We start from the raw sequence: 57,671 nt of genomic DNA, 5'->3' as shown, positions 1-57,671 counted from the left end.
TCTTGTCTGCTGTAGCGGCACCAATACCTTGTGATACTACGATTTTCTCCAGTTTAGGAACTTGCATAACGCTCTTATACTGGAATTTTTCCTTAAGCGCTGTACGGATATCTTCCGCATATTTCGCTTTTAATCTTGGTACGTAAGTCATTATTTAATTTCCTCCCCTGATTTTTTTGCGTAACGAACTATTTTACCATCTGCATTAACTTTACGTCCAACACGGGTAGGATTACCTGTCTTAGGATCGATTAAAGCTAAGTTAGAGATGTTGATTGCAGCTTCTTTCTCGATGATACCACCGTTCGGGTTAGCTGCGCTAGGTTTAGTGTGTTTCTTAACAATGTTAGCGCCTTCAACAACCGCTCTGTTAGTTTCAATAATAACTTGTAATACTTTACCTTGAACACCTTTAGAGTTACCAGCGATAACTTTCACTAAATCTCCACTTTTGATCTTGATCTTGTGAGTAGTTTTGTTTGTTTTCTTTGCCATAATTATAAAACCTCCGGTGCTAATGATACAATTTTCATGAACTGTTTCTCACGCAATTCTCTGGCAACTGGGCCGAAGATACGTGTTCCGCGTGGTTCATCGTTATTATTTAACAATACTGCAGCGTTGTCATCGAAGCGAATGTAAGAACCATCTTTACGACGGATCTCTTTTTTCGTACGTACTACAACTGCTTTTGAAACTGATCCTTTTTTCACGTTTCCTGAAGGTAGTGCGCTCTTAACGGTAACAACAATTTTATCACCGATAGATGCATAACGCTTGCGCGTACCGCCTAACACACGGATTACTAAAACTTCTTTAGCTCCGCTGTTGTCAGCTACATTTAGTCTTGATTCCTGTTGTACCATTATTTAGCCCTTTCTAAAATTTCTACTAATCTCCAGTTCTTAGTTTTACTCAGCGGACGTGTCTCCATAATTAATACCGTATCGCCGATACCGCAGGTATTTTGTTCGTCATGAGCTTTAAATTTAGTAGTTTTCTTAACGAATTTACCGTAAATAGGGTGCTTTACTTTACGTTCAACAGCCACTACGATAGATTTGTCCATCTTGTTGCTAACTACTAAGCCGATTCTTGTTTTTCTTAAATTTCTTTCCATTTCGACTTTAATTTTATGCCTCAGCGGCTGTTTCAGATTTTGCTGCATTAGTACGCTTTGAAATCTCGGTAGAGATACGAGCGATAGTTTTGCGAGCTGCTTTGATCACGTTTGGATTCTCAATAGCAGAAACAGCATGTGCAAATTTCAATTTGTTCAAGGCAGCTTTCTCTTCAGCAAGACGAGCTGTTAAATCCTCAGTTGATAATTCTACGATTTCTGAATTTTTCATTTTTCAATTTGTTGTGCCGGGTTATCTCGAGTGTTAAGCGGCCTTACTGGTAACGGCAGTAAGGCTGAACTCTTGACATTACCGACGATTATTATGCTTCAACGTAATCTCTACGTATCACAAATTTCGTTTGAACCGGTAATTTTTGTGCAGCTAAGCGTAATGCTTCTTTAGCGATTTCCAATGGAACGCCTTCTGCCTCAAATAACATACGGCCTGGGCGCACTACGGCTACCCAATATTCTGGAGCACCCTTACCTTTACCCATACGTACCTCTGCAGGTTTCTTGGTAACAGGTTTGTCAGGGAAAATGCGGATCCAAACTTGTCCTTCACGCTTCATATAACGTGTTACCGCAATACGAGCTGCCTCAATCTGACGGCTTGTGATCCATGCTGGTTCCATTGATTTGATACCGAAAGATCCGAAAGCTAATTCCGCTCCACGAGTGGCATTACCTTTCATGCGGCCTTTCTGCATCTTTCTGAACTTCGTTCTTTTTGGCTGTAACATGTTCGTATTTTTTTAAATCTGTTGAACAGATAATCTAAATCTTGTTATTAATTAATCTCTTTTACCTCCACGGTTGTTGTCACGGCGTCCGCCACGGTTTCCACCGCGACCTCCACGGTTGTCACGACGGTTGTTGTTATCACCACCTTCGTTGCCACCACGTGATTTTACGCCTGATGCTTGACCAATGTTTGGAGATAAATCTCTCTTACCGTAAACTTCACCTTTACAGATCCAAACTTTTACGCCAATCTTACCGTAAGTTGTCAATGCTTCTGCTAATGCATAATCGATATCTGCACGCAATGTGTGTAGAGGAGTTCTTCCTTCTTTGTACTGCTCGGTACGTGCCATCTCAGCACCACCTAAACGACCTGAACACATTACCTTGATACCTTCTGCTCCCATACGCATTGTAGATGCAATCGCAGTCTTCATTGCACGACGGAATGAAATACGTGCCTCTAATTGCTTAGCAATGCCTTCTGCAACTAGTTTTGCGTCTAATTCTGGGCGTTTGATCTCAAAAATGTTGATCTGAACATCTTTCTTAGTTAATTTCTTTAACTCTTCTTTGATCTTATCAACTTCTTGACCACCTTTACCAATTACGATTCCTGGACGTGCAGTATGGATCGTTACAGTGATACGTTTCAACGTTCTCTCAATAACAACTTTTGCTACACCGCCTTTTGCGATACGTACAGAAAGATATTTTCTTATTTTTTCGTCCTCAACCAACTTATCAGAATAGTTGTTGCCTCCGAACCAATTAGAATCCCATCCTTTGATGATTCCTAATCTGCTACCTATTGGATTTGCTTTTTGTCCCATTCTTAATATAATTAGTTGTTAACGTTATTAATACTGTCTACTACCAAAGTTACATGGTTTGAACGCTTGCGAATTCTATAGCCACGACCTTGTGGTGCTGGACGTAATCTCTTCAATTGACGACCGCCACCTACAGATACTTCCTTAACAAACAATCCACCGTCTTCTACTGAAGAACCCTCGTTGTGAGCTTCCCAGTTCTTGATCGCTGATAATAATAATTTCTCAACGCGGATTGAAGCTTCTTTTCCTGAATGTTTAAGGATGTAAAGTGCGTTCTCTACTTTCTGTCCACGGATAAGATCCACTACTAGACGCATCTTACGAGGTGAAGTAGGGCAATTCAATAACTTGGCAGTAGAAGCTCCTCCTACTTGAGCTTTTGCCTGCTCCTTGCGCTGCTTAATTAAAACAGACTTTTTGAGTTTTTTTGTTGCTTCCATTACCTATTATTTTTTCTTTTCTGCGTGGCCTCTGAAAGTACGCGTAGGCGCAAATTCACCAAGCTTGTGACCAACCATATTTTCTGTTACATAAACCGGAATGAATTTATTCCCGTTGTGCACTGCGAAGGTATGACCAACAAAATCAGGTGAAATCATTGATCTACGAGACCAAGTTTTGATTACTGATTTCTTGTTTGTTTCATTCATAGAAAGAACTTTTCTTTCTAAGTTGTGATCGATATAAGGACCTTTTTTAATTGAACGAGCCATTATTTTTTCCTTCTCTCAATGATGTAACGATTCGATGTTTTCTTCTTGTAGCGTGTTTTGTAGCCTTTAGCTAATACACCTGTGCGTGAGCGTGGGTGACCTCCTGATGAACGTCCTTCACCACCTCCCATAGGGTGATCAACCGGGTTCATCGCAACACCACGAACTCTAGGACGACGACCTAACCAACGTTTACGACCTGCTTTACCCAATACTTGGTTTGCTTTCTCTGCGTTCGATACCGAACCGATCGTAGCAACACATGTCAATAAAATCATACGAGTCTCGCCTGAAGGCAATTTGATAATAGCATACTTACCATCACGTGCAGACAATTGTGCATATGTACCTGCTGAACGTGCAATGGAACCACCTTGTCCTGGATTCAACTCAATGTTGTGGATGATCGAACCCAATGGGATGTTTGCCAATGGCATAGTATTACCTACTTCTGGGGCTACTGATTCGCCTGCAATCACTGTCTGACCTACTGTTAATCCAGCTGGTGCAATGATGTAACGTTTCTCTCCATCTGCGTAGTGCAATAAAGCAATACGTGCAGTACGATTTGGATCGTACTCAATGGTAGCAACTTTTGCAGGGATATCTTTTTTATCGCGTTTGAAATCTATTAATCGGTATGATTTTTTGTGTCCCCCACCGATGTAACGCATAGTCATTTTACCGGAGTTATTACGACCACCTGATTTCTTGATGCTAACTACTAATGATTTCTCAGGTACGTTAGTTGTAACGTCTGAATAATCAGCACCTACTCTGAAGCGAGTACCAGGGGTAACCGGTTTGAATCTTTTAACTGCCATTTCTTATTATAGTGTACTGTAAAAGTCAATAGTTTCACCATCTTTAACTGTAATGATGGCCTTTTTATATTTAGGGCTTCTTCCGGATACAAATCCTGCTTTAGTGTAACGGCTTTTTGCCTTACCTGCAACAACTGCTGTGTTTACTGCTAATACAGTAACACCAAACATTTGCTCTACTGCAGCTTTGATTTGAATCTTGTTTGCTCTATGATCTACTTTGAAAGCGTAACGGTTTAATTTTTCCGTTAACAATGAAGCTTTCTCAGTTAAAATAGGTTTTTTGATAATCTCCATATTATTTAGCGAATGCTTCCTCCAAAGTTTTAACAGAATCAGCAGTTAACAATAATTTCGTAGCGTTCAATACATCATATGTATTCAAATCTGATGCTACGATAACTTTTGCTTTCTTCAAGTTTCTGCTTGATAAATAAACATTGTTATTGTATGCTGGCAATACCAATAAGGTTTTCTCGTCAGCAAGGTTTAACGCATTAACTAAAGCAACGTAGTTCTTAGTTTTGATCGAATCGAAGTTAACTTCATCCAATACCACAACATTGTTCTCTTGTGCTTTGTAAGATAATGCAGATTTACGTGCTAATTGCTTTAATTTTTTGTTCAATTTGAAGCTATAGTCACGAGGTTGAGGACCGAATACACGACCACCACCGTTAAACAATGGAGATTTGATAGAACCCGCACGAGCACCACCTGTTCCTTTTTGTTTGTGTAATTTACGAGTTGAACCCGCGATCTCATTACGTTGTTTTGATTTGTGTGTACCTTGGCGTTGGTTCGCTAAGTATTGTTTCACATCTAAATAGATCGCATGGTCGCTTGGCTTTACACCGAATACTGACTCAGGAAGTTGCACCTTGGCACCTGTTTCTTTTCCTGATAAATTTAATACTTTAACTTCCATCTCTACTATTTGTCTACGATTACATATGAACCCTTAGCTCCTGGTACGGAACCACTAACAACAATTAGGTTTTGTTCTGCGTAAACTTTCAAAATCTGTAAGTTTTGAACTTTTACTCTCTCGCCACCTGTACGACCCGCCATACGCATTCCTTTGAATACTCTTGAAGGCCAAGATGAAGCTCCCAATGAACCCGGCGCACGTAGTCTGTTGTGCTGACCGTGAGTCGCACCACCTACACCACCAAAGCCATGACGCTTCATTACACCTTGAAATCCTTTACCTTTTGAAGTACCGACTACATCTACGTACTCGCCTTCTTCAAATAAAGTAACATCAACGATGTCTCCTAGTTGCTTCTCATCTGTGAAAGTTTTGAATTCAACTAGTTTACGCTTAGGACTAACTCCTGCCTTTGCAAAATGTCCTTTTAGAGGAGCCGTCGTGTTCTTTTCCTTAGCTTCATCAAAGCCAAGTTGAACTGCCGAATAACCATCCTTCTCTTCCGTACGTATCTGCGTAACCACGCACGGCCCAGCCTCGATTACTGTACAAGGGATATTCTTCCCTTCAGCATTGAACAGGCTGGTCATTCCTACTTTTTTACCAATAATTCCTGACATGTTATAAATTAATTAATTAAACGTCCATCGAAGCAGTAGGGCTTCGCTCAAGACACAATTCCCCATTTAGGGACTGCAAAAGTACAAACAATTTTATAACTATCAAACAGTTAGTCAATTATTTTTAAAAAAAATAGCCCCGGTTTTTTTCCGGGGCTCCAAATCTTCTGCTTTTTATATTTTTATGGCAGGGCCTCCATCCAAAAGTCGCTGATACCGAACCAAGGCTTCTACATAATAATAGTCCGCATAGGTCAAGGGTACATCAACCTCCGAATCCAATGGCAATGCCCCTACGCTATGTTCCAATAAATAGCCCCCATTCGTACCTTTCTTCGCAAAATAAGCGCTTGAAGACAAACTTTTAAGCATGCCTTCCGCCTTGCGCAGATACGTTGTCGATTCTTTGCCCTTGGTATATTGGGAGAGCTCGATCAATGCCGATGCCGTGATCGCTGCAGCTGAGGCATCCCTCAAGCTTCTCCTGGAATAGGTCTTATCGTCTGCAGGAATCTTATCCTTATCAAAATCCCAATACGGAACCAGGTCTTCCGGAAGGTTAGGGCTCTTCAACATATAGTCCGCAATCTTTTTCGCCTGATCTAAATAGGCCTTATCCTTGGTTTCCCTGTACATCATCGTATAGCCATACAGACCCCAAGCCTGTCCCCTCGCCCATGCCGACTCATCAGCCGCACCCTGTGCGGTTTGCTTGGCAAGCACCGATCCAGTCTGAGGATCATAATCGATCACATGGTAAGAACTGTTATCCTTACGGAAATGGTTCTTTATGGTTGTGTTCGCATGGGTGATCGCTATATCGGAATATTTCTTGTTGCCGGTGGTCTTTGCCATCTGCATCAGGAACTCTAGGTTCATCATATTGTCAATGATCACGGGGAATTTCCAAACATTATGGTCCCAGGAACGGATGGTCTTGGTCGTCGGGTTAAAGCGGCTGCTCAATGATTCGGCTCCATTCTTCAGGATCGGCTGGTATTTGCTACTGTCACCTGTCAATCTCAATGCATTTCCAAAACTACAGAAAAGCATAAAGCCTAAATCGTGGGTCCCTTTATTGAACTGTTCTTTTTCGAGATCCTTTAACTTATCAAGGCCTGCCTGTTTGAGTTTAGGGTCCGAGGTAGCTTCTCCAAGGTAAAGTAAGGTGCCGGGGTAAAATCCAGAACACCACCAACCAGAATTGGAGAATTCTTGCTTGCCAGCTTCAAAAGTTTTTGGAAATTTATGCTCAGGAACAACGGAAACTAAATTTTGGTATTGTTCAGCGGAAGCCTTAAGCTGATCATCAATAAATTTGGAACTCAGTTTCAGGTCATGCTCCTGCCCGACTGAAACCTGCAATGAAATCAAGCAAACGGCTAATGTTGAAAATAGGCCTTTCATATCTACGGTTTTTTATAAATTGTTATTCTTTAGGAATAACAAAATACTCATATAAAAACAAAAAAAAGCAATTATTTACTACAACGTTTTCATATTGGGTCAAATCGAACTAAATTCAAGAAACTTTCCCATGGTTTCCATGCCTATACTTATTTAAGATTTCAGTATCCATCAAGCACCCTCGACTAGATTCGGACCTTGTTCGGGACACATTCGGAATTTTCGCAAAATGAGTGAAATCAAATCGATGGTATATTCGGAGCAAACTGCAAAATTTCCCGAACATGCCTCGAATGAGACCCGACCATGACCTGGAAAAATCCAATAAAAAAGGACAATGAAAAATCATTGTCCCCTTAATAAATCTTTAAGTTCTGGATTAGTATTGTCCTGTATTCAGCATCACCAAAGTACAAGCTTCTACGACTTCAATGCCATTCGCTCTAGCTTTGTCAGCTAGCTCTGCATTTTCTGCACCTGGATTGAAAATAATACGCTTCGGCTTGGTCTTCAAGATATAATCATAGTATTGAGGCTGATTTTGCGGACCTACATATAAGGTCATCGTATCTATGTCAGTATGAATGTCCTCTGCAGGTTCGATCTCTACGCCAGCAACTTTCCCAGTTTTACGTCCAACATTCACGATTGGATGTCCTTTTCTAGCCAATTTATTGGCAACCAAATACGAATATCTTGCCGGGTTGGTACTCGCACCTAAAATCAAGGTCTTTTTCATATATTGTTGTTAGGTTTTCTTAATTTACTAATTCTCCACTTGAGTTATATGCATTTTGTCTCAAAATAGGCATTTCTAAGATTTTATACAAATCATCGAGGTGATTCAAACTGCCATTTGCCATATTTGTTAGCAAAACAATGGTCACATCGTTTTTCAGGTCGCGCACATAAAGGCTCTTGAAGCCATGCCACCAACCCGTATGATAGACGATAGGATTTTCGGGCGGACTAAAGGTACGCCAACCGTAACCATAACTGAATAGGCTGCGTTTTGCATCGCTTCTAGGCAAATACATCGAATCAAGAGTGGTCTTGTTCACCAAACGGCCTTCATTGATTGCCCTGTCCAATAGGTACATATCCTGGACGGTACTGTAAATACCCTTGTCGCCGACCGGACCATCTAAATAATTTCGCACTACCGAACGACGCCATACCTTATCATGTCCCATTACATTGGAAGGAGTTTTCTCGTACACGGCAGTAGAATATACCGCTGTATGCTTCATCCCTGCAGGATCGAAGATATTTTCCTTCATATAAACTGCAAAGTCTTTCCCCGTTACTTTTTCAATAATCGATGCAAGGACCATGAAGTTTGAGTTATTGTAATGGAACCTGCCATCTGGTGCTCCGTAGCGGTTAGGATGCTTTTCGATCAATAAGCTCATAGCATCCTGATTGGACATCGGTTTCTTGCGGTCTGGCCATGCTTCCTCCGAAAAGTAAACATAGTTTGGCAATCCCGAACGATGAGATAGCAGTTGGGCAATGGTAATCCCAGGATATGGGAAGTCAGGATAGAAATCGTTGACGGTATTTTCCATCTTCAGCTTTCCTTCCTGCACCAGCTTCATCACGCCTAATGCCGTGATAGGCTTGGACGCAGAAGCCAGCTCGAACTGCGAATTGATGTTCAGGCTATCTTTTAAAAGGTAATCGGCCCAACCAAAGGAATTCTGGTAAAGAATCTTTCCTTTTTTGGCTACCAATACATTCCCGTTAAATGCGGATTTCTTGTGTAGGTTTTGCATGAAAGCATCAATCTGCTTATCTGCTTTTGTGGAATCATAAATCAGTGCTACACTATCTTTTTTGGCCTGATCTATTTTTATCTCTTTTTGTTTTGCTTCTGGCGAAGAACAGGAGAACATCGCAAATGTCCCCAACCCCAATACGAATAATAAATTTTTTATTGACACGCTCCTAATCTGATTCTTTTAATGCTTATAATCTCTAATGATTATCAAGACAAATTACTATATATTGTGACAATTTACAATAAAAATTAGCTTTCTTTTGATAAAACTATAGTTACATTAAAGTATTGCCCCATTATCGATATTAATTCCTGATAATTACTAAACGGTTCAACTTTTCACTTATTGCAATTCGGCAAAAAATAAGGAAAGACAATTTAGGAGTTATGTTCTTTATGATGGAGGGCAGTATAAACACAAAAGCCAGCAAGATCTGCTGGCTTTTGTGTTTTTATGGATGCTTCGATTACGCTAATAAACGGATCGGAGCTTCGATAAGTCCTTTTAGAGTTTGAAGGAATTGAGCACCGGTAGCACCATCGACTACGCGGTGGTCACAACCTAATGTCAACTTCATGATGTTTCCAGGGACAACAGCTCCGTTTTTCACAACTGGAACCTGTTGGATGGCACCTACCGAAAGGATAGCGCCATCAGGTGAGTTGATGATCGATGTGAATTCATCGATACCAAACATACCTAAGTTAGAAACAGTGAAAGTTGATCCTTCCCAATCTGAAGGCTGTAGTTTTTTAGCTTTTGCTTTTTGTGCAAAGTCTTTCACTTCAGCAGAGATATGGGATAGTGATTTACCGTCAGCAAAACGAACCACTGGAACCAATAGACCATCTTCAACAGCCATGGCTACACCAATGTTTGTATGCTCGTTGTAACGGATCTTATCACCTAACCAAGATGAGTTCACGTTAGGGTGTTGTTTCAAGGCAACGGCTACCGCTTTTACAACGATATCGTTGAATGAAACTTTCACTGGAGCTACCTCATTGATCTGCGCGCGTGCAGCCATTGCATTGTCCATATCTACACTGATAGTCAGGTAGAAGTGTGGAGCAGTGAACAATGACTCAGACAATCTGCGAGCAATCGTTTTACGCATTTGGTTAACAGGTTTCTCAGTGAAACGCTCTTCGCCAACAAATTGAGGTAAGCTGATTGTTTTTGCTTCAGACTCGGCAGCTGGTGCAGCGGAAGCCGAAGCAGCAGGTGCTGCAGAAGGTTTGAAGTTTTCAACGTCTTTTCTTACGATACGTCCGTTTTCTGCAGAACCTTTCACTTGGCTCAAGTCAATACCTTTTTCCTTAGCAATTTTCTTAGCTAAAGGAGAAGCTTTGATTCTTGAATCACTTGATGAAGAGGATGCAGCAACAGGTGCATCAGACTTGCTTTCTTGAACAGCTGGTTTATCTTCTTCTTTCTTAGATTCAGATTTGGTACCTGCTGAAGATTTTTGGTTCAACAAAGGCGTTACATCGGTTCCTGCAGGACCTACGATAGCAATGATATCATTTACTTTCGCAGCTTGTCCAGCTTCTAGACCAACATATAACAAGGTACCATCAGCATAAGCCGTAACTTCCATAGTCGCTTTATCAGTTTCTACGTCCGCAATAGCATCGTCTGATTTAATGGTATCCCCTACTTTGAAGTTCCATTGAGCGATTACCCCTTCAGTCATGGTATCACTCAATAAAGGCATGGTAATAACAGTAACACCTAAGTCTTCTGCCGTTACATTGCTTCCTGAATCAGCTGGAGCAGCTTCTTCAGTTTTATCTTCTTTAGTTTCTTTTTTGGATTCTTCTTTTGGCTCTTCTTTCTTCTCAGCAGCAGCACCATCTCCTTTGATCAGAGACTCGTAATCTTCACCTTCTTCACCTAACACCGCAATTACAGAATCAATTGGAACTGCATCTCCCTCTTTAGGGCCGATATACAACAAAGTACCTTCTTGGTATGATTCGAAGTCCATTGTCGCTTTGTCAGTTTCAACCTCTGCAATAAGGTCTCCTGAGTTTACTTTATCACCAACTTTTTTGTGCCATTTAGCGATTACACCTTCAGTCATGGTGTCGCTCATTTTTGGCATTCTTACTACTTCAGCCATCGTTTAGGAATGTTCTATTTTAGTTAAAGTAATTATCATTAATTAATCCATGACAAAAGGATAGTCCTCTTGTACATAAACGTCTTTGTAGATGTCAGAAGCATCTGGGTATGGAGACTCCTCAGCAAATTTCACTGATTCATCAACGATTTTCTTCACTTTTGCTTCTACTTCATCAAACCAAGCTTGATCAGCATATTTATTCTCAACAATAGCATGCTTTACAGCAATAATTGGATCTCTTTCTTTGTATTCTTCCAACTCTTCCTTGGTACGGTATTTCGCTGGGTCAGACATCGAGTGTCCTTTGTAACGGTAAGTACGGATCTCTAAGAAAGTTGGGCCTTCACCTGCACGAGCACGTTGAACGGCTTCGTCCATAGCGTTGTGAACGGCTACTACATCCATACCATCTACAGGTGCACTTGGCATATCAAATCCAAGACCCATTTTGTAGATATCCTGCATGTTTGTGGTACGTTTTACAGAAGTCCCCATCGCATATCCGTTGTTTTCACAAACGAAAATTACAGGTAATTTCCATAACATCGCCATATTCAAGGTCTCGTTGAAAGCACCTTGACGTACAGCACCGTCACCCATATAACAGATGTTTACATTGTCTGTTCCTAAATATTTCTCTGCAAAAGCAATACCTGCACCTAAAGGAATCTGACCTCCTACGATACCGTGCCCTCCCATGAACTTATGTTCTTTGGAGAAGAAGTGCATCGAGCCGCCTTTACCTTTTGAACAGCCTGTAACTTTACCAAACAATTCCGCCATACAAGCATCTGCAGACACTCCCTTTGCCAAGGCATGGGCGTGGTCACGATATGCTGTAATCAAAGAATCTTCTGGTTTGATCACTGACATGGTACCCGCTACTACGGCTTCTTGACCAATGTATAGGTGACAAAATCCACGAATCTTTTGCTGTCCATAAAGCTGTCCAGATTTCTCTTCAAATTTGCGCATGAGCAGCATGGATTCATACCACTCTAGGTAGGTTTCTTTTGTTATAGGTGTTGAACTCATTTCTAAGTATTGAATTTCTTTACTAAACTGACCACAAATTTAATCAATATTAACGAGATTTTTGATAATTTTTAGTTTACATTTCACTGTTTTATACGGATTATGTCAAAATAATACCACAATCCGCAGCTCGCTCAGCAACTCCTCCTCCAATATGGAACAGACTAAAACATTGGCAAGAATGAATATATGGGGTTCATAATGGACTATCCGTCGCTGTAGTTTCTAGCGATAAAATAAAAGGCACAAAAAAAGCGGTCTCTTAGGACCGCTTCCATTATTTCAATTTTTCTATTAACTCCTCTATGGTCAATTTTTCCTGAACACCACTTTCCATGTTCTTCAAGGACAACTGACCTGATCCTGCTTCCTCATCTCCTACCAAAAGGACATAAGGTATTCCCTTGGAATCAGCATAACTCATTTGTTTCTTTAACTTCACTGCTGCCGGATAGAGTTCCACGGCAACACCTGCTTCTCTCAATCTATACAGCAAAGGCAAGGTATAGCCTTCTAATGACTCTTCGAAATTAACGATCAGCAGTTTTGTTCTTTCAGAACCTTCCTGAGGGAATAGATTTAATTCTTCCAAGACATCATAGATACGGTCTGCTCCGAATGAAACCCCTACCCCTGTTAGGTCTTTCAGCCCGAACATCCCAGTAAGGTCATCATAGCGGCCACCGCCTCCGATGCTTCCCATTTGCACCTCATTGGTTTTCACCTCAAAAATACAACCTGTGTAATAGTTCAACCCTCTGGCCAAGGTGATATCCACTTCGACGATCTTTTCAAGAAGATCTGCACGTCCAAATTTATTCAGGTATTCGAAAACTTCCTCAAGTTCAGCGATCCCTTTCATTCCGACTTCTGAATTTGAAAGCACGGACTTCATGGATGCTAGCTTATCGGCATTGGAACCTTGCAATTCGATGATCGGTTTAAGGACCGCTAAATCCTCATCCGTGAACCCTCGTTCAAGCAATTCTTTGTTCACCCCATCCAAACCTATCTTGTCTAGTTTGTCAATGGCTACCGTCATATCCACGATCAGCTCAGGTTTTCCTACCACTTCGGCAATCCCTGAAAGGATCTTTCTATTGTTAAGTTTTATGTTGAAATCCTTCAGACCCAGTTTCGCCAAGGCTTCATTATAGATCAGGATAAATTCTGCTTCGTTCAATAAAGAGCTAGAACCTACCACATCCACATCACATTGGTAAAATTCTCTGTAACGACCTCTTTGCGGACGGTCGGCACGCCAAACCGGTTGGATCTGGAATCTTTTGAAAGGAAGTGCAATATCGTTTTGATGCATCACCACATAACGGGCAAACGGTACGGTCAGATCATAGCGCAAAGCTTTTTCAGAGATATGTGAAATCAAGCTGGTCGAGTTCTTTGCTTCCAACAGATCTGCTGGAGCCTTGCTCATGTAGTCACCTGAATTCAAGATCTTGAAAATCAATTTGTCGCCTTCATCACCATACTTACCTGTCAAAGTACTTAAATTCTCGAATGAAGGGGTCTGGATCTCGGAATAACCGTATTTCCTGAAAATAGATTTTAACGTATTGAAAATATGATTACGCTTATCCATTTCAAGGGGCGAAAAATCACGAGTACCCTTTGCTAAAGATGGTTTAATTGATGCCATAGCCGCAAAGATAGACATTAGACATGAAATAATGGATGGGAGATTTGAGATTTGAGTATGGAGATATCATCCTAATCAAGATCTTTGCGATGCTCAAATCATTAAAACAATGGAATCAATAAGTATGATTGAAAACGATGGCTTATCAGATTTGATATCTCAAATCTAACCTCTCATATCTCAATACTACTCTTCAAATATCTTCAAATATTCGCAAGCGCGTTCTGCAGCGATCTTTTCAGCGCTCTTTTTATTGAAGTCACGTCCAAGGCCACATTCCTCGCCATCAACGACAGCTACCACAGAAAACATCTTATTGGACTCACCTTCTGGGTTATCGACCTGCATAAAGCTGATTTCTTTGTTGTTGTGTTGGCACCATTCGATCAAGCGGCTTTTGAAGTTTGTTTCGGTCACTTCCAGTGTTTGAATATCGACATGGGGCTTGATAATGCGAGACAAGAGAAATTCCCTTGTAAAGGTGTAACCTTTGTCGAGATAGACAGCACCTACCAAGGCTTCAAAGGCATCTCCGAGAAGAGATCCTTGCTTGTTTGGATAACTGATCATTCGGGCATCGAATTCAATCATCTCGTTAAAACCTAACTTACGGGAAAGTTGGTTCAGGTTTGCCCTGGATACGATCTTTGAGCGCATCTCGGTCAAGAACCCCTCATCCTTGTATGGATAGAGCTTGAAGAGCAATTCAGCTACCACCGATCCTAAAACCGCATCGCCTAGAAATTCCAAACGCTCGTTACTGTTCTTGACGCCATCCTTGATCATGACCGCTACAGACTTATGTCTGAAGGCCATTTGGTACAGGCGTACATTGCCAGGTACGAAACCAAGCAAGTTCTTTAGTTTTCGAACGTAATTTCGATTTGGAGACAGATATAGATTATAGACCTGTGTGATAGGCATGGTAACTATAAATAACAAATAGGTAGTTGAAAAATGCAACTACCTATTTAAATGTTTAGCATGGTGAAAATGAATACATTTTAACCATTATACTTTTTCACAATAATTGTTGCATTATGGCCTCCGAAACCGAAGGTATTACTCAAGGCAGCATTTACAACTCTTTTTTGTGCTGTGTTGAACGTGAAGTTCAGTTTGCTGTCAATTTCAGGATCATCCGTGAAGTGATTGATCGTTGGAGGTACAATATCATTTTTGACTGCCAAGATAGAGGCAATAGCTTCAACCGCACCTGCAGCACCTAGAAGGTGACCTGTCATGGATTTGGTAGAACTGATATTCAGATTATAAGCATGTTCACCGAATAGGTCAACGATAGCTTTGGTTTCACTAACATCTCCCACCGGAGTTGATGTTCCATGGACATTGATGTAATCAATATCCGAGAAATCCATTCCAGCGTCCTTGATTGCCATTGTCATGGCTAATTTAGCTCCCAATCCTTCCGGGTGAGAAGCAGTGATATGGTATGCATCTGCACTCATTCCACCACCTACAACCTCAGCGTAAATTTTCGCTCCACGCGCTAATGCATGCTCTAGGCTTTCCAACACAATTGCTCCGGAACCTTCGCCAGACACAAATCCATCACGATCTTTATCGAATGGTCGAGATGCTGTCTTAGGATCATCGTTCCTGGTAGAAAGCGCGTGCATCGCATTGAAACCTCCGATACCAGCTTCATTGATAGTCGCTTCGGAACCACCGGTGATAATAATGTCAGACCTTCCCGAACGGATGTAAGTGAAGGCATCGATCATTGCATTGGTAGCCGAGGCACAAGCAGAAACTGATGAGAAGTTTGGACCTTGCAATCCATGGCGCATAGAAATATGGCCAGGAGCTAAATCGATAAGCATTTTGGGAATAAAGAAAGGATTGAACCTAGGCGTTCCATCCCCTTTGGAATACTGTGCAACTTCCTCAGTGAAAGTTGTTAATCCACCAATTCCAGAGCCCCAAATTACACCAATTCGCGTCCTGTCTAATTTATCGAAATCTAGACCTGCGTCTTTTACTGCTTCATCGGTAGATGCAATAGCATATTGGACAAAGGGATCCATCTTACGGGCTTCTTTACGGTCCATATAGACGTGCGGATCAAAACCTTTGACTTCGCAGGCAAACTGTGTTTTGAATTTTGACGCATCAAAGTGCGTGATAGGAGCGGCTCCACTTACACCGTTTATTAATCCATCCCAGTATTCTGAAACGGAATTACCAATAGGTGTAAGTGCGCCTAATCCTGTTACAACTACTCTCTTAAGCTCCATTTATGATGTTTGGCCTAATAAAATTAGTTAGTTAACGTTTTTTTCTAAGTAAGCGATTGCTTGTCCTACAGTACTGATGTTTTCAGCTTGGTCATCAGGAATTGCAACGTTGAATTCTTTCTCGAATTCCATGATCAACTCAACTGTATCAAGTGAGTCTGCACCTAAATCATTCGTGAAAGAAGCCTCTGGTGTCACTTCATTTTCGTCTACACCTAACTTTTCTACGATAATTGCTTTTACTCTTGATGCGATATCTGACATGATTTTCTAGTTTAATTGTTTAATAAATCTGTGCAAAGAAAAAATAAATATTCCCAAAAATCAAATCTTTTTGACTTTTGAAACTAAATAAAGAACAAAGTCATCTTAAATAAAGTTTTTAACACCTTATTAATTAACCTTAATCCAATAATACTAAAACAAATAAAGTTTTACAAACTTAATGCATATTTAATGATATTTTTACTTAACCTTCAAACTTAAATGCAGTAAAAACGTAATTTTGTAAATCATCAAAACAAATTGACTTGAGCAAAATAACCTTTAAACTCGAAACTGACTTTGACCTGGAACTCGATTTTGTCCTAATTGGGATCAGTTCGGTTTTGAGAGATTATCGACTTTGCCACTTTATCAACAAGCATACCGGACTCCAGCTGGTCTACGGGAAGGAAGATTACACGGACCATAATGGCCACAACAAGGAAAAACCCAAGGACGAACTGGATTACCACATTCTTTTTGAATCCAAGAAAAACAAACCCGTCGTAAAAAATCACTACAACATCTTCAGGTACCATAACCAATCTTTCGAATTTGAATTCTATTTGCTGAGCAACCGATCGGTCGAAGGTGCCGCGTTAATACCTGAAATTAGTAGCTTTGATTACTTCCTGATGATCAAACATTTTATCGACGAGGAGGATTTAGATGCTCTTTTAGAAAACATTAAGTCTATTCCGGAAGTTCTTTTAGTAAAAGAAATAGACCCAACAATATTGAAATCTAAAGAAAATCTGATATTTTAGCGGATTATTAAGATAGTGTATCTTATACACATAAACCTAATCATCTGCTTTAAGGGGAGAATAAAGCAGGAAATGACTTAATAGAGAATATAAATTTAAAATTTAATTTAAATGGATAAACTAAAAAAGCGGACCAAAATTGTTGCCACACTAGGTCCGGCTTCTTCAAAAAAAGATGTTTTAACCCGTATGATTGCAAAAGGGGTAGACGTATGTCGCCTTAACTTCTCACACGGTTCTCAGGAAGATCACTTAAAGGTAATCAACACAATCAACGAAATCAACCAAGAACACCCTTTCAACGTAGGTATTTTAGCCGATCTTCAAGGTCCTAAAATCCGTATCGGAAAAATGAAAGAAGGTGGTGCTATCCTTGTCAATGGAAGCACGGTAGAAATGACTACGCACGAACTTATCGGTGACGAAAAGAAAATCTACATCACTTATGACAACTTCCCTAACGACGTAAAAGAAGAAGAAATCATCCTATTGGATGACGGTAAACTGCAATTGCGCGTTCTTTCAACAAACCACTTGGACACAGTAACTTGTGAGGTTGTTCACGGGGGAATCCTGACTTCTAGAAAAGGTGTAAACCTTCCTAATACAAAAGTTTCTATCCCTTCATTAACAGAAGAGGATCTAGACAACTTGAACTTCGCGCTTGACCACGGTGCTGACTGGATTGCCATGTCTTTCGTGCGTTCAGCTGAAGACATCAAACAATGTAAGGAAATCATCAAGAAAAAAGGTTCACATGCTAAGGTGATCGCTAAGATCGAAAAACCTGAGGCTATTGACAATATCGACAGCATTATCGAAGCTACGGATGCGATCATGGTTGCTCGTGGTGACCTAGGTGTTGAACTTCCAATGGAAGAAGTACCAGGACTTCAAAAAATCATTGCTCAAAAATGTCGTAACCTTTCAAAACCGGTTATCATTGCAACACAGATGTTGGAAAGTATGATCACTACCCCTCGCCCAACACGTGCGGAGGTGAATGACGTTGCTAACTCTGTAATCGATGGTGCTGATGCTGTGATGTTGAGTGGTGAAACTTCAGTTGGTGAATTCCCAGAGATCGTAATCGAGACTATGGCGAAAGTGATCACCCATGTTGAAGCGACTTCATATCCGTACTACAGCGAAAAAGAGCAGTTAGGTACTGTTCCTGTAACGCGTATTCCAGATGCAATATGTAGCTCATCGATCTTCTTGGCAGAGAAAACCCATGCTTCTGCAATCGCTGTCATGACTTCTTCTGGCTATACTGCCATGGAAATCTCCAGCTACCGTCCTGATGCTGACATCTATGTCTTCACAGGTAACAAATCCTTGTTGCGTACGCTTAGCTTATGCTGGGGTGTGAAAGCATTCATTTACGAAAAATATGAATCTACTGATGGTACTATCCAAGATGTAAACTACTTATTGAGAGAACGTCACTTGGTAGAACCTGGCCAGATCGTAATCAACACTTCTTCTACCCCTCTTCATGAGAAAGGCAGAACGAACACCATCCGTGTTTCTGAAGTAAAATAATTACAAAACGATACAAAAAAAGAGCCTCAATGAGGCTCTTTTTTTGTATCGTCTATTTTCAAGCTATCTCTTGATTATTGGCGACTTGACGGTCGCTGAATCCTGTTTGACAATCCTAGAATGCTCGTCCAGCTTCTTTGTTCCCGGCATTTTCACCGACCCCTCACCTGACAGTTTTTTCTCCAAGATTACAGTATCATCATGCTCCTTCAGCACATCATGTGGAGTAACCATAAAGCCCTGTCTATTGCCCTTATAGGCATTGGGAATCTCTACTGATTTATTCATGGAATCCAACAAGGGGATCTTGAACTGCTTTAAACTATCCTTGGGATTAAGGTCAACCTTAAAATCTAATGGTTTCTTTTTTTGAATATTTTGATTATTTTGAGCAGAAGAAGGAATTGCCCAAATCAGGAATAAGAAGGAAATCAAGATGAAATTTTTCATAATCAGTATCTTAAGTCATTATTCTATAACAAAAGAAATCCTATTCTGCTAAAAAAGCTAAAAACTTGCTGTTAAATTGTGTTAAATGAGAAAATTAGCTGTTTTCCCTTATTACTTTTGTAACAAATGAAAAAAAGAAGTATTGCATTGATTATTTGGCTTATGTCCATCGCGCTGATCGGCGTAATGGCAATGCAGTATTATTTTGTGCGGGAATCCTTCATCAAGGAGTCCAAACTTTTTGATGAGGAAGTCAAGGCATCCCTTTCGGCCGTGGCCAATAAGATCGAGCGTCAGGAAATCTATGATTTCGCAAGGGAACAAGAACGACTTAACCAAGAGAAGTTCAGGATTGACCAGGAACGCATCCAAAAGAACGAGAAGATCCTTGCCTTGCAGGTGCAATACCAGGACAGCATCAAAACCTTGCAGAGAAGGGCTTTTGCCCATACCACCAGGTTCAACTTCCTAGAAAGAGAACTGAACCAACAGTTCCCGGCGGTACCCATCAGCAATGATTTCTACGAAACGTACCTAAATAGAAAAGAATACAAGCACCTTGTGCGAATCACCTTGGAACAGGGCCTAACCTCCGACAATACCATTGGAGAGTTCACCAATGTGGAGGCCATCAAGGTCGTCCCTAGGGTTGCGCAGAAGGACGATAGCACCCGATACCTGATCCCCGTATTCAACCCACCTTCCACCGAAGCGATTGCTTACCAGATCAGGACCCTACCTCCGCGTTATGATTCCAAGACCCTGTCAAAGATCGAGGAACTCGAGATTAAGCTCAATAACCTGAGAGGACAGCGATTATCAGAGGCTGCAACACTATATGACACCATTGCCATGTTAGGAGGCAAGAAAAGCTCTGTAATCGCCGATGTAGCCATGGGTATGGAATTATCCAAAAGACCTTTGGCCGAACGTATCAACGGGAAGAAAACCGTCAATCTATTGATCCACGAACTCCGTGAAAGAGGAATAAAATCCTCCTTCGTCATGGAGATCAAGGATTTCAATAAAATGCCCGTTTTCCAAGGAGTCTATCAATTCAACAACGAGCAACTCAAGGAAGTCAATAATCCTTTGATCTATACCGCTAGACTATTCCAAGGAGACCGTGGCAATGCTCCTGGCGAGCTTAGCATACATTTCCCTAACAAGGGCGGAATTATTGCCGAGACCATGGGCTATTGGCTATTTCCGACCATCCTAGCCTTATTGGCGCTGTTGATCGGATGTTTTGCCTATACCTTGAGCATCATCTTCAAACAGAAGAAGATGTCGGAGATGAAAACCGACTTCATCAACAACATGACCCACGAGTTCAAGACGCCGGTAGCCACCATCATGATCGCCAGTGAATCCTTACGTGACCCTGAGATTTCCGCCGATGGCAAGCGTGTCAACAAATTGGCAAACATTATCTACGATGAGAATGTCCGTTTAGGCTCGCATATCGAACGCGTCCTGAACATTGCCCGTCTGGAGAAAGAAAACCTAAAGATCGAGCGCACCAATGTGCACATCAACTCCTTGGCCAACGCAGTCTTGGAGAGCATGCGACTACAGATGGACAAGGCAGAAGGCACCTTGAATATTGACATTTCAGCAGGCAATGATTTAGTGGTGGGCGATGAACTTCACCTTTCCAATGTGATGTTCAACCTGGTCGACAATGCAATTAAATACTCTCAAGAAAAACCAGAAATCACTTTTAAGACTTTTAATAGAGGGAACAGTATCGTAATATCAGTTGCAGACAAGGGAATGGGAATGACCAAGGACCAACAAGAAAAGATATTTGACCAGTTCTATCGCATACCTACGGGAAATATCCACAACGTGAAAGGCTTCGGTCTAGGGCTAAGCTATGTTAACGATATCATCAAAAGACTGAACGGAAAAATCTCCGTAAAAAGCGAAAAAGATAAAGGCACACAATTTGAAGTAACTCTTCCTTTAAAGGACGCATCCAAGGAAGTAGCATAACATAAGAAAGAGAAAAGTATGAATCAAAAGATATTATTAGCAGAAGATGATCCTAATTTGGGCGAATTACTGAAGGATTATCTTGAATTAAAAGGAAAATTTGACGTTGTGCTCTGTACAGATGGTCAAGAAGGAATGGATGCCTTCCGAAAGGAAGAATTCGACCTTTGCATCCTGGATGTCATGATGCCCAAAAAAGATGGCTTCTCCCTTGGAAAGGATATCCGCAAGATCAATCAGACGGTCCCTATCATCTATGCTACTGCAAAAGGCATGATGGAGGACAAAACCCAGGCCTTCGAACTAGGTGGTGACGACTATATCACCAAGCCTTTCCGTGTTGAAGAACTTTTATTGAGAATAAATGCGCTATTAAAGAGAGCTTCCAAGGACAAAGAAGAAGAAGTATCAGACAAGTTTGAGATCGGCGATTATTTCTTCGATTACACCAGTCAGATTATCTCCTACAAAGGTCAACAGCAGAAACTGTCTACCAAGGAGGCCGAGTTGCTTCGTTTGCTTTGCTTAAAGAAAAATGATGTCCTGACCCGCGAAGAAGCCCTGATCAAAATATGGCATGACGACAATTACTTTACCGGCCGAAGCATGGACGTATTCCTGAGTAAACTGAGGAAATACCTCAAAGAAGATCCAAACGTGGAAATCGTCAATGTGCATGGTAAAGGATATAAATTGTTGGTTAGCTAAAAAGACTTGAGACAATAGACATAAGACAGTAGACAGAAAATATGGGATAAATATCTGTCCAATTTCATGTCCTAAAGATAAAAATATTATTACCATAAGAAAGGGGAATAGTTTACACTATTCCCCTTTCTTATGGTTGTTTAAGGACCTCAGCTTTTCTATTGTCTTGTGTCTTTTGTCTGATAGTCTAAAGATTTTCCTTGGAAAATAAAAATCTTATCCATATCTTAGCCGACGCTTATAGAGAAAGGCAGAGGGACTAGACCCGATGAAGCCTTAGCAACCTGTCTCTTGACAAGGTGCTACATTCTACCCCGATTGGGAAAGATAAGCTGGTTACAGGAATCCTAGGTAGCCTTCTCTTAGCAAAAAGACTTATTGGAATTTATTTAATTTAGTAGAGAACTATATGCTATTAACAAACAATTTAGGCTACCCACGTGTGGGTGCTTTCCGTGAACTGAAGAAAGCTAACGAAGCTTACTGGGCAAAGAAAATCAGCGCGGAAGAATTATTGCAGGCTGGACTTAAAATCCGTGAAAGCAATTGGAAGACTCAAAAAGATGCAGGTATCGAATTGATCCCATCGAATGATTTCTCATTCTATGACCAAGTCCTAGACTTATCTTTAACTGTTGGAGCTATTCCCGCTCGTTACAACTCCCTTTTGAACAAAATCGATCGCCAATATAACCTAGACTTATATTTTGCGATGGCTCGTGGTTTCCAAGAAGGTGGCGTTGATGTAACTGCCATGGAAATGACCAAGTGGTTTGATACAAACTACCACTATATCGTTCCTGAATTCGTGAAAGATCAAGAATTCAAACTGACTTCAGAAAAATTCCTAAGTGAATACAATGAAGCAAAACAATCAGGTATCGAAACTAAACCTGTCCTGATTGGCCCTATCACTTACTTATTGTTAGGTAAAGAAAAAGAAGCTGATTTTAACCGTATCGATCTAATCGACAGATTACTTCCAGTATACGAAGAGATCTTGGCTAAACTTGCTGATGCTGGCGCTAAATACGTGCAGATCGATGAGCCTTTCTTGGCTTTAGATATCGATGATGCTACCAAAGCTCTTTACGGAAAAGTATTCGAAAAGTTAGCTGCAGCTGCCAAAGGCATCAAATTAATCGTTGCTACATACTTCGAGGCATTAGGAAACAACGAAGACATTGCTGTTAACCTTCCTGTGCATGCGTTACACCTAGACTTAGTTCGTGGTGAAAACCAACTTGACACTATATTATCCAAAGTTCCTGCTTCCCTAACCCTTTCATTAGGTGTTGTTGAAGGCCGTAACATTTGGAAAAACGACTACGAAAACTCATTGAAAAAAATCAAACAAGCTGTTGATGCTTTAGGAAAAGACCGTGTATGGATCGCTCCTTCCTCATCTTTATTGCATGTTCCTTTTGATTTGGACAATGAGAACAATGAAGAGTCCCTACCTGCTGAGGTTAAAAACTGGTTAGCATTCGCTAAACAAAAATTAGCTGAGGTAAAAGACCTTGCAGTATTGGCTGAAGGTGAAGTTGATGCTGAAACACAAAAACGTTTCGAAGCAAACAAAGAAGCTGCTGAAAGCCGCCGTACTTCTCCATTAATCCACAGACCAGAGGTTAAAAACCGCGTCAGCAACATCACTGATGAAGATGCTAAGCGTACTTCTACTTTCAACGCTCGTAAAGAAGCGCAACAAGCGAAGTTCAATCTTCCAGGATTCGCAACCACTACAATCGGTTCATTCCCACAAACTAAGGATGTTCGTAAATGGAGAGCTGACTTGAAAAAAGGTGCCATCTCTCAAGAAGAATACGATAAAGAAATCGCTGCTGAAACAGAAAGAACAATCCGTTTACAGGAAGATTTAGATATCGATGTATTGGTACACGGTGAATTCGAACGTAATGACATGGTGGAATACTTCGGTGAGCAATTAGCTGGATATGCATTCACACAAAACGGATGGGTTCAATCTTACGGTTCTCGTTGTGTTAAACCTCCAATTATTTTTGGTGATGTTTACCGTCCTGAAGACATGACTGTTCGTTGGTCTGCTTATGCGCAGTCTTTGACTAACCGTCCTGTAAAAGGAATGTTGACTGGTCCTGTAACCATCTTACAATGGTCATTCGTACGTAACGACCAACCTCGTTCTACAACTACATACCAAATCGCTTTGGCAATCTTGGACGAAGTTCAGGCATTGGAAAAAGCAGGTATCAAGATCATCCAAATTGATGAGCCAGCTATCCGTGAAGGACTTCCGCTACGCAAAGCTGATCAGCAGGAATACTTAGACTGGGCTGTACGTGCATTCCGCGTTTCTTCATCCAATGTTGATGACGATACACAAATCCACACGCACATGTGCTATTCTGAGTTCAACGATATTATCCAAGATATCGCTGCCATGGATGCTGACGTAATCACCATCGAGACTTCTCGTTCTCAAATGGAACTGTTAGATGCTTTCGCAGACTTCAAATATCCTAACGATATTGGTCCAGGTGTATATGATATCCACTCTCCACGTGTTCCTAGCACAGAAGAGATGGTTAACTTATTACGCAAAGCAAAAGCAGTAGTTCCTGCAGAGCAATTATGGGTAAACCCTGACTGTGGTCTGAAGACTCGTGCTTGGCCAGAAACTAAAGCTGCCTTAGAATCTATGGTAGAAGCTGCCAAAATCCTAAGAGCTGAATAAGAAACATTAGTAATTTAAAATAAGATAAAGGCCGAGCAATTTTTGTTCGGCCTTTTACTTATCATTTATTTTAATACAGGTTTCTTTCGATTGGCAAAATAATAGATCGGCACTCCCATCAGGATCAATATAAACCCAGGCCAGGTGTACTGTGGTTTATACAAGATCAAAAGCACACAGAAAGCTGTTCCGATCAAGAGATAGACCAATGGAGGGATAGGATATAAGAATGTTTTATAGGGTCTTTCCAGATCAGGTCTCTTCCAGCGCTGATACATCATCGCCAGGACCGTGATCATATAGAAAATCACGATCACAAAGGACACCATGTCCAATAGGTTCCCATACTGCCCGCTCAAACACAATAGCGAAGCCCAGATTCCCTGAAACCACAGTGATCTTTCCGGAACATCATTCTTGTTGTTTGGAATGGCCTGCTTCAGAAAAAGGCCATCCTTGGCCATGCTCTGAAAAACCCTTGCTCCTGAAAGCACAATTCCATTCACGCAGCCAAAGGTTGAGATCATCACCAATATGGCCATGATAATGGTCCCTGCGCTTCCCAATAACTTTTCAGCTGCAGCTATCGCAACACGATCATTCGCGGCAAAGGCAATTTCTTCTCGATTTAAAGTGGCTAAATAAACATAATTGGCAAACAGGTAGAGGATCATCACCAAGCTGGTTCCGATCACCATGGCTATTACCACAGTCTTCTTCGCATTCTTAATCTCCCCCGCCACGAAGGTTACATTTTCCCAGGCTACACTACTGAAAACCGAACCTACCATGGCCGCAGCAATTCCACCAAGCAACACATTACCTGAAATCTCTTTCCAGCTTGAATGGTCAAGATTCTGCGAAGCAGACCAACCGAAGCTCATGTTCCCTGAAAACTGATTGCTCTCGATCAATAGAAGCCCGCCAACGATTAGGGCCAATAAGGCAATGACCTTGGAAGAGGTGAAGACGGATTGGACAATCTTGCCACTCCGCACCCCCTTACTGTTGATAAAAGTTAACAACAGTATGATTCCAATGGCAAGGATCTGCATCCAGGTGATCATAAAGGTGCCATTCTGGTAAATGGGAGCTGCATCATTCAGCTGTGGAAAGAGGTAGCCGGCGAATTTGCCAAAAGCAACCGCAACAGCGGCAATGGTTCCTGTCTGGATCACGGCAAATAAGCTCCATCCATACAGAAAGCCAGTCATTTTCCCAAAGACTTCAGTCAGGTAGGTATATTGTCCACCAGCTTTAGGGTACATCGAAGAAAGTTCACCATAACAGATTGCGGCAGCAATGGTCGCAACCGCAGTAATCAGCCATACAGCAATCAGCCAATAGCCCGACCCTAACTGTCGCATCATATCCGATGAAACAATAAAGATCCCACTTCCAATCATAGAACCCATGACAATCATAATGGAGTCCCATAAATTGAGTTTTTTATTCATAATTGGTTATTATATTCACCAAACGTACAAATAATTATTATGTTAATAATTTTCTTATTTCATAAAATTGTTGTTACCACATTTATTAGCGTAAATGAGACATCTCACACAGTATCAGCGTATCATGCCGTTACCTGAAGAAGAAAGGTTCTCGGAACATAGCATAGCTTTCCTGTAAATAAACCGGTATTGGCGTACAGTTCGTCAATCTTCGATTGACGATGACAGAGCCTTTTGCTGGAGTACCGAACAGATTCTTCACGAATTGTTCAGAATCAGAAGTTTTCTGAGAGGGATTCAGAGTGAAACGAAGAATCTATTACTGTTTTTTTTAATGGATTGTTATCATTGCGAAATCGTAAGATGAGCAATCTATTTTCTTTCCACAGAAAGATTCATTGAAAAATATTTCACCCACGCTGTGGGTTCTCTTTGTAGACAAACATTATCCTTCCGAAGGAAGCCCCTTAGCCACCGGCTCATTTCCAATGGCGGAAAAATGGAAAGAATGCCGTTGCCCTGTGCGATGGGATTGCTAAAATAAATCTGCCCTTCTAGGGCAGTATAGCTCAAAAATCATCCTTTACCCCTGTCAACCTGAAGCACGAAGGTTCTCGGAACCAGACAAATAATCTTGGCGAAAGGTTCCTGCACCTTCGGTCCAGGATGACACGCATGGGTATAAGAAAACCATACAGATTCCTCACTATACGTTCAGAATCAAAATGCGCTAAAGAAGGCTCCAAAAGTAACGAAGAGAATCATTTCACCTTTATGGCCATTCCCACTGTAGACCTCCAAATCAAACATTATCATTTTGAAATTGTTTAATAAACTAAACACAGAACTATGAATAGATATATTGGATTTTTGGCACTTGCACTGACAACATCATTGTTCAGCAGCTGTTCGTTAATTGAAGGAATTTTTAAAGCAGGGATGTGGTGGGGAATCATCTTGGTGATTGGCGCCGTTGTCCTCGTAATATGGTTGATTTCCAAGCTGTTTGGGGGACGCGGGGGAACAAATTAAACTTTAACTAAAATTTCATTATCACTTAATGCGAATATCAGTAACTTCCCATCAAAATAAATAAGATGAATAGATTCATTTTGAGCTTACTGATATTCGTTACTACTCACTATGCACAAGCCCAAGAAGGCTACCCTACTCCAACCAACAAAGAAAACCTGCTCTTCTATATCCAACACAATCGAGGTAAGAACACCTTTATCTACGACCTGAATAAGAATGGCTCAAATAAAGTGGACGAAGATGAACCCATCCGGGTATATCGCCAAATATTTGATAAGTCCGGAGAAATAAGACCCCTTACCGGTATTCAGAAAAACTTTGCCTATGGCATCGAAGCCAAGCCTATTGACGCCCATACCTACGAAGCAACCATTGTATCGCTTCCCAGTCAGAAATTTTACCTGACCGTTCCAACAAAAGGCAAGGCCTACGTTGTGACTACCGTCAATGGGCTAAAAATAAAAGTAAACAGGATTTTCATTAGACAAAAAGATGGCACATCTGGCTTAACAACCAAGGTCGATTACATTCTTTTTTACGGAACTTCCAAAAACAAAGAGGTCGTAGAGAAACTCCTGATCGACTAAAAGTCCCATTTTTAAAATATTTTAAATAGCTATTTCTGGTTCCCACCGCATAGCACAGGATGGATATTTCAATTTTTTAACCGTAATTTCGTGGGCACCACCTAAATCTTAAATAAAAATGAGTGTAAAAATCAAGTATCCCTATAACCCAGGGTATCCTTCTGTAGCTGCCTTGAAGAAAAGAGCGAAATGGCGCATTCCAAAATTTGCATTTGATTACCTGGAAGGCGGATGTAATGAAGAGCTCAATTTGGCCAGAAATGAGAATGATTTTGATGATATCCTTTTAAAGCCGCAATACCTCCATGTTTCCGGAGATATTGATATGTCCGTTGAACTCTTCGGAAAAACCTATTCCGCACCTTTTGGGATTTCCCCCATCGGTTTGCAGGGTCTGATGTGGCCTAATGCACCCGAAATATTGGCTAAGGCAGCAGCAAAGAACAATGTTCCCTATATCCTGAGTACGGTATCGACCTCTAGCATTGAAAGAATTGCCGAAGTTTCCAATGGCGAAGCCTGGTTCCAGCTCTATCACCCTACCGAAGATCGCCTTCGTGACGATATATTAAATAGGCTTAAAGCCGTGGAATGTCCAGTGCTCGTGGTATTGGTCGATGTACCATCCTTTGGCCTTCGCTATCGCGAAATCAAGAGCGGACTGTCCATGCCTCCCAAAATGAATATCAGCAATATATTCCAGGCCATGATCTGTCCTGAATGGGGAATCAAGACCCTGCAGCACGGCATCCCAAATTTTGCAACCCTACAACCCTATATGGAAAAAGGTCTTGACCTATCCCAACTGGGGCAATTCATGAACAAGACCTTTACAGGTAAAGTAAACATCCAAAAGGTAAAGGCCATCCGTGATCTATGGCCAGGTCCACTGCTGTTGAAGGGCATCACAACCCAAGAAGATATGGAAGCTGCAATTTCCATCGGGGTCGATGGCGTAATTGTTTCCAATCATGGCGGTAGACAGATTGATGCCGGTGAATCTTCTATCCATTCCTTGATCCGCTTGACACAAAATACCAGCTATGGCAGCAAGGTTAAGATCATGTTGGATGGAGGTATCCGATCAGGTGTAGACCTTGGACGCGCCTATGCAGTGGGATCTGACTTCAATTTTATGGGAAGACCATTCATGTATGGAGTGGGTGCCTTAGGCGATGAAGGTGGAGACCATACCATTAACATGTTTAAAGCGCAACTTTATCAAGTCATGCAACAATTAAGTATTGAAAATATAAAACAGTTCCCTTCAAGATTATTGTAACTCGATAATTTCTTGTAAAAAATAGGCTATAAACTCTTTTATAGCCTATTTTTTTGTACCCAGCCCCATTTGTTCCCGTTTTTTTGATGTACATTGGACAACTTTATGAAGCAACCTATTCATGAAAACCGTACAACCTAATCAAGATGTTATTTAAATTTTCGAACCTATTCTGGCTAATATGCCTTCTTTGCTTGCCATTCCAAACCCTTCAAGCTCAAATTGAAGTCAAACTCAACAACAATCAAGAATTTCGATACGACCTCAAAAAAGGTAGTTTTTCCTTGTTAGAAAACAAGAAACTGGTATTTGAAAATGCCATATCCAGCTACCAATTAAAAAGCGGCGCGGTTCAAGATGTGTCCTCATCAAATCCCCGGGCCTTAAAACAAAAGTTTAAGGACAATGCAGGCTCAGGCATCTGCTATTCCATTGAGCATCTCTCCAAAAATGGAACAAAGGCCATCCAAAACTTCTATTTCTATGAGGGAAGTCCTTTTTTCGTTATGGAGCTCGTCTTGAAAGGCAGGAACATCAGCTCAAATGCATTATCGCCTTTCCAACTAAAAGGACAATCCCTTCTATCTGGAAAAAACTTGAGTTCTGTCTTTGTCCCTTTCGACAACGATACATTTATCGAATACAAGCAGCAAGATTTTGCATCCGAACCGTATGAAAGCTCTGAGTTAGGGATTCTATATGACAATAATGACCAATCCGGATTCCTGACCGCATCTTTGGATCAATCAACCTGGAAAACGGGGATCTTGGCGAAGCAAGATCAACAGCAAACAGACCTTGAAGTCAAAAATGGCTTTGTCAAGGCAAGTGTTACCCGCGATTCCATGGAGCACGGTTATCTTTCCGGGAATGAAATCCGTTCCTCCAAAATCCTGATCTCTTATTCCAAAAATTGGCAAGACGGTCTGGATGAATTTGCAAAATTCCAAAGAAAACTTTTTCCTCCCAACATCAAGGCATGGACAGCAGGCACTCCAATAGGTTGGAACAGCTGGGGCGTGATCCAAACCAAGCTTTCCTGGGAAAATGCGACCGCAACGGTGGATTATTTCAAGGACAGACTCCCAAAATTCAGAAATGAAAACGGAAATGCCTATATCGACCTAGATTCTTTCTGGGACAATATGGTACCGGGAGGAATGACAGGTGATTACAGTAAATTAAAGGAATTTGCCGATTACTGTAAAGCTTCAGGATTGGAACCTGGGGTGTATTGGGCTCCATTTACTGATTGGGGGCATGGTTCTGGACCTGATCGAAAAGCCGAGGGATCGGACTATACCTTCGGAGAGATGTGGACCAAGACCAGTGCTGGATTCCATAACCTTGACGGTGGCAGGGCATTGGACCCTACCCATCCCGGCACGCAGGCCAGAATGAAATACATCCTCGGGAAACTAAAGGAATGTGGGTTCAAGATGATCAAAATTGACTTCCTTTCCCATGCTGCCATAGAATCAAGTAAATTCTACAATCCAAATGTCAAAACCGGAATGCAAGCCTATGCGATTGGGATGACTTACCTGAATGAGCTGTTAGATAATCAAATGCTGATCTATGCAGCCATATCCCCTTCCCTTGCCACTTATAGGTATGCCCACATGCGTAGGATAGCTTGCGATGCTTGGAAAACGATCGATCAAACAGCCTATACCCTAAACGCCATAACCTTTGGCTTCTGGCAGACCTTCCTCTATGATTATATCGATGCTGACCACTTGGTGTTTACAGGCGAATCCCATGATGTCAATATAGCAAGGTTCCTTTCAGGAGTTGTCGCTGGACCATTGATCTTAGGTGATGATTTCTCCCAGGTCGAAGAGTGGCATAACAGCATGGAACCCATTCTTCAGAACCCAGAGATCCTGAACATCATTAAAAATGGAAAAAGCTTTAGACCTCTTCCAATCATGCAGGATAATAGAACCAGCAATGTCTATTTGAAACGCGAAGGGAACAAAGCTTATTTGATTGCAATCAACTTCAAGGAAGCTCATGCCCATTTTGAAATTGACCTGAAAAGTTTAGGTCTGACTGGAAACTACAAGATGCAGGACCTGATCAATACCCAGGAAAGTAAGGTTGCTTCAAAGCTGGAAATAGAATTTGAAAGCATTGGAGGTAGGATCTTTAAACTGGAAAAGGAATAATTGATGGAATCAACAAGCATTGATTCTCGTTGTTATTCCCTTTGCCTATCCATATATTTTTTAATCAACGAAAGCAGATCGGAATAGCCTTTTTCAGACTTAATCATTCCTTTATCTTCATAAGTGGTAATTAAATCTCTTGTAGTTCCTTCCTGCATATAGATCTGCAAGGTAATCCTACAATCAGTTTCATTGACGGAATTCAATAGCACATTAATGGCTAGTTTATAATCACTTCTAAAGAGGTTATTGGTCCTCGAGAGAAATCCTAATTGTATAAAACCCTCTGCACGGTCTAACTTCTTGATGAAATAATCATTCTCAAGCGCAAATTGCTTGAGATGATCAAAGGTCTGGTCTTGGGTAAAACCAACTATATCTATTGATTTATTTATTTCTTGTCCATTAACCTGGAAGGATAGGAAAAAAAATAACGCTAAAATAAGGCTGTGCTGGATCGCTTTCATAATGGAGGCTTTTGTGTTTAGACCTCCAAAAATTCTACAGGTTTAAAACAAAATTATTTTGCTCCAAATTTCTCTTCGTAGGTTTTCTCCAGAGAGAACATTTCGTCCCGAAGTTTTGCAGCTTCCAAGAATTCCATTTCCTTGGCAGCTTTCTCCATACGTTTTCTCACAGTTTCTATCGCCTTCTTCATTTCCTTTTCACTCATATATTCGATCAAAGGATCAGCCGCAACGGAGGCACCTGCTTCCGGCTCAACATAAAACTTAGGTTCGCCTTTAAAGTCAGCCACTGAAGTTTGTTCCAGGATCTCCTCTTTGGTCTTCCCTACTGTCCTAGGTGTTATGCCATGCTCCAGGTTATAGGCAATCTGCTTATCCCTTCTGCGATTGGTTTCATCGATTGTCACACGCATACTATCTGTCATCTTATCGGCATACATGATCACACGTCCCTTGTCGTTACGAGCTGCGCGACCGATGGTCTGGATCAAGGATCTTTCCGAACGCAAGAAGCCTTCCTTATCCGCATCCAGGATGGCCACTAAGGTCACCTCTGGTAAGTCAAGTCCTTCCCTCAATAGATTGACCCCTACCAATACATCAAACTCGCCCAGACGCAGTCCCCTCAAGATCTCGACCCTTTCCAAAGTCTTTACCTCTGAGTGTATATACCGAACCTTGATATTTAATCGGGTCATGTATTTGGTCAGCTCCTCAGCCATCCGTTTGGTCAAGGTCGTAGCCAAAATCCTTCCACCCTCTTTTATCGTTTTATCAACCTGTTCCAAGAAATCGTCCACCTGATTCACCGCCGGTCTGACTTCCACAACCGGATCCAACAGTCCAGTCGGACGGATCACCTGTTCCACAACCACACCTTCGGTCTGTTGCAGTTCATAATCTCCAGGAGTCGCTGAAACATAGATGGTCTGATTGGTTAAAGACTCAAATTCCGGAAAGTTCAAAGGACGGTTATCCAATGCTGCTGGCAAACGGAAACCATGCTCAACCAAGGAAATCTTCCTGGATCGGTCACCACCATACATTGCCCGCAATTGCGGTATGGTCACATGGCTCTCATCGATCACCAACAGATAATCATCAGGGAAATAATCCAACAGGCAGAACGGTCGCATGCCCGGATCCCGGCCGTCAAAGAAACGGGAATAATTCTCGATTCCTGAGCAATAGCCCAACTCACGCATCATCTCCAAGTCGTAGTTCACCCGTTCTTCCAACCTTTTAGCTTCCAGCATTTTTCCTTCATCCTCCAATTGGGTTTTCCGAGCTACCAATTCATCCTGAATCGACCAGATGGACTGGGTAAATTTATCCTTTGGCGTCACGAAAAGATTCGCTGGAAATAAAGCCAGGCTTTCATGTTTTTCCAAAGTCCTTCCCGAAACCGGATCGATTTCACTCAACTCATCAATCTCATCTCCAAAGAAGGAAACACGATAGGCTACATCCAAATATGCAGGGTAAACATCTATGGTATCGCCCTTTACGCGAAATGTTCCACGTTTAAATTCAGCAGTAGTCCGTGCGTACAGGATTTCGACCAACTTATGCAGGAATGCATTCCTACTGATGGTAGTCCCTACGCCGAAACGGAATATAGACCTGGAAAAGTCTTCCGGATTACCCATACCATAAATACAGGAAACCGATGAAACCACGATAACATCACGTCTTCCAGACATCAGGGCCGAAGTCGTTGCCAATCGCAGCTTTTCAATCTCCTCATTGATAGCCAGATCTTTCTCGATATACGTGTTCGTATGGGCAATAAAAGCCTCCGGTTGATAGTAGTCATAATAGGACACAAAATAATTCACCGCATTGTTCGGGAAGAATTGCTTGAATTCTCCGTACAGCTGCGCCGCAAGGGTCTTGTTATGGCTTAATATCAAGGTGGGCTTCTGGGTTTGCTGGATTACATTCGCTACAGTAAATGTCTTCCCCGAACCTGTAACCCCCAAAAGGGTCTGATAGGTTTCGCCCTGATCCACGCCACTCACCAATTCTTTGATTGCTCCAGGTTGGTCACCTGTTGGTCTATACTCTGATGTTAACTCAAATTTCATAGAATGCCTTTCGTACACCTAAGTTATCAAATTTTATTCCCTTTATAGTTATCTGCCCTGCAAACAAACGAATCCGAAAAATTATTGTTATTTTGGTAGCTAACAAGACTTTTTGTCATGGTCACTATCTTAACGAAACAAAACAGCATTGCAAACCATTTCTTAGCAGAACTAAGGGATGTAGGGGTTCAAACAGACAGGATGCGATTCAGAAGGAATCTGGAACGCTTAGGCGAGGTAATGGCCTATGAAATCTCCAAAACCTTCGAATACAAATATTCAGAAGTGGAAACTCCACTTGGCGTGGCCAATACCCATCTCATGAGCATTCAACCGGTCATCGCAACGATAATCCGTGCAGGTTTGCCTTTTCACCAAGGCTTGTTGAATTATTTCGACAATGCAGACTCTGCTTTTATAGCTGCCTATAGGCATACCAAGAAAAGCGGTGAGTTTGAGATCCACAAGAAGTATCAGAACACCCCTAACCTAGATGGTAAGATCGTTATTATGGCCGATCCCATGCTAGCCACCGGCCGCAGTCTAGTCTTATGCTGCAAGGACCTCATGAATGATTATGACATCAAGGAACTGCATATCGCCACGGTCATCGCTTCTGAAGAAGGGCTACAGCATGTTCAGGCATTCTTGCCCGAAGTACAGATCTGGGTAGGTGCCGTGGACAATGAGCTGACGAGCAAGTCTTATATCGTTCCGGGGTTAGGCGACGCTGGAGACTTGGCTTTTGGCAACAAAGAATAGAAAAAGCGCTTTAAATTAAACAAATACTTAGCAATTTATTAACATATAACAATTAGATAATGAATCACATATCCGTAAATTTAATAAACAAATTTTCATACTATGGAATGGCAAAAATACAACGGAGAGACAATAAAACTTCCTTTATGGTCCGCAGTTGAGGAGACCATTGTAAGGGAGAAAAATGCTGGCAACAAACTCAAGGTCTACATTGGCACTGACTCCCAAGTCAAAAGAGGAACGGTCGAGTTTGCAACAGTCGTTGTCTTCCTCAGAGAACACCGAGGTGGTTTTATGTTCATCAGAAAAGACAAGAAAAGTCACAACATGACCATCAAAGAAAGAATGCTTTTAGAAGTTCAGCATTCGATTGAAACCGCATACGAACTTTGCCCCCTCTTGGATCAATACCAAATCGATCTAGAAGTCCACGCCGACATCAATACAAATCCAAATTTCCAATCCAATACTGCACTGAAGGAAGCCATGGGCTACATCCTAGGAATGGGTTTTATTTTTAAGGCTAAACCAGAATCTTTCGCCAGCACGAATTGCGCCAATAAATTGGTTCAATAAGCCTGAACAGAGATCCCTTCTTAACCGAGTCACCTCTTTAATTACTCCCCGTAATTGAAGGATGCATAACTTACCCCCACAATTTTGATCTAAATCCTAGGTCAGTAAAAATCTTCTCCCCTAATTTTTCTGAAAACCTTGTAGAATTTTTTTGGTAACCTTTTAAGAAATCTTGCGGTTTCACCTTGACCTCATTCGAGACACATTCGGAAATTCCGAATTGGCTATAATTTTTTCAGAATGATTCTCGAATGATTCTCGAACATGCCTCGAATAAGACCCCTACTATTGGACCGTTTCCTGTCCTGAAATGGGAAATTTTTCTGACCATAATTTTTAATAATGGATTAGAATGGGCACTTTTATTGAAAATATCTAGAAAAAGAGCATGCAGGACTTCCTACAGCAATTATATGAGCAGTTTCTGCTGACTTCTCCCCTGGAATGGTTGGCAACGATTACCGGTTTCCTGTGTGTCTATCTTGCCGCCAAGCAAAATATCTGGAATTGGCCTATCAGTATTGTTTCCGTCCTGACCTATTTATTTATCTTCTATCAAAACAAGCTGTATGGCGACTCTATTCTGCAGATTTATTTTTTAGGGACAGCAATTTACGGGTGGTACTATTGGAATAAAAGGGCCCATTCTGAAGAGCGTCCGATCAGTTCCTTCAACAGCAAACAGATGCTTTTGACCATTGTCGTGATTTTGGTGCTTTCGGGGATATTGGGCTTGGTCTTAGACCGTTTTACCGACACCGATGTGCCTTATGCAGATGGATTCTGTACAGCAACCAGTTTTGTTGCGCAGTTTCTGATGACGAGAAAGGTGCTTCAGAATTGGCTTTTGTGGGTATTTGTGGACATCTGCTATATCCCCTTATATTTCCACAAGGACCTGCTCTTGACAGCTCTGCTCTATTTGGCTTTTGCCATTATTGCTTGGAATGGCTACCGGGATTGGAAGAAAACCTATCAAAATTTTCAGTAATATTGCCTTTCTATGGAAATTGAAAGAGTGCATCCCAGGAAGATTGCAGTGGTCGGTCCGGAATCAACAGGCAAATCCACCATGGCAAATTACCTTGCCAAAGAGTTAGGAACGGTCTGTGTCCCCGAATATGCTCGATATTATTGCAAAAACCTGAACAATCAATATACCTTACAGGATGAGACCAATATGTTTTACGGGCAGGTTGCACTGGAAGAGGCATTGACCGCATCGGCAAACAATGGACTCATGGTTTGTGATACCACGATATTGACGGTTAAGATTTGGTCTGATCATCTTTTTGGCTATACTCCAGAGGAAGTAACTGAAGAAATCAGATCAAGGAAGTATGACCTCTATCTCCTGATGGATATAGACCTACCATGGGAAGATGATCCATTACGAGATTTCCCTACAGAAAGAGCACACTTTATGCAAGTTTGGAAAGAGGAACTAAAGGCCCTCCAAGCGGAATACGTAATCATTTCCGGTCTAGAAGAGGCCAGACTACAGAACGGATTAAATGCCGTAAAAAAGCAATTAAAGCTATAAACAAGAAAGCCGAGGGATATCCCTCGGCTTTCTTATTTATAGATTAAGCAATCAGCAAAGTCTAAATACTAACTACTAATTACTAAATACTCATATTAATAACGGTATGCTTCTGGCTTATAAGGGCCTTCAACAGTTACACCGATATATTCAGCTTGTTCAGGAGTCAATTCATCCAATTCGACACCGATATGGGCAAGGTGCAGACGAGCAACTTTTTCATCAAGGTGTTTAGGTAGGGTGTACACTTCTTTTTTGTATTGGTCAGTATTGGTCCATAGTTCCAATTGAGCCAATGTTTGGTTGGTGAACGAGTTTGACATCACGAAAGATGGGTGACCCGTAGCACAACCTAGGTTTACCAAACGGCCTTCAGCTAAGAGGATGATATCTTTGCCATCGATTGTATATTTATCAACCTGCGGTTTGATTTCTACTTTAGAGCTGCCGTGGTTTTGGTTTAACCAAGCCACATCGATTTCATTGTCGAAGTGACCGATATTACAAACTACAGTTTTATCTTTCATTGCCTTGAAATGCTCAGGGCGGATGATGTCTTTGTTACCGGTCGTAGTTACCACGATATTAGCTTCTTTGATGGCATCTTCCATTTTCTTCACCTCATAACCTTCCATTGCCGCCTGCAAAGCACAGATTGGGTCAATTTCAGTTACCAATACACGCACACCTGCAGAACGCAATGATTCAGCAGAACCTTTACCTACATCACCATAGCCGGCAACTACCGCAACTTTACCTGCCAACATCAAATCGGTCGCACGGCGAATGGCATCAACCAAAGATTCACGACATCCGTACTTGTTATCAAATTTAGATTTGGTCACGGAGTCATTAACATTGATCGCTGGTAAATGAAGAGTACCGTTTTTCATACGTTCGTATAGACGGTGCACACCTGTAGTGGTTTCTTCAGAAAGACCTTTGATGCCATCGATCAATTCAGGGAACTGGTCGAATACCATATTGGTCAAGTCACCACCATCATCCAAGATCATGTTCAATGGTTGTCGATCTTCTCCAAAAAACAAGGTTTGTTCTATACACCAGTTAAATTCCTCTTCATTCATGCCTTTCCAAGCATAAACAGGGATACCAGCAGCAGCGATAGCAGCAGCAGCATGATCTTGAGTAGAGAAGATATTACAAGAAGACCAAGATACATCCGCACCTAGTTCAACTAAGGTTTCAATCAATACAGCAGTTTGAATAGTCATGTGCAAACAGCCAGCGATTCTTGCGCCTTTTAAAGGTTTGGTTGCACCAAATTCCTTACGTAAGGACATTAAGCCTGGCATTTCCGCTTCTGCTAATTCTATTTCTTTACGGCCCCACTCTGCTAAAGAGATGTCTTTTACTTTGTAAGGTACGTAGGTAGTTTCTAATGATGACATAGTTTTCCTTTTTGATTTTAGAACCACAAAATTACTTGATAGTCAAATCAATTCAAAACATTGCTGCATTATTCACTGTAAAATTGACATTTTCTTGAGGATAACGGCTTGACTATGGTATCATTTAAGACTATATTTGCATAAATCATTAAGAATTAGAATATGTATCCAGAATATTTAGTAGCTCCAATGCGTCAAGAATTAGTTGATGCTGGATTTCAAGAATTAAAGTCAGCATCTGAGGTTGACTCTGCAATTCCTTCTGAAGGAACTGTATTCGTAGTAGTAAACTCGGTTTGTGGTTGTGCTGCTGCCAATGCGCGTCCAGCTGCAAAAGCTGCCGTTAAAAACGAAAAACACCCTGACAAATTGGTTACTGTATTTGCCGGAATGGAAAAAGAAGCAGTAGACAAAGCACGTCAGTATATGTTACCTTACCCTCCATCTTCTCCAGCAATGGCATTGTTCAAAGATGGTAAGTTGGTGCATATGATAGAAAGACATATGATTGAAGGCAGACCTGCTCAAATGATTGCTGACAACTTAGTTGCAGCTTTCGACGAGTACTGCTAACATTCATTGTATTTTGATTTTTGAATATCGAAAAAGCTTCTTTTAACCTTAAAAGAAGCTTTTTCTTATTCAGGGCAATTTCAGCTTTTTCTTAGTACATTTGTCTTAAATCATCTTAACGAAACGATGAATCTTAAAACCAACCTTATATTTCTATTTCTGATTAGCTTGTTCATAAGCTGTACCACCAATAAACAGATTGACTTGATAGTTTATAATGCGAAAGTGTACACGGTAGACTCTCTTTTTTCTACAGTGGAAGCCTTTGCCGTAAACAATGGCGTCATTGTCGAGCTGGGGGATTCACAAGATTTACTGAACAAATATGATGCAAAGGAGAAACTGGATGTGGAAGGCAAGTTTATCTATCCTGGGTTTTATGATGCCCATGCGCACTTCTTTATGTTAGCAGAGGGCATGGATGAGGTAAACTTGGTGGGTTCAAAGTCTTTTGATGAAGTATTAGAAAGGTTAAAAGCCTATGCTAGCGCCAATCCAGACAAAAAATGGATCATTGGTAATGGTTGGGACCAGAACCTATGGGAGGTAAAAGATTTCCCGACCAAGGATTCCTTGGATAAATATTTCCCGAATATTCCAATCTATTTGACAAGGGTGGATTATCATGCTGCGCTGGCAAATACCAATGCATTGCAAAAAGCATCTCTAGACAGCGCTTATTTTGTTGAGGGTGGCGTTATATCGGTCAACGAGGAAGGGTTGCCTGACGGCATCCTGATCGACAATGCCATGCAGTTGGTTCAGAGCCACATTCCTAAACAACAAAATTCAGCTTTGCTGAAGATTTTGAGAAGAGCTCAAGATTCACTGCTTTCGGTAGGACTGACCAGTATCGTCGATGCCGGATTAACCAAAGAACAGATTGAATCCCTGAAGATATTCTATAATGAGGATTCATTGGCCATCAGGGATTATGCCATGGTGCTTGCGAATGAACAAAGTGTAAAGGACTATTTGAGGTCCGGAACATTCGAGTCGGACCGATTGACGGTACGCTCTTTTAAGCTAATGGCAGATGGAGCCTTGGGTTCTCGTGGTGCATGTCTATTGCACCCGTACCATGACGCACCAACCAATGGATTCCTATTGCAAAGCCCCGAAGAATTTGACAAGGTCATCAGAAGGTTGGCCAACAGCAATTTCCAGGTAAATACCCATGCTATCGGTGATTCTGCCAATAGGATTATCTTGGACACCTATGGCAAATACCTGAAAGATGGCAAAAAACGCCGTTGGAGGATAGAACATGCGCAGATCATTGCCCCTAATGATTTTGATAAATTCAAGGAATTCCAGATCATCCCATCGGTTCAACCGACCCATGCTACCTCGGATATGTACTGGGCAGAAGATCGCATCGGACCGGATCGTATCAAAGGCGCATATGCTTATAAGAAGCTCTTGGAAGAATATGGATTATTGGCATTGGGAAGTGATTTCCCCGTGGAACATTACAATCCCCTTTATGGTTTCCACGCTGCTGTTGCACGTGTGGACAAGGTAGGGTTCCCTGATGGTGGTTTCCAGATGGAAAATGCCATTACAAGAGAGCAGGCTTTGCGAGGCATGACCATTTGGGCAGCATATTCTTGCTTCCAGGAAAAGAAACGCGGGAGTATAGAAAAAGGTAAAGATGCGGATTTCGTGATCTTGGAAGACGATATCATGACTGCTCCCAATGAGAAATTGAGAGATGTTAAAACCCTGAGAACGGTTATTGCTGGGCAGACTGAATATCTCAGGTCCAATAAATAAACTTATTCCAGCCCATCAAATTCCTTAGGTTTAAAATAGGCAATCAATCCTGCGATTATCAATAGTCCCGGGATTCCTATGATTGCAAACAGGAACAGGAAATACTTAAAATGGTAGATCGATAAGATATCTCGGTCTACATCTTGTCCTCTGTAAATATTGATGTAACCACTTTTAAAATAATCGTGAACTTGGGCCATCTCCTTAAAGACCTCATATTGTTCGCCCCTAGGAAATGCTTCAAAATAGTCAAAACCACGCACATTCATTTTCTTGAAATGGGCTATAGACCCTTTAGCAAACTTATCATCTAGGTGCTCATTCAGTTCCTTTCGACTAAACACCTTGCTATAGGCAAAACCTAACCATGCCTTGGCATGCGTTCGGTAGGCATCTGTTTTGGAGAAAATGGGCGCAATAAACAGGATATTGACCTGATGTTTCCCCATACTCAAGAGAGAAGGAGTACTGATGCTGCGGATGGGAATGACGCGCATGCGATCCACATACCAATCCTCTACTTCCAAAAAAACAGGGCTTTCACCGGCCTTCAGGTTATTGATGCTCTTCAGCTGTTGCACCGTAGCGAAATTGTAACGGATACTCTTGGCCAATGCTGGAAATAAGACTGCCGTAAGGATGGGAACAAGCACGAATAAAATCCCAATCGGCACCAGTTTCATGGCATCATTTGATATGTCGGGAAAAATTATGCGAAGGATACGATGGAGAAAGATATAGACAAAAAAGAGGCTCAGAGCAATAGGAAACATCCACAATACCCATTCTGGAAGATTAATATTCCAAAAGCGGACCAGCAGGAAATAGGCTAAACTGGTCAACAAAAGCAATAACAGCTCCAGTAGGAATAAGGGAAGAAATATTCTCTTGAAAAACATATCAAACACTATTGATAAAGGTTAAAAATAATGTATTCCAAAAAAAAATCCTTAGAATTCTAAGGATTTAATCTTTATTGCATATCGAAGAGATGTTTTTCAGCATGGTAGGATGATCTTACCAATGGTCCGGATTCTACGTATTTGAATCCCATTTTCAATCCGATTTCTTTATATTTTTCAAATTGTTCAGGGGTTACCCAATCAATAACAGGATGGTGTGCCTTTGTAGGTTGAAGGTATTGTCCGATGGTCAGGATATCTACCCCTACATTGTACAGATCTTGCATAGTTTCGATAACATCCTCTTCAGTTTCACCCAAACCTAACATAATACCTGACTTCGTACGAAGACCTGCTTCGGAGATCCTTCTCAAGCATTCCAATGAACGGTCATATTTAGCTTGGATTCGAACTTCACGGGTCAATCTTCTAACGGTCTCAATATTATGGGACACCACTTCAGGACGAACGGCCAATACGCGGTCTAGGTTTTCCCATTGCCCCTTAAAGTCAGGGATCAAGGTTTCCAAAGTTGTTTCAGGACTTTCCCTACGGATAGCCAAGATTGTCTCAGCCCAGATCTGTGAACCTCCATCCTTCTGGTCATCGCGGTCTACCGAGGTAATAACACAATGCTTAACCTGCATCAATTTGACCGAATTTGCCACACGGTTTGGTTCATCGTGATCTACAGGTAGTGGTCTACCGGTAGCTACGGCGCAGAATGAACACGATCGCGTACAGATATTTCCTAGGATCATAAAGGTAGCAGTACCTGCTCCCCAACATTCACCCATGTTAGGACAATTTCCACTTTCGCAAATGGTATGCAGCTTATGTTCATCAACCAAACTTCTTACATGTCGGTATTCTTTTCCAACAGGTAGCTTTACGCGCAACCAATCTGGTTTACGTTGAGTCTGGTTTACAGGAATTACAGGAAGTTCAATCATGCAACAAAGTTAATGATATTTACAGTATTTATGTTAAACGAATGTTAGGATAATCTCATAAAAACCATGTCTCTACTTTTATTGTTATCTAAATATTATTTTTTTAGGATATTTGCTAAAAATCAAACCCCTATTCTCCAATATGGTTCATCATCTGCGTAAATTACTCTTTTTGACCTGTTTGTTACCCTTATGGCTATCTGCCCAAGAACAGGAAATTGCCATAATTCCACGACCTGTCAAAGTGGTCTCCCAAGAAGGAAATTTCAACCTCGACCACAAACTAGATCTCTACTATACCGAGGAATTTTCCCAGGTTGCAGATCTGGTCAATGAGATACCAGGCATTCATATTGGAAATTCAGAGTTAGTTAAAAAGATCAAAAAACAGCATAATTCGGGAATTCGCCTGTTTAAGGCGGAAGAATATGACCGTGTTGACCCAAACGGCTACCTCATTGAGGTGGATGAACAGGGTATCCTCATTAAGGCGCATTCCGCTCAAGCGATGATCCCGGGAATCTATAGTCTGGTGCAATTGAGCTATCTGAACGACAGTAAGTCCTTGCCATTTGTACGCATCGAGGATAAGCCAAGATTTCCCTATAGAGGGATGCACTTGGATGTTTCCCGGAATTTTATGCCCTTTAATTTCCTAAAGAAATACATTGACCTATTGGCGCTTTATAAATTCAATTACTTCCATTGGCACCTAACAGATGGGGCTGGATGGAGATTGGAGATCAAGCAGTACCCAGAATTGACGAAGAAGGCCGCTTGGAGGACGCATACGCTGTGGAAAGATTGGTGGAACAATGGTCGACAATATGTAGACGAAGGTACCCCAAATGCCAGTGGAGGATATTATACGCAAGACCAAGCAAGGGAACTGGTAGCCTATGCCGCTAAGCGTGGAATTACCATTATTCCAGAGATTGAAATGCCAGGACATTCCGAAGAGGTATTAGCCGTTTACCCTGAACTATCCTGTACAGGCCAACCTTATACCCAAGGTGAATTCTGTTTAGGCAATGAGGACAGCTATAAATTCCTTAAGAATGTTTTGGATGAGGTAATGACCATCTTCCCTTCCCCGTATATCCATATCGGAGGCGATGAGGCTGATAAATCCCATTGGAAAAATTGTCCGAAATGCCAAGCCTTGATGAAGAGGGATAGTCTGAAGTCGGAAGATGAACTACAGTCCTATGCCATCAAGCAAATGGATGAGTACCTGCAATCCAAAGGCAGAAAGCTGATAGGCTGGGATGAGATATTAGAAGGAGGATTGACAGCGGGAGCCACCGTGATGAGCTGGAGAGGTGAAGAAGGCGGGATTAAATCAGCGAATGCTGGGCATGATGTCATCATGACGCCTGGGGCATATTTATATTTTGATGGTTACCAAACCGATCCTAGGACACAGCCTGAAGCCTTGGGTGGATTTTTGCCATTGGAAAAGGTCTATAGCTACAACCCTATCCCGGAAGGGATCCAAGATGATAAGAAAAAGCATATTCTAGGTGCACAGGCGAATGTATGGACGGAACACATCCCAACCTACCAACATGTGGAATACATGGCATTCCCAAGAGCATTAGCGCTATCGGAAGTGGTATGGACCGATAAGGAAAGTAAGTCCTGGCCTGATTTCCAAAAGAGACTGCAACAGCAATATAAGATATTACAGAAATTGGAGGTGAACTATTACCGTCCATCCTATAATGTGATCAATAAGGTAGATTTTGATTCTGTTCATGTCAGGAACACCGTTAGTTTGTCTTCGGAGCAGTTTAAACCAAACATCCGCTATACGATAGATGGGACGGAACCGAGCAAATCATCGACCTTGTACAATCTTCCGATCGAGCTATCGAAATCGGCGGTAATCAAGGCTGCATCCTTTTTGGATTCCGCTAGGGTCAGTCCGGTGGAGACCATAGAACTGGATATACATAAGGCCATTGGAAAAGAAGTGATTTATAAAACGGCTTGGGAAGGATATCCTGCTCAGGGCAACAGGACGCTGACCAACGGCATAAAAGGAACATTGACCTACCAGGATGGACAATGGCAGGGATTTACCAAAGGCGTAGATGTGATTGTGGATTTTGAGAGAAGAGAAGAGATTAAATCTGTAGCCTTAAATTTTATGCAAATCCCAGCACCGGGGGTATATTTTCCGGGAGAGTTTACGGTATTGGTTTCGGACAATGGAAAAAGTTACAGAGAATTGGGAACCGTAAAAAATCAGGTAAGCACGACAGACCCGGCATTGAAATTTCAGAAGTTTGAAATCAAGCTGGAAAAGCCGGTCATGGCACGATATATACAGATCAAGGCGACTAACCCGATGAAGGGTTATCTATTCGCCGATGAGATAGTCATTTATTAATGGAAAAAGGGAATTCAGATCATTGAGTTCCCTTTTTTATGGGCGAAACTTTTTGTGAGGATAAGCATAAAGGGTTTAATTGGAGGAAAACGTAATGAATTCCTTAAATAAGCAGCTAGGAAGGTTCAATTTTTTCGATGAAATAATTCGTTCATTATTAAAATAAAAATGTAACTTTGCACTCCGACAAAGCAGTCGGAAAAACACCTCCCATTAAGGCAATCTCTGTCTGCAAACGTCCACTTAATTATTTGTATTTAACAATTGAAATAAAAAATAATGCCTAGAAACACCTCCATCAATTCGGTATTAATCATTGGATCTGGACCTATTGTTATCGGACAAGCCTGTGAGTTTGACTATTCAGGATCACAAGCAGCATTGTCTCTGAAAGAAGAAGGAATCTCTGTATCCATCATTAATTCAAACCCAGCTACAATCATGACCGATAGTGTTGTAGCAGATCACGTTTATTTACTTCCATTAACTTGCGAAAGTATCGAGCAGATCCTTCAAGAACGCCAAATCGATGCTGTACTACCAACTATGGGTGGTCAGACCGCTTTGAACCTATGTATTGAAGCATCCAACCGTGGTATTTGGGACAAATACAATGTTAAAGTGATAGGAGTTGATGTAGCTGCTATCGAGAAAACTGAAAACCGTGAAGAATTCCGCCAATTGATGATCGACATCGGTGTTGGTGTTGCGAACTCTAAGATTGCGAACTCCTTCTTGGAAGGTAAAGAAGCTGCGCAGTTGATCGGATTCCCATTAGTAATTCGCCCTTCTTACACATTGGCTGGAACCGGAGGTGGTTTTGTGCACAAGAAAGAAGAATTTGACGCTGCCTTGAACAGAGGTCTACATGCATCCCCTACCCATGAGGTATTGGTGGAGCAAGCAGTATTGGGTTGGAAAGAATTTGAATTGGAATTATTACGTGATACAAACGATAACGTAATCATCATCTGTACGATCGAAAACTTTGATCCTATGGGTATCCATACAGGAGACTCCATTACAGTGGCTCCAGGGATGACCCTTTCGGACAAATGTTACCAAGATATGCGTAATCAAGCAATTAAGATGATGCGCTCTATCGGTAACTTCGCCGGTGGTTGTAACGTTCAGTTCTCTGTAAACCCTGAGAACGAAGAGATCATTGCTATCGAGATCAACCCACGTGTTTCCCGTTCATCAGCATTGGCTTCTAAAGCTACAGGTTACCCTATCGCTAAGATCGCTGCGAAATTGGCAATCGGTTATAACTTGGACGAACTTCAGAACCAGATCACTAAAAATACTTCAGCATACTTCGAGCCTACATTGGACTATGTAATCGTTAAGGTTCCACGCTTTAACTTTGACAAGTTTAAAGGTGCCAACAAGGAATTGGGCTTACAGATGAAGGCTGTAGGTGAGGTTATGGCAATCGGCCGTACTTTCATCGAGGCACTTCAAAAAGCGGCTCAATCGCTTGAGACTGGCCGTGCAGGTTTAGGTGCTGATGGTCGCCAATCAAGAAATTTAGAGGAAATCATGCACAGCTTGGAGCATCCAAGTGCTGATCGCCTTTTCCATATCAAAGATGCTTTCGAATTAGGGGTTCCTTTGGAATCTGTTCGTAAAGCGACCTTAATTGACAAATGGTTCTTATTGCAAATTCAAGAGCTTGTTCAATTAGAAGGTGAATTGCGCAGATACCAATTGAACAATATCCCTCGCGATTTCTTCATGACCTTGAAACAAAAAGGTTATTCAGATATACAAATCGCTTGGTTATTAGGGAATACAACAGAAGACGAGGTATATGCTCGCCGTAAAGAGTTGGGTATCCGTCGCGTTTACAAAATGGTTGACACCTGTGCCGCGGAATTCCCTGCACAGACTCCATACTATTACTCTACTTTCGAAGACGAAAACGAGTCGACAGCATCTGACCGCAAAAAGATCATCGTATTAGGTTCAGGACCTAACCGTATCGGTCAAGGTATCGAGTTTGATTACTCATGTGTACACGGTCTATTGGCCGCTAAAGAATGTGGTTACGAAGCGATCATGGTTAACTGTAACCCTGAGACGGTTTCTACAGACTTTAACATGGCTGACAAACTCTACTTCGAGCCAGTATTCTGGGAACACGTTCGTGAAATCATCGAATTGGAGAAACCGGTTGGTGTAATCGTTCAGTTAGGTGGTCAAACTGCCTTGAAAATGGCTGAGCGCCTAGAAGCAGAAGGCGTAAAGATCATCGGAACAAACTTTGCAAACATGGACTTGGCTGAAGACCGTGGAAGTTTCTCGGATCTATTGAAAGATTTAGATATCCCTTATCCAAAATATGGTGTGGCAACTTCAGCAGAGGAAGCTATCAAGGTTGCGAATGAAGTCGGTTACCCAGTATTGGTTCGTCCTTCCTATGTACTAGGTGGACAAGGAATGAGCATCGTGATCAACGATGAAGACTTGGAGAAAGCAGTAGTGAACCTATTAAAAAATCTTCCAGGTAACCATATCCTAATTGACCACTTCTTGGATAGAGCTGAAGAAGCGGAATCAGATTCGATCTGTGACGGTGAAGATGTTCACATCATCGGAATGATGGAGCACATCGAGCCTGCAGGTATCCACTCTGGTGACTCATCAGCAGTATTGCCTCCATTTAGCTTATCAGAAAAGGTTCAGCAGAAAATGGAAGAATATACCATCAAATTAGCGAAAGCATTGAATGTGATCGGTCTATTGAATATCCAATTCGCCATCAAAGATGAGAATGTATTTGTAATCGAGGCAAACCCTCGTGCATCACGTACAGTTCCATTTATCGCGAAAGCTTATGATGTACCTTACATCAATATCGCTACAAAGGTGATGTTGGGCGAGAACAAGTTGAAAGACTTCACGATCGAGCGCAAACTGAATGGATACGCCATCAAAGAGCCTGTATTCTCTTTCTCAAAATTCCCTGAGGTAGACAAGCAATTAGGCCCTGAGATGAAATCTACTGGTGAAGCAATCCGCTTTATCAAAGATCTTAACGATCCACATTTCAGAGAATTGTACAGCAAGAAATCAATGTTCTTGAATGCGCAGTAGCAGTACAGAGTACTAAGTATTTAGTATTTAGATATAAAAAAAACGAAAAGGTCTGAGAATAATTTCTCAGACCTTTTTGAATATTGAAGATGTCTAAATACTAAATACTCTCTACTAAATACTACTCTTGACACACCTAAACCCTACATTATTTGTCGGCGAATTGATTTCTCCTTTTCCTCGACTTCCGGCTTTATAGCGCTCGCAATATTGGTCATTGCAAAGGAATGAGCCTCCACGTTGTACGCGTTTGATGGTTCCGGGTTCTTGGGGATCGTAGGAATCTGCCGGTCCTTTGGGGTTACCTTTGGGACTATATTGGTAGTAATCTGGTCTGTAGAAGTCAGAACACCACTCCCAGACATTACCTTCCATATCGTAAAGGCCAAAGGCATTCGCTGGAAAGGACTTGACTGGTGCCGTAGCTTCGAATCCATCTTCTTTAGAGTTCTTGGTGGGGAATTCACCCTGGTAAATATTCGCTAGCCATTTGCCATCTTCCAACTTCTCAGACCCCCAATAGTAGGTTTCCGCTCGATGTTTACCTGCCTTGGCTGCATATTCCCATTCCGCTTCTGTTGGAAGTCGCTTTCCAGCCCATTTTGCATAGGCTTCTGCATCTTCGTAGGCAAGTTGCGTGACAGGATGGTTCTCTTTTCCTTTAATGCTACTCTTAGGTCCTTCAGGATGGCGCCAATTGGCATCGGGAACATATTCCCACCATTGCAAGTGATCTTGCAAACCTTGGACTTGTTTTGGAGCCGAGAAGACTGCTGAGCCTGGCACCAATAAAGCAGGGTCAGCTCCAGGGAAATCTTTTGGATCTAATGGCCGCTCCGCTACCGTTACATATCCAGTGGCTTTCACAAAGGCTTCAAACTGGGCATTGGTTACCTCATGCACGTCCATATAAAAGCTATTGACCGTAACTTGGTGCAAAGGTTGTGCATCCTGAAAGCTATTGCTTCCCATTTCAAAGGTTCCCCCTTCAATCAAGACCATTTCTGCTTTATCCTCCCCTAGGAGATTATTACCCACTGAATCCTTCTTTAGGTTTGCAAAACGGGAAGGAATGGATGAGGTATGACATACGGCAACCGAATCTGAAAAGACAACCTGTTCTTTATTCTTAGCACCAGATTGGCAAGCAGTGAACAATAAAAGGGAAATAGGAATAGATTTGAAAATGTTCATAGTATAGGATTGAAAGATCTCCTTTTACAAAGATAACAGAGTAATTGAAAAATGAAAACCAAGGACATTCGCCATGGAATCAGAAAGGAATCAAAAAAAGCTGCCTTTTGAGGCAGCTTTAATGAAAATATAGGATTTTTAACTATTTCACATTTAATTGAACATCCTTCGCGTTAACCTTTGGACGGATCTTGGTGTTACCACCACCGTTCAAGGTCATGTCATGAGGTTTGTTTGTTTTCCAGTTACCTCTAGTGAAGTCAGGGATATCCACTGTTCTGCTGTTCTTAGAAACAGATTCAACGCTTAATGGAACGATTGCACTCCATACGGCGCCATCATATACCGTTTGATCAAGAGGAAGACCATTACGCAGACAGTCGATCATTCTCCAATCCATCATAAAGTCCATACCACCATGGCCACCAACTTCCTTAGCTTGTTCACCAATGAATTTCACTAATTCCGGAGTGTACTGATCGTATAGTTTTTTAAGTTCTTCTGGTTTTACGAAGCTATGTCCGAAAGCGATTCCTTCTTGTGGGTACTTCTGTGCAAAGCCTTTTGTACCACTCAATAAGTGAATACGAGAATAAGGACGAGGTGATGTAACATCATGTTGAACCATTAATGTTTTACCTTTCTCCGTTTTGATCAAGGTCGTATCCATATTTCCTCTGTATTTCTTACCAACGAATTCTTGGAAGAAATCATCCTTTGCTGCTAATTCTCTAGCTCTGTCAGCCATCATAAAGTCATTTGACTGCATAGCAACGAGGTGGTTCAATTTATCGCCACAGTTGATGTTCATACATTGCGCGATTGGGCCAATACCGTGGGTTGGGTACAAGTTACCGTTCAATTTGATGTTCTCACGCAATCTCCACATGTTTTCATAACCTTTCTTATCGAAGTTCAAGTCCAATAAGTCATGGATATAAGCACCTTCAGCATGTACCAATTCGCCGAATAACCCTTGACGAACCATGTTCAAAGTCAACATTTCGAAGAAGTCATAACAACAGTTCTCCAACATCATACAATGTTTCTTGGTCGCTTCAGAAGTTTTTACTACTTCCCAGATTTCAGAGATTGTCAATCCCATTGGAACCTCTGTTGCAGCGTGTGCACCAGATTTCATTGCTTCAATAGCCATTGGAGCGTGGTATTCCCAAGGAGTTGTGATATATACAAGGTCTAGTTCTTCGTTTTTCAACATGGATTTCCAGCCATCTTCACCTGAATAGGCTTTAGCTTCCTTCAATCCTTTTTTAGTTAAGATAGTTTGAGCCTTGGTCACACGGTCTGCATGCTTATCACATAGTGCTACGATTTCTACACCTTCAATGTATGAAAGACGATCCACGGCGCCAGGACCACGCATACCCAAACCAATTACGGCTACTTTTACTTTATCTATTTTTGGAGCAGCAAATCCAGACATATTAAAGTTGGAGCTTGCAAACACCTCGTTTTGCAAAGAGGGCAATGTAATTGCTGCGCTGGACAACAAACCAGCCTTCTTTAAAAAATCTCTACGGGAGTTATTCATAGTATAAATTTATTATCAAACTAATTTACAAAATAAAGGGGGACATAGTCCCCCTATAAATCACCTATTTTAAAACAAACTAAACAGTCAAATTTTGATTTATCACAAATTAACGAATGGTATAATTTGGTTGAGGGGCTTGATTATCAAACCACTAATACAATGATAATATGATTTTTGATAAAACAAAAACAATTTGACCACGCAAACGTTTGTCCAATTTGCACAACCGTTTGCTTTCTGTCAAAATATTGAGACAAAAGACTATAGATTGATATTTCCGATCATCTCCTTCAGTGCAAGCTCAGAAAGCTTGGCCTGTAACCGAGAAGAATTGAACCTAGATACCGCATTGATAAAGTTTTCCTGTGCATCACGGAATTCTACGGCAGAGATGGTTCCTATCTTATATTTTTCTAAGGTAATATTGAGGTTCTGTCTGGCGATATCGGCGTTATTCTCCTCTAATCGTGCTAAAGACAGGTTTGTTTGATAAGATTCATATGCGGTGGACATGGCTGTCTTGATCAATAGATTCTGCTGATCGATCATCAATCCGGAGTTTTCCAATTGGATCTTGGCAACCCTTTCATTTCTACGTTGGTTAAATCCATCAAAAATATTGATCGAAGCTGTAACACCATAATTAAACCCACGGGAGTTCGAACTGGATACGAAACCTAAACTGGATTCAGATTCTGAAAAATTGTAACCTGTATTCAATCGTACAATGGGATATCGATTGCCCTTGACTCTCTTCACTTCCAATTCAGCCATCCTTTTATTGATGGCTATGATCTGTAGGTCTGGATTGTATTCTTTGGCTTTGTTCAATAACTCATCATAAATCAATGAATCATCGTACTCAACTTCTCTTTCTACATCAAATTCAACATTTAGATCACGCGCCATCAGGCTGTTCAGGTTAATCTTTAAGTTCTTGACTACATTGGCTTGCCTTAGTCTATTTGATTCATCCTCATTGAGGTTCACTTGCACGTTCAATACTTCCAGGCGGGAAGCCTTTCCGATCATGAATCTATTTTCAGCTGTGCGCAGGCGTTCCGTGGAGATATTGATACTTGAATCTATGGCATTCAGGAGATTCTGTTGCTCTACAATGGTGTAATAGGTGGAGATAACATCGGAGACCTTAGCCAAGATCGTTTTTTTAAGTTCAAACTCCCCTTGTTTCTGAAGCTCCTTTAATTGGTCATACCTGGAAAACATCGCAAAACCATCAAAGATGGTCCATCCAATGCTAACGCCATAGCTCATATTATTGTTTTTCGCATTTCTCAATGAACGTTGATCTCCATTGGCCTGAACCTGTGAAGAGTTCATGACAGAGTTGTTCTGGGAGAAATTACCTGTAACCGTAGGCAACATACCGGCATTGCCATAGGTCATGTTTTCCTGGGCAACACGCAGGTCATTCTGCGATAGTTTTATTTCAAAGTTATTCTCAAGAGCTATCTGAACAGCATCCTTAGCGGTCAATAGTCCCTGCGCATTCAAATTCACCCCTGCTAAGAGTATCAGACAGCCTAATAAGACAAGTTTCTTCATTTTATTCTTCAATTTCCTCCAGCATTTTAATTTCTTCCAATTCCGGATGTAAGTTCTTCTTCCTTGACATCATCAGGTAAAATGCAGGAATAACAAATAAAGTCAATATCAATGCGAAAATAGTTCCGCCTACGATCACCACCCCCATGCCGATACGGCTGGTTGAAGCTGCCCCTAGGGAAAGCGCAATTGGCAATGCCCCTAAAGCAATGGCTAGTGAAGTCATTAAAATAGGTCTTAACCTCGCTTCTGATGCTGTAACAACGGCATCGTATTTATTATAGCCTTCTTCACGTAGCTGGTTTGCAAATTCCACAATCAGGATACCGTTCTTGGTTACCAAACCAATCAACATGATCGTTCCGATCTGCGAAAAGATATTCCAGGATTGGCCAAAGAGCCAAAGCGAGAACATGGCTCCAGCAACTGCCATCGGAACCGTAATAATGATAATAATAGGGTCAATGAAACTCTCGAATTGGGCAGCTAGGATCAAAAAGATTAGCAATACCGCCAATCCAAAAGCGAACATCGTATTCGAACCACTTTCTACAAAGTCTCTGGACTCACCGCCAAGATCCGTGGTAAAGGTATCATCCAATACCCTTTCCTTGATCGCCTCCATCGCTTCAATCCCATCGCCCATGCTCTTACCTGGTGCAAGCCCCGCAGATACGGTCGCTGCCATATAGCGGTTATTATGGAACAACTGTGGTGGACTGCTTCTCTCTTCGATCTCCACGATATTATCCAATTGTATCAACTGGCCCTGATTGTTCTTGACAAAAATAGAGGCTAGGTCCATCGGCGTTGAGCGATCCTTACGATCAAACTGCCCCATGACCTGATACTGCTTTCCATTCATCATAAAATAACCGAAGCGCTGTCCCGAAAGCGACATTTGTAAGGTCTGGGCAACATCTAAGACCGATACCCCTAAGGATTGGGCTTTTTCCCGATCAATGCTGACATATACTTCAGGTTTGTTGAACTTTAAATTGACGTCCGTAATGGAAAAAGTATTGTCCTTTGCCAATTCATCCATAAACTCCGGAATTTTCTCCTCCAATCTCTGAAAGTTAGGCGCTTGAATAATATATTGAATCGGCAGACCTCCCCTTCTATTGACAGAAATAGTAGGTTGTTGTGATACCGATACACGTCCTTCTGAGTAACCTCTGGTCAACCTAGATAGGTCATCTGCAATCTCTTGTTGCGTCCTTTCCCTTTCACCAGGTTGCACTAATCCAAGGCGAACAAATCCTGAATTGGACGAAGCAGAACCAAATCCTGGGGATGTAATCACCAAACTAACCTTTTTCTCAGGTACTGAATCGTTGATCAACATGGTTAGGTCGGTCATAAATCTATCCATATAATCATAGGACACCCCTTCCGGAGCTGTTGCTCTCAGACTGATGTAACTCCTATCATCATAAGGAGCAGTTTCCTTAGGAAGTAATTGATAGAAGAAATAGATCAATGCAAAACAGGCCAAAATGGTGGCAAAACTAAGCCATTTCATGCTCAGGAAGCTTTTTAGCGAATCGGCATAGCCTGCGTTCATCATTTCAAAATAACGTTCGGTACGCATATAAAACTTCGATCTCTTCTGTTCGCCACCTTTCATGAGGTAGGCATTCAACATCGGTGTCAAGGTCAGGGAAACGAAGGCTGAAATCAATACAGCCGCCCCGATGACGACACCGAATTCCCGGAACAGCCTTCCCACGAACCCCTCTAAAAAGATTACCGGTAAAAACACTGCTGCCAACGTAATAGAAATGGAAATTACCGCAAAGAAGATCTCATTGGAACCTTTGATGGCCGCTTGAATGGGCGACATGCCCTCTTCCACTTTCTTAAAGATGTTTTCTGTGACCACAATACCATCATCCACCACCAGACCGGTAGCCAATACAATGGCCAGCAAGGTCAGCACGTTGATGGAGAAACCACAGAGGTACATAATGAAAAATGTCGCAATCAATGATACGGGTATATCGATCAATGGCCTAAATGCAATGGACCAGTTTCGGAAGAACAGATAGATAATCAACACCACCAATACGATAGCGATCAATAGGGTTTCTACCACTTCCAATACCGCTTTCTTGACGAATTGGGTGTTATCTATTGCTATGTTCAATTCAAAGCCTTCCGGCAGCTCATTCTGCATACGGTCATATTCCGTATAGAACTGATCTGCAATTTCCAGATAGTTCGTGCCAGGCTGAGGGATTACTGCCAAACTCACCATGGGGAAGCCCGAGTCGGACATCTTCGTCTCAAAGTTTTCAGCTTCCAGTGCGGCCTTACCCACATCCGAAAAGCGAACGATTCGGTTGTTATCTGATCGTATGATGATATTACTGAATTCCTCCTCTGTTGCAAGGTTTCCGATGGTCTTGATGGCCAATTCCGTATTGGCACCGGTCAGTTTCCCCGAAGGCAATTCCACGTTCTGCGTGGTCAAAGCCGTCCTAACATCCAGAACCGTCAGTCCATAGGATGCCAACTTCACAGGATCAATCCAAAGACGCATGGCAAATTTCTTTTGCCCCCAAATCTGAACCGAACTCACCCCAGGTATGGTCTGTAGCCTTTGTGCGATTACATTTTCGGCATAATCCGAAAGCTCCAATACGTTTTTCGTTGCGCTTTGCATGGTCATCGTCAGAATAGGCTCTGAATCTGCATCAGCTTTGGAAACGACTGGCGGCGCATCTATATCTTGAGGCAAGCTCCGTAAAGCCTGCGAAACCTTGTCCCGCACATCATTCGCAGCCTCCTCCAGGTTTTTGCTCAGGTTAAACTCGATAGTGATATTACTGGATCCTTGATTGGAAGAAGAAGATATATTTCGGATTCCATCAATTGAGTTAATGGATTTTTCCAAGGGTTCCGTAATCTGCGACTCAATGATGTCTGCATTTGCCCCAGCATAGTTTGTCCGCACAGAAATCTGTGCTGGATCAATAGAAGGGAATTCCCGCACACCCAAGAACGTGTATCCAATGATTCCAAAGAGAATCAGGATCAGGTTCATGACTATGGTCAGGACCGGCCGCTTAATACTTATGGTAGATAAACTCATTTCTTATCGATTATTGAAGGTTCACCTGAACTTTAGAGCCATTACGCAAGGACATTACCCCCGAAGTCAGTACCGTATCGCCACCCTGTATTCCTGAAGTAATCAATACGTCTTCATCCGTTCTCGCTCCTGTTTCAACCATGACCTCATTGGCCAGACCATTTTTCATTACAAATAGCTTCTTACCATTTTGAACAGGTATCAAAGCTTCCGCAGGCACCAGTAATCCATTTTCCAATGTTTCCAATGGAAAGATAATATTGGCAAATGTTCCCGGAATGATATGATCTGAACTGTTAGATGTGATTGCTTTTACCAATAATGTCCTTGTGTTTGCTTCTACGGCAGGTTCTGTAGCATAGATCTTCGCTGTAAATTCCCCTTCTACACCTTGGACACTAAATTTTATCTGATTATTGATCCTTACTTTATTGGCATATTTTTCAGGAATTGAAAAAGAAACCTTCAATCTATTGGTATTGACCAATTGGGCAATATTGGTAGTCGGAGTCACATAACTTCCTTTTGAAATATTCCTTAGACCGATCCGACCAGAAAAAGGAGCTCTGATTACCGTCTTGCTCAACTGTGCCTTGATCAATTGGATCTGTGATTGCGCGGTCCTGAAATCGGCACTAGCGATGTCGTACTCCTCCTGAGAGATCGCTTCCTTTTCTAAGAGAAGCTTTGCCCTCCTTTCATTTTCAGCAGCCAGGTTATTGCGGGTCTGGGCCTGAGCCAACTGTGCCTGCAACTCAGCATCATTGATCGTCAATAGAGGTTGTCCTTGAGAAACCCGTCCACCTTCAGTGAAATTGATAGATTCCACGATACCTGAAATCTCAGTATGAAGTTCTATTTGTTCATCAGCTTCAATGGCACCTGATAAAGAAAGGAAATCAGAGAAAGGCTGACCCTGAACAACCGTTCCATATACCTTTACGGAGGAATTTCCCCCTCTAGGTCCTTGTTGAGCAGCTGCTTTCTCTTTGTTTTTGTTGATCCTATAATAGACCATTCCACCAACAACCAGTACCGTTATCAATAATATTATAATGGATTTTCTTTTCATTTCAGGTTAGTTAAAAACTTATCGTTTTCACGTTTTATAAAACTGAAAAATAGAAAAAAAAGGAATAGGATAGTGTAATATTGTTATTATACTATTATTAGCAGAGGATGAACTAAGGATTGCTATACAGAAGGAACCCGCACAGAGCTCACAATATTGAGCTTTTTAAGGATAACATTGATCAATTGCCATAACTTGTCCACAGTGATTTCGAAGGTTTTTGCAATATTATCCAAACTAAATCCCTCCAACAAGCGATGTACAATGTTCAATTCACGTTTAGATAATTTTCTTCTCGATTGAGGAGGTTGTTGAATACCAAAAAATAGAGATTTAGTAAGTTCTGGACTGACATAGGAGGAGCCATTGATGACATCGATGATGATATTCATCATATCCACGGCTTTCGTTCCTTTTTTCACAAAGGCATTCGCACCTGCAAGAAGGCTCTTTCGGACTATTGCCGGATTGTCAACATCGGAAAGCATAAGGATATGTACGTTGGGATAAAGAGCCCTGATCATTGGGATACCTGAAATACCATCAATATCCGGCATCATGATATCCAAGAGGATTACCTCAGGAATATCTGCTGAGGAAGCCTTAGCTTGAAAGTCCAATATGGATTCTGCCTCGATTACAAAATCAAAGTGAACTGAATTTATGTTCAAGAGCTGAAATTTTGTCAAAGTACGACAAAAGACGCTATCGTCAACTATTCCTAATTTAATGCTCTGCATATGTATTAACTTAAATCCACTAAATTGATTTTTGGGCAAATCAATATTAACAACTTATTATCTTTCCTTATAAATATACAATTTGTACGCAAAATCAGAAAGAAACTATATGTAAAAGTAGGAATATTTTTTATGGATTAATTAATTTATAAAAATAAGAGATAATATTTTTCAATAGGGATAAGTGAAATAATTTAGCAAACCATCAGTAAAAATAAGCAAATAATTACATAAAATAAATGTTTAAACTTAAGTCTAAGGTTAAATTTAAGAATCATCGATTGAATTTCAATAAATTTATAGAATTATTGGACCAATCTGCAAGCTGAACTTGAGCTAGATTTAAAAAAACGGTTCAGCAATAACGGAGTCAACTTTTAATTTAAGCAGAAGCTGCCTGAATTCTATGTATATTATATAGGGAAGATATTTCTTTAACTATTGAACAAGGAAGAAGGAGCTAAAAAGGATGAGAGAATGGTTTGGTTTGAGATGGAAAAGGATGGGTTTGAACCAGGATTAAATGGATGAGAGGATGGACCAAGAACTGGAAACGGACCAGGATTTATGGGATTAGAGGATATTCCAGGATCATGATTACAATATCCCACGAGGATGGCCCTAATACCGTATTTGCGCAACACAATGCGCCCTAAGCTGACCTTGACCGTGATGGACAATATCTCGCCCTGAACGACGGCCCGGGTACCTTATTGGCGTATGGGATACGCCCGCAGGCATGCCCATCCACGGGTTTCCGGTTCACGATTGCCCCTAAAAACAGAAAGCCCGCTGTCTGTTGACAGCGGGCTCCCGTATAAAATTAGGCACCGACCTACTCTCCCACCTGTTACGGCAATAC

53 protein-coding genes and 1 riboswitch (1 of these 54 running past the window's edge) are annotated in these 57,671 nt (G+C 41.5%); of the genes, 17 read left to right on the top strand and 36 right to left on the bottom strand.

Translation table 11 applies throughout. The features are described 5' to 3' along the window. The 22 genes from rplE to ACWICE_RS14580 form a co-directional block, all read right to left on the bottom strand. Positions 1-151: the start of a 50S ribosomal protein L5 gene (gene rplE / locus ACWICE_RS14685; protein ID WP_185213309.1), read on the bottom strand. The gene continues 419 nt to the left of window position 1, outside the view; only the first 151 of its 570 coding nucleotides appear in the window; its start codon is at positions 149-151; the stop codon falls past the left edge of the window. Beyond that, positions 151-495 (bottom strand): 50S ribosomal protein L24, encoded by a 345-nt coding sequence (gene rplX, locus ACWICE_RS14680; RefSeq protein WP_214648470.1) that lies wholly within the window; start codon positions 493-495, stop codon positions 151-153. Before rplX ends, rplE begins: the two co-directional genes overlap by 1 nt. Before the next feature lie 2 nt (positions 496-497). Next, positions 498-866, bottom strand: a complete 369-nt coding sequence (gene rplN / locus ACWICE_RS14675) for a 50S ribosomal protein L14 (RefSeq protein ID WP_002997484.1) — start codon at positions 864-866, stop codon at positions 498-500. After that, positions 866-1,120: a 30S ribosomal protein S17 gene (rpsQ, locus tag ACWICE_RS14670; RefSeq protein ID WP_013665010.1), complete on the bottom strand. Its 255-nt coding sequence runs from the start codon at positions 1,118-1,120 to the stop codon at positions 866-868. Before rpsQ ends, rplN begins: the two co-directional genes overlap by 1 nt. Before the next feature lie 13 nt (positions 1,121-1,133). Continuing rightward, a complete protein-coding gene (rpmC, locus tag ACWICE_RS14665) occupies positions 1,134-1,352 on the bottom strand; it encodes a 50S ribosomal protein L29 (protein ID WP_185213308.1) in 219 nt (72 codons plus the stop codon). A 91-nt stretch (positions 1,353-1,443) separates the two neighbouring features. Further along, complete coding sequence (gene rplP / locus ACWICE_RS14660; RefSeq protein ID WP_094257903.1) at positions 1,444-1,866, bottom strand: 50S ribosomal protein L16; 423 nt, start codon at positions 1,864-1,866, stop codon at positions 1,444-1,446. Positions 1,867-1,917: 51 nt separating this feature from the next. Beyond that, positions 1,918-2,700, bottom strand: coding sequence for a 30S ribosomal protein S3 (gene rpsC, locus ACWICE_RS14655; protein WP_094257904.1), 783 nt, complete (start codon positions 2,698-2,700; stop codon positions 1,918-1,920). Positions 2,701-2,711: 11 nt separating this feature from the next. Continuing rightward, the gene (gene rplV, locus ACWICE_RS14650; RefSeq protein ID WP_093100409.1) at positions 2,712-3,143 is read right to left on the bottom strand and encodes a 50S ribosomal protein L22; all 432 of its coding nucleotides are present in this window, start codon (positions 3,141-3,143) and stop codon (positions 2,712-2,714) included. 6 nt (positions 3,144-3,149) lie between these two features. Beyond that, the gene (rpsS, locus tag ACWICE_RS14645) at positions 3,150-3,416 is read right to left on the bottom strand and encodes a 30S ribosomal protein S19 (protein WP_002997495.1); all 267 of its coding nucleotides are present in this window, start codon (positions 3,414-3,416) and stop codon (positions 3,150-3,152) included. After that, the gene (gene rplB / locus ACWICE_RS14640; protein ID WP_093100410.1) at positions 3,416-4,240 is read right to left on the bottom strand and encodes a 50S ribosomal protein L2; all 825 of its coding nucleotides are present in this window, start codon (positions 4,238-4,240) and stop codon (positions 3,416-3,418) included. The genes rpsS and rplB overlap by 1 nt, the downstream gene beginning before the upstream one ends. A 6-nt stretch (positions 4,241-4,246) precedes the next feature. Then, on the bottom strand, positions 4,247-4,537 hold the full coding sequence (gene rplW, locus ACWICE_RS14635) for a 50S ribosomal protein L23 (RefSeq protein ID WP_093100412.1): 291 nt from the start codon (positions 4,535-4,537) through the stop codon (positions 4,247-4,249). 1 nt (position 4,538) lies between these two features. Further along, positions 4,539-5,168: a 50S ribosomal protein L4 gene (gene rplD / locus ACWICE_RS14630; RefSeq protein WP_093100413.1), complete on the bottom strand. Its 630-nt coding sequence runs from the start codon at positions 5,166-5,168 to the stop codon at positions 4,539-4,541. A gap of 5 nt (positions 5,169-5,173) precedes the next feature. After that, positions 5,174-5,791, bottom strand: coding sequence for a 50S ribosomal protein L3 (rplC, locus tag ACWICE_RS14625; RefSeq protein WP_093100415.1), 618 nt, complete (start codon positions 5,789-5,791; stop codon positions 5,174-5,176). 174 nt (positions 5,792-5,965) lie between these two features. Beyond that, complete coding sequence (locus tag ACWICE_RS14620; RefSeq protein ID WP_313261647.1) at positions 5,966-7,198, bottom strand: glycoside hydrolase family 88 protein; 1,233 nt, start codon at positions 7,196-7,198, stop codon at positions 5,966-5,968. 379 nt (positions 7,199-7,577) lie between these two features. Then, complete coding sequence (locus ACWICE_RS14615) at positions 7,578-7,937, bottom strand: CoA-binding protein (RefSeq protein WP_185217651.1); 360 nt, start codon at positions 7,935-7,937, stop codon at positions 7,578-7,580. 19 nt (positions 7,938-7,956) lie between these two features. Then, positions 7,957-9,135: a serine hydrolase domain-containing protein gene (locus ACWICE_RS14610; protein ID WP_374671120.1), complete on the bottom strand. Its 1,179-nt coding sequence runs from the start codon at positions 9,133-9,135 to the stop codon at positions 7,957-7,959. 310 nt (positions 9,136-9,445) lie between these two features. Then, positions 9,446-11,104, bottom strand: coding sequence for a pyruvate dehydrogenase complex dihydrolipoamide acetyltransferase (locus tag ACWICE_RS14605; protein WP_185213305.1), 1,659 nt, complete (start codon positions 11,102-11,104; stop codon positions 9,446-9,448). Positions 11,105-11,146: 42 nt separating this feature from the next. Further along, positions 11,147-12,142: a pyruvate dehydrogenase (acetyl-transferring) E1 component subunit alpha gene (gene pdhA, locus ACWICE_RS14600; protein WP_093100421.1), complete on the bottom strand. Its 996-nt coding sequence runs from the start codon at positions 12,140-12,142 to the stop codon at positions 11,147-11,149. Between the two features lie 277 nt (positions 12,143-12,419). Beyond that, positions 12,420-13,799: a histidine--tRNA ligase gene (gene hisS / locus ACWICE_RS14595; RefSeq protein ID WP_454291654.1), complete on the bottom strand. Its 1,380-nt coding sequence runs from the start codon at positions 13,797-13,799 to the stop codon at positions 12,420-12,422. 186 nt (positions 13,800-13,985) lie between these two features. Next, positions 13,986-14,723, bottom strand: coding sequence for a ribonuclease III (rnc, locus tag ACWICE_RS14590; protein WP_185213303.1), 738 nt, complete (start codon positions 14,721-14,723; stop codon positions 13,986-13,988). A gap of 80 nt (positions 14,724-14,803) precedes the next feature. Continuing rightward, on the bottom strand, positions 14,804-16,057 hold the full coding sequence (fabF, locus tag ACWICE_RS14585; protein ID WP_185213302.1) for a beta-ketoacyl-ACP synthase II: 1,254 nt from the start codon (positions 16,055-16,057) through the stop codon (positions 14,804-14,806). A gap of 27 nt (positions 16,058-16,084) precedes the next feature. After that, a complete protein-coding gene (locus ACWICE_RS14580; protein ID WP_079643602.1) occupies positions 16,085-16,321 on the bottom strand; it encodes an acyl carrier protein in 237 nt (78 codons plus the stop codon). A 266-nt stretch (positions 16,322-16,587) separates the two neighbouring features. On the opposite strand from ACWICE_RS14580, the gene ACWICE_RS14575 reads away from it, so the two are divergent. Beyond that, positions 16,588-17,088 (top strand): IPExxxVDY family protein, encoded by a 501-nt coding sequence (locus ACWICE_RS14575; RefSeq protein WP_185217648.1) that lies wholly within the window; start codon positions 16,588-16,590, stop codon positions 17,086-17,088. 111 nt (positions 17,089-17,199) lie between these two features. Then, positions 17,200-18,633 carry a pyruvate kinase gene (pyk, locus tag ACWICE_RS14570; RefSeq protein WP_185213300.1) on the top strand — a complete coding sequence of 478 codons (1,434 nt, stop codon included), beginning with the start codon at positions 17,200-17,202 and terminating at the stop codon, positions 18,631-18,633. A 63-nt stretch (positions 18,634-18,696) separates the two neighbouring features. On the opposite strand, the gene ACWICE_RS14565 is transcribed toward pyk, so the two are convergent. Next, complete coding sequence (locus ACWICE_RS14565; protein ID WP_185213299.1) at positions 18,697-19,083, bottom strand: hypothetical protein; 387 nt, start codon at positions 19,081-19,083, stop codon at positions 18,697-18,699. Positions 19,084-19,209: 126 nt separating this feature from the next. Here ACWICE_RS14565 and ACWICE_RS14560 point away from each other — a divergent pair, with 126 nt between their 5' ends. From ACWICE_RS14560 to metE, 3 genes are all read left to right on the top strand, one after another. Then, the gene (locus ACWICE_RS14560) at positions 19,210-21,081 is read left to right on the top strand and encodes a sensor histidine kinase (protein ID WP_454298664.1); all 1,872 of its coding nucleotides are present in this window, start codon (positions 19,210-19,212) and stop codon (positions 21,079-21,081) included. 18 nt (positions 21,082-21,099) lie between these two features. Beyond that, positions 21,100-21,789, top strand: a complete 690-nt coding sequence (locus ACWICE_RS14555) for a response regulator transcription factor (protein WP_093100433.1) — start codon at positions 21,100-21,102, stop codon at positions 21,787-21,789. A 235-nt stretch (positions 21,790-22,024) separates the two neighbouring features. Beyond that, a riboswitch (SAM riboswitch) is annotated at positions 22,025-22,123 on the top strand. 75 nt (positions 22,124-22,198) lie between these two features. Further along, complete coding sequence (gene metE / locus ACWICE_RS14550; protein WP_254529636.1) at positions 22,199-24,508, top strand: 5-methyltetrahydropteroyltriglutamate--homocysteine S-methyltransferase; 2,310 nt, start codon at positions 22,199-22,201, stop codon at positions 24,506-24,508. Between the two features lie 65 nt (positions 24,509-24,573). On the opposite strand, the gene ACWICE_RS14545 is transcribed toward metE, so the two are convergent. Together ACWICE_RS14545 and ACWICE_RS14540 are read right to left on the bottom strand one after the other, a co-directional pair. After that, positions 24,574-25,965 carry an APC family permease gene (locus ACWICE_RS14545; RefSeq protein WP_313261636.1) on the bottom strand — a complete coding sequence of 464 codons (1,392 nt, stop codon included), beginning with the start codon at positions 25,963-25,965 and terminating at the stop codon, positions 24,574-24,576. 130 nt (positions 25,966-26,095) lie between these two features. After that, the gene (locus ACWICE_RS14540) at positions 26,096-26,227 is read right to left on the bottom strand and encodes a hypothetical protein (RefSeq protein ID WP_313261635.1); all 132 of its coding nucleotides are present in this window, start codon (positions 26,225-26,227) and stop codon (positions 26,096-26,098) included. 587 nt (positions 26,228-26,814) lie between these two features. Between ACWICE_RS14540 and ACWICE_RS14535 the strand changes: the two genes are divergently transcribed. The 4 genes from ACWICE_RS14535 (at position 26,815) to ACWICE_RS14520 (ending at position 31,040) form a co-directional block, all read left to right on the top strand. Continuing rightward, on the top strand, positions 26,815-26,997 hold the full coding sequence (locus ACWICE_RS14535; RefSeq protein ID WP_093100438.1) for a hypothetical protein: 183 nt from the start codon (positions 26,815-26,817) through the stop codon (positions 26,995-26,997). A gap of 65 nt (positions 26,998-27,062) precedes the next feature. Beyond that, complete coding sequence (locus tag ACWICE_RS14530) at positions 27,063-27,587, top strand: DUF4833 domain-containing protein (RefSeq protein ID WP_185217645.1); 525 nt, start codon at positions 27,063-27,065, stop codon at positions 27,585-27,587. 118 nt (positions 27,588-27,705) lie between these two features. Then, positions 27,706-28,869, top strand: a complete 1,164-nt coding sequence (locus ACWICE_RS14525; RefSeq protein ID WP_454298663.1) for an alpha-hydroxy acid oxidase — start codon at positions 27,706-27,708, stop codon at positions 28,867-28,869. 146 nt (positions 28,870-29,015) lie between these two features. Further along, on the top strand, positions 29,016-31,040 hold the full coding sequence (locus tag ACWICE_RS14520) for an alpha-galactosidase (RefSeq protein ID WP_454298662.1): 2,025 nt from the start codon (positions 29,016-29,018) through the stop codon (positions 31,038-31,040). Between the two features lie 32 nt (positions 31,041-31,072). On the opposite strand, the gene ACWICE_RS14515 is transcribed toward ACWICE_RS14520, so the two are convergent. Further along, positions 31,073-31,507, bottom strand: coding sequence for a hypothetical protein (locus tag ACWICE_RS14515; RefSeq protein ID WP_313261629.1), 435 nt, complete (start codon positions 31,505-31,507; stop codon positions 31,073-31,075). A gap of 53 nt (positions 31,508-31,560) precedes the next feature. Then, positions 31,561-33,594, bottom strand: coding sequence for an excinuclease ABC subunit UvrB (gene uvrB / locus ACWICE_RS14510; protein ID WP_313261627.1), 2,034 nt, complete (start codon positions 33,592-33,594; stop codon positions 31,561-31,563). A 117-nt stretch (positions 33,595-33,711) separates the two neighbouring features. On the opposite strand from uvrB, the gene upp reads away from it, so the two are divergent. The 4 genes from upp to ACWICE_RS14490 all read left to right on the top strand — a co-directional run bounded on the left by upp (position 33,712) and on the right by ACWICE_RS14490 (position 36,475). Continuing rightward, positions 33,712-34,356: a uracil phosphoribosyltransferase gene (upp, locus tag ACWICE_RS14505; protein ID WP_185213290.1), complete on the top strand. Its 645-nt coding sequence runs from the start codon at positions 33,712-33,714 to the stop codon at positions 34,354-34,356. A 102-nt stretch (positions 34,357-34,458) separates the two neighbouring features. Beyond that, positions 34,459-34,932, top strand: a complete 474-nt coding sequence (locus tag ACWICE_RS14500; protein WP_185213289.1) for a ribonuclease H-like YkuK family protein — start codon at positions 34,459-34,461, stop codon at positions 34,930-34,932. Positions 34,933-35,320: 388 nt separating this feature from the next. Beyond that, positions 35,321-35,923, top strand: coding sequence for a nicotinamide riboside transporter PnuC (gene pnuC / locus ACWICE_RS14495; protein WP_454298661.1), 603 nt, complete (start codon positions 35,321-35,323; stop codon positions 35,921-35,923). A 12-nt stretch (positions 35,924-35,935) separates the two neighbouring features. Further along, a complete protein-coding gene (locus tag ACWICE_RS14490; RefSeq protein WP_454298660.1) occupies positions 35,936-36,475 on the top strand; it encodes an AAA family ATPase in 540 nt (179 codons plus the stop codon). Between the two features lie 95 nt (positions 36,476-36,570). Here the strand turns inward: ACWICE_RS14490 and ahcY are convergent, their stop codons facing one another. Beyond that, positions 36,571-37,887, bottom strand: a complete 1,317-nt coding sequence (ahcY, locus tag ACWICE_RS14485) for an adenosylhomocysteinase (protein WP_254529650.1) — start codon at positions 37,885-37,887, stop codon at positions 36,571-36,573. Between the two features lie 162 nt (positions 37,888-38,049). Between ahcY and ACWICE_RS14480 the strand changes: the two genes are divergently transcribed. Both ACWICE_RS14480 and ACWICE_RS14475 read left to right on the top strand, forming a co-directional pair. Next, positions 38,050-38,460, top strand: a complete 411-nt coding sequence (locus ACWICE_RS14480) for a BrxA/BrxB family bacilliredoxin (RefSeq protein WP_185213285.1) — start codon at positions 38,050-38,052, stop codon at positions 38,458-38,460. A gap of 126 nt (positions 38,461-38,586) precedes the next feature. Then, the gene (locus ACWICE_RS14475) at positions 38,587-40,236 is read left to right on the top strand and encodes an amidohydrolase (protein ID WP_454298659.1); all 1,650 of its coding nucleotides are present in this window, start codon (positions 38,587-38,589) and stop codon (positions 40,234-40,236) included. 2 nt (positions 40,237-40,238) lie between these two features. On the opposite strand, the gene ACWICE_RS14470 is transcribed toward ACWICE_RS14475, so the two are convergent. Both ACWICE_RS14470 and lipA read right to left on the bottom strand, forming a co-directional pair. Further along, positions 40,239-41,135: a hypothetical protein gene (locus ACWICE_RS14470; protein WP_454298658.1), complete on the bottom strand. Its 897-nt coding sequence runs from the start codon at positions 41,133-41,135 to the stop codon at positions 40,239-40,241. Between the two features lie 74 nt (positions 41,136-41,209). Beyond that, on the bottom strand, positions 41,210-42,091 hold the full coding sequence (gene lipA, locus ACWICE_RS14465) for a lipoyl synthase (RefSeq protein ID WP_185213281.1): 882 nt from the start codon (positions 42,089-42,091) through the stop codon (positions 41,210-41,212). A 142-nt stretch (positions 42,092-42,233) separates the two neighbouring features. Between lipA and ACWICE_RS14460 the strand changes: the two genes are divergently transcribed. Both ACWICE_RS14460 and carB read left to right on the top strand, forming a co-directional pair. Then, positions 42,234-44,486, top strand: coding sequence for a glycoside hydrolase family 20 protein (locus ACWICE_RS14460; protein WP_454298657.1), 2,253 nt, complete (start codon positions 42,234-42,236; stop codon positions 44,484-44,486). Positions 44,487-44,765: 279 nt separating this feature from the next. Further along, a complete protein-coding gene (gene carB / locus ACWICE_RS14455) occupies positions 44,766-47,585 on the top strand; it encodes a carbamoyl-phosphate synthase large subunit (protein ID WP_313191635.1) in 2,820 nt (939 codons plus the stop codon). 114 nt (positions 47,586-47,699) lie between these two features. Here carB and ACWICE_RS14450 read toward each other — a convergent pair whose 3' ends face one another. The 6 genes from ACWICE_RS14450 to ACWICE_RS14425 all read right to left on the bottom strand — a co-directional run bounded on the left by ACWICE_RS14450 (position 47,700) and on the right by ACWICE_RS14425 (position 56,809). Further along, positions 47,700-48,779: a formylglycine-generating enzyme family protein gene (locus ACWICE_RS14450; RefSeq protein ID WP_454291664.1), complete on the bottom strand. Its 1,080-nt coding sequence runs from the start codon at positions 48,777-48,779 to the stop codon at positions 47,700-47,702. A gap of 142 nt (positions 48,780-48,921) precedes the next feature. Further along, positions 48,922-50,331 (bottom strand): Gfo/Idh/MocA family protein, encoded by a 1,410-nt coding sequence (locus ACWICE_RS14445; protein WP_185213277.1) that lies wholly within the window; start codon positions 50,329-50,331, stop codon positions 48,922-48,924. A gap of 264 nt (positions 50,332-50,595) precedes the next feature. Continuing rightward, positions 50,596-51,900: a TolC family protein gene (locus ACWICE_RS14440; protein WP_454298656.1), complete on the bottom strand. Its 1,305-nt coding sequence runs from the start codon at positions 51,898-51,900 to the stop codon at positions 50,596-50,598. 1 nt (position 51,901) lies between these two features. After that, positions 51,902-54,997, bottom strand: coding sequence for an efflux RND transporter permease subunit (locus ACWICE_RS14435; RefSeq protein ID WP_454298655.1), 3,096 nt, complete (start codon positions 54,995-54,997; stop codon positions 51,902-51,904). 10 nt (positions 54,998-55,007) lie between these two features. Further along, positions 55,008-56,069 (bottom strand): efflux RND transporter periplasmic adaptor subunit, encoded by a 1,062-nt coding sequence (locus tag ACWICE_RS14430; protein ID WP_185213274.1) that lies wholly within the window; start codon positions 56,067-56,069, stop codon positions 55,008-55,010. A gap of 122 nt (positions 56,070-56,191) precedes the next feature. After that, on the bottom strand, positions 56,192-56,809 hold the full coding sequence (locus ACWICE_RS14425; RefSeq protein WP_185213273.1) for a response regulator transcription factor: 618 nt from the start codon (positions 56,807-56,809) through the stop codon (positions 56,192-56,194). Between the last annotated feature and the right edge of the window lie 862 nt (positions 56,810-57,671).

The organism is Sphingobacterium sp. NPDC055346 (assembly GCF_053645235.1).
The sequence above is the reverse complement of the archived record's forward strand: the minus strand, read 5'-3'. Positions and strand labels throughout refer to the sequence as shown.

What these genes read in the sequence shown, in the direction of transcription:
- ACWICE_RS14460 (WP_454298657.1), top strand. Translation starts at nt 42,234, where the DNA reads ATGGTTCATCATCTGCGTAAATTACTCTTTTTGACCTGTTTGTTACCC.
- ACWICE_RS14435 (WP_454298655.1), bottom strand. Translation starts at nt 54,997, where the DNA reads ATGAGTTTATCTACCATAAGTATTAAGCGGCCGGTCCTGACCATAGTC.
- rplN (WP_002997484.1), bottom strand. Translation starts at nt 866, where the DNA reads ATGGTACAACAGGAATCAAGACTAAATGTAGCTGACAACAGCGGAGCT.
- fabF (WP_185213302.1), bottom strand. Translation starts at nt 16,057, where the DNA reads ATGGAGCTTAAGAGAGTAGTTGTAACAGGATTAGGCGCACTTACACCT.
- pyk (WP_185213300.1), top strand. Translation starts at nt 17,200, where the DNA reads ATGGATAAACTAAAAAAGCGGACCAAAATTGTTGCCACACTAGGTCCG.
- upp (WP_185213290.1), top strand. Translation starts at nt 33,712, where the DNA reads ATGGTCACTATCTTAACGAAACAAAACAGCATTGCAAACCATTTCTTA.
- ACWICE_RS14450 (WP_454291664.1), bottom strand. Translation starts at nt 48,779, where the DNA reads ATGAACATTTTCAAATCTATTCCTATTTCCCTTTTATTGTTCACTGCT.
- ACWICE_RS14490 (WP_454298660.1), top strand. Translation starts at nt 35,936, where the DNA reads ATGGAAATTGAAAGAGTGCATCCCAGGAAGATTGCAGTGGTCGGTCCG.
- rplX (WP_214648470.1), bottom strand. Translation starts at nt 495, where the DNA reads ATGGCAAAGAAAACAAACAAAACTACTCACAAGATCAAGATCAAAAGT.
- lipA (WP_185213281.1), bottom strand. Translation starts at nt 42,091, where the DNA reads ATGATTGAACTTCCTGTAATTCCTGTAAACCAGACTCAACGTAAACCA.
- ahcY (WP_254529650.1), bottom strand. Translation starts at nt 37,887, where the DNA reads ATGTCATCATTAGAAACTACCTACGTACCTTACAAAGTAAAAGACATC.
- rplW (WP_093100412.1), bottom strand. Translation starts at nt 4,537, where the DNA reads ATGGAGATTATCAAAAAACCTATTTTAACTGAGAAAGCTTCATTGTTA.
- carB (WP_313191635.1), top strand. Translation starts at nt 44,766, where the DNA reads ATGCCTAGAAACACCTCCATCAATTCGGTATTAATCATTGGATCTGGA.
- rplV (WP_093100409.1), bottom strand. Translation starts at nt 3,143, where the DNA reads ATGGAAGCAACAAAAAAACTCAAAAAGTCTGTTTTAATTAAGCAGCGC.
- rplB (WP_093100410.1), bottom strand. Translation starts at nt 4,240, where the DNA reads ATGGCAGTTAAAAGATTCAAACCGGTTACCCCTGGTACTCGCTTCAGA.
- rplD (WP_093100413.1), bottom strand. Translation starts at nt 5,168, where the DNA reads ATGGAAGTTAAAGTATTAAATTTATCAGGAAAAGAAACAGGTGCCAAG.
- ACWICE_RS14535 (WP_093100438.1), top strand. Translation starts at nt 26,815, where the DNA reads ATGAATAGATATATTGGATTTTTGGCACTTGCACTGACAACATCATTG.
- ACWICE_RS14515 (WP_313261629.1), bottom strand. Translation starts at nt 31,507, where the DNA reads ATGAAAGCGATCCAGCACAGCCTTATTTTAGCGTTATTTTTTTTCCTA.
- hisS (WP_454291654.1), bottom strand. Translation starts at nt 13,799, where the DNA reads ATGGCATCAATTAAACCATCTTTAGCAAAGGGTACTCGTGATTTTTCG.
- ACWICE_RS14520 (WP_454298662.1), top strand. Translation starts at nt 29,016, where the DNA reads ATGTTATTTAAATTTTCGAACCTATTCTGGCTAATATGCCTTCTTTGC.
- ACWICE_RS14525 (WP_454298663.1), top strand. Translation starts at nt 27,706, where the DNA reads ATGAGTGTAAAAATCAAGTATCCCTATAACCCAGGGTATCCTTCTGTA.
- ACWICE_RS14615 (WP_185217651.1), bottom strand. Translation starts at nt 7,937, where the DNA reads ATGAAAAAGACCTTGATTTTAGGTGCGAGTACCAACCCGGCAAGATAT.
- rplP (WP_094257903.1), bottom strand. Translation starts at nt 1,866, where the DNA reads ATGTTACAGCCAAAAAGAACGAAGTTCAGAAAGATGCAGAAAGGCCGC.
- ACWICE_RS14560 (WP_454298664.1), top strand. Translation starts at nt 19,210, where the DNA reads ATGAAAAAAAGAAGTATTGCATTGATTATTTGGCTTATGTCCATCGCG.
- ACWICE_RS14500 (WP_185213289.1), top strand. Translation starts at nt 34,459, where the DNA reads ATGGAATGGCAAAAATACAACGGAGAGACAATAAAACTTCCTTTATGG.
- pnuC (WP_454298661.1), top strand. Translation starts at nt 35,321, where the DNA reads ATGCAGGACTTCCTACAGCAATTATATGAGCAGTTTCTGCTGACTTCT.
- uvrB (WP_313261627.1), bottom strand. Translation starts at nt 33,594, where the DNA reads ATGAAATTTGAGTTAACATCAGAGTATAGACCAACAGGTGACCAACCT.
- ACWICE_RS14430 (WP_185213274.1), bottom strand. Translation starts at nt 56,069, where the DNA reads ATGAAAAGAAAATCCATTATAATATTATTGATAACGGTACTGGTTGTT.
- ACWICE_RS14555 (WP_093100433.1), top strand. Translation starts at nt 21,100, where the DNA reads ATGAATCAAAAGATATTATTAGCAGAAGATGATCCTAATTTGGGCGAA.
- ACWICE_RS14580 (WP_079643602.1), bottom strand. Translation starts at nt 16,321, where the DNA reads ATGTCAGATATCGCATCAAGAGTAAAAGCAATTATCGTAGAAAAGTTA.
- ACWICE_RS14445 (WP_185213277.1), bottom strand. Translation starts at nt 50,331, where the DNA reads ATGAATAACTCCCGTAGAGATTTTTTAAAGAAGGCTGGTTTGTTGTCC.
- ACWICE_RS14620 (WP_313261647.1), bottom strand. Translation starts at nt 7,198, where the DNA reads ATGAAAGGCCTATTTTCAACATTAGCCGTTTGCTTGATTTCATTGCAG.
- ACWICE_RS14475 (WP_454298659.1), top strand. Translation starts at nt 38,587, where the DNA reads ATGAATCTTAAAACCAACCTTATATTTCTATTTCTGATTAGCTTGTTC.
- rpsC (WP_094257904.1), bottom strand. Translation starts at nt 2,700, where the DNA reads ATGGGACAAAAAGCAAATCCAATAGGTAGCAGATTAGGAATCATCAAA.
- ACWICE_RS14605 (WP_185213305.1), bottom strand. Translation starts at nt 11,104, where the DNA reads ATGGCTGAAGTAGTAAGAATGCCAAAAATGAGCGACACCATGACTGAA.
- rpsS (WP_002997495.1), bottom strand. Translation starts at nt 3,416, where the DNA reads ATGGCTCGTTCAATTAAAAAAGGTCCTTATATCGATCACAACTTAGAA.
- rplC (WP_093100415.1), bottom strand. Translation starts at nt 5,791, where the DNA reads ATGTCAGGAATTATTGGTAAAAAAGTAGGAATGACCAGCCTGTTCAAT.
- pdhA (WP_093100421.1), bottom strand. Translation starts at nt 12,142, where the DNA reads ATGAGTTCAACACCTATAACAAAAGAAACCTACCTAGAGTGGTATGAA.
- metE (WP_254529636.1), top strand. Translation starts at nt 22,199, where the DNA reads ATGCTATTAACAAACAATTTAGGCTACCCACGTGTGGGTGCTTTCCGT.
- ACWICE_RS14440 (WP_454298656.1), bottom strand. Translation starts at nt 51,900, where the DNA reads ATGAAGAAACTTGTCTTATTAGGCTGTCTGATACTCTTAGCAGGGGTG.
- rnc (WP_185213303.1), bottom strand. Translation starts at nt 14,723, where the DNA reads ATGCCTATCACACAGGTCTATAATCTATATCTGTCTCCAAATCGAAAT.
- ACWICE_RS14480 (WP_185213285.1), top strand. Translation starts at nt 38,050, where the DNA reads ATGTATCCAGAATATTTAGTAGCTCCAATGCGTCAAGAATTAGTTGAT.
- ACWICE_RS14470 (WP_454298658.1), bottom strand. Translation starts at nt 41,135, where the DNA reads ATGTTTTTCAAGAGAATATTTCTTCCCTTATTCCTACTGGAGCTGTTA.
- rpsQ (WP_013665010.1), bottom strand. Translation starts at nt 1,120, where the DNA reads ATGGAAAGAAATTTAAGAAAAACAAGAATCGGCTTAGTAGTTAGCAAC.
- rpmC (WP_185213308.1), bottom strand. Translation starts at nt 1,352, where the DNA reads ATGAAAAATTCAGAAATCGTAGAATTATCAACTGAGGATTTAACAGCT.
- ACWICE_RS14425 (WP_185213273.1), bottom strand. Translation starts at nt 56,809, where the DNA reads ATGCAGAGCATTAAATTAGGAATAGTTGACGATAGCGTCTTTTGTCGT.
- ACWICE_RS14530 (WP_185217645.1), top strand. Translation starts at nt 27,063, where the DNA reads ATGAATAGATTCATTTTGAGCTTACTGATATTCGTTACTACTCACTAT.
- ACWICE_RS14545 (WP_313261636.1), bottom strand. Translation starts at nt 25,965, where the DNA reads ATGAATAAAAAACTCAATTTATGGGACTCCATTATGATTGTCATGGGT.
- ACWICE_RS14565 (WP_185213299.1), bottom strand. Translation starts at nt 19,083, where the DNA reads ATGAAAAATTTCATCTTGATTTCCTTCTTATTCCTGATTTGGGCAATT.